This window comes from Cupriavidus sp. L7L (genome assembly GCF_004353535.1).
Classification (GTDB): domain Bacteria; phylum Pseudomonadota; class Gammaproteobacteria; order Burkholderiales; family Burkholderiaceae; genus Cupriavidus; species Cupriavidus oxalaticus_A.
The window spans coordinates 1-55,807 of the sequence record NZ_SMNY01000011.1; the positions used below are offsets into that span (position 1 = coordinate 1).

A 55,807-nucleotide genomic window follows, 5' to 3' on the forward strand; every position below is an offset into this window, starting at 1 on the left:
CTGTGCGAACAACCGGTCCATCTTTACCAGCGCCTGGTTGGCCATGGCGCGGATCGAGCGCAGCGGGTGGGACTTCGGCACGAAATCATCCAGCCTCCGCATAGTGAACAAACTTTCTGTGAAGGTATCTGCGCCGCGCATGAAAGTGGAGTTGGATGGGCTCCTCAAATCAACGCTTCAGCCAGTTGTCGCGCTGACGTCCACCGGAGGTATTTCAGCGGCCTGCTAAAGGGGCGAGTCACTTTTTCCCGAGCGGCAAAAGTAACCAAAAGCGCGTTGACTGCCCTGCGGGCGGCCACTCTTATCGTAGTGTGCCGGGGTTTTCGTACGGGGCTTGGCTTCGTTGCAGGGCAGGACTGCCTGACGCCCTGGTGCGCCACGGTGGCGCTGGTGACGTGATGTTTGAACGAGCCCAGAGCTGTGGGTGGCCCCTGCTGCGTGGGCCAACGTAGGAACGCCTACGGCTGCGCTGCGCGCCGGCAGTATCTCAGGTCAGGGGTCCTGGCACGGAACGCGTCCCTGCGCTCGCTTGGCGCTATCGCCGATGAGCCCACAGGCGCATCCCTACCCATTGTTCGCTCCCCTCGCCCGCTTGCGGGAGAGGGGCCGGGGGAGAGGGCCGGAGCCTCCACGAATGCATCCAGCCAATTCCCTCAGACCGGGCCCCGGATTCTCATTAGCGATAGCCATATCGCCAAGCCCAGCAAACCAACTAGGACCCGCGCGCAGCGCAGCCGTAGGCGTTCCTGCCACGCCGCCAGCAGCAGGGGCCACCCAACAGCTCTGGGCTCGTTCAAAAATCGAATCAATCCCAGCCACCGTGGCGCACCAGGGCGTCAGGCAGTCCTGCTCTGCAACGAAGCGCAGCCCCGTACGAAAGCCCCAGCCCACTACGATAAGAATGGCCGTCCGCCAGGACAGTAACGCGCTTTCTGGTGACTCTTTGTCGCTCGGACAAAGAGTTACCCGCCCTTTAGGGCGGAACCGGGCGCATCAAGTATCCGCCAGATACCGAGCCGTCAGGCACAGCAAGACCTGGCTTCACCATTTAATCCATCCCCAGTCCATCCTGTCAGTTCCCGCGGTAGTGCAATGCTGCACTGCCTCACTGCATTTCCCCTGTCACATCAGCAACTTAAAGGCGCAACCGTGTAACTCGCTGCTGCGCCGCAAGGCAAGCACGCCCAATACCCCCGCTACCCGCAATCGCCCACCCCAAGCGGCTTTTGATCATTTGATCAAACACTCCCCCCAGCTTGATCAATCGAATGATCGCCACAACGCCAGCGCCTGCGGGTTAACGCCGACGCAAGCCACGCCCATCCCCCGCAATCCCTTATCCCACCCGCCTTCCAAGCCCTTGGCACAGTCTTCGCAATAACCCCCGCACCCCAAGCCATTGCGAAGGAGCCTGCCATGACCACCCCATCGGTCCCCTTGTTCGAAGCCACGCCGCGCTACGTCCGCGTCGAAGGCCGTACTCCGGAAGGCTTCGTGCAATTCGCCTTCAGCGTGGCCGACCCCGACCTCAACGTCGAACTGATCATGCCAGAGCCGATGTTCGAAGCCTTCTGCTGCGTCAACCGCGTGCGCTTCCTGCCGCCGCTGGCAGAAGCCCCGCAGCAAGACGAAGCCTGACAGAACCAACCCCACCCACCGCACCACAAGAGAGGGACACAGGAGACCAAGCGATGCAAGTCGATATCAAGACCCAGCAGATCCAGCCGCTGCGCCAGACCTACGGCCACGTGGCGCGCCGCTTCGGCGACAAGCCCGCGTCGCGCTACCAGGAGGCGACCTACGACGTGCAGTCGGAGGTCAACTTCCACTACCGCCCCACCTGGGACCCCGGCTTCGAGCTGTACGACAAGCGCCGCACCGCCATCGTGATGCAGGACTGGTACGCGCTAAAGGACCCGCGCCAGTACTACTACGGCGCCTACGTGACCACGCGCGGCCGCCAGCAGGATGCCGCCGAGAAGAACTTCGCCTTCGTCGAGAAGCGCGGCCTGCTGCAGGCGTTGCCGGCTGAATGGCAGGAGCGCCTGGCCACGGGCCTGCTGCCGCTGCGCCACGTGGAGTGGGGCGCGAACATGAACAACTTCTATTGCGCCGACTATGGCTGGGGCACGGCGATCACGCAGGCCTGCACCTACTGCGCGATGGATCGCCTCGGCATCGCGCAGTACCTGTCGCGCATCGGCATGCTGCTCGACGGCAATACCGGCGTGGCGCTGGAGCGCGCGAGAGTGGCGTGGCTGGAAGGCGCGGCGTGGCAGCCGCTGCGCCGCTATGTCGAACACAGCTTCGTCACCGATGACTGGTTCGAGACCTTCGTCGCGCAGAACCTGGTGCTCGACGGGCTGCTCTACCCGCTGGTCTACCAGCACGCCGACGCGGTCATCGTGCGCGCCTGCGGCACCGGCCTCGCCGTGCTGACCGAGTTCATGAATGACTGGCGCGACGAGCATGCGCGCTGGGTCGATGCGGTGATCCAGGCCGCCGCCGCGGAGTCCGACGCGAACCGCGCGCTGCTGTCCGGCTGGGCGCACGCCGCCGCGGCGCAGGTAGCCGAAGCGCTGGTCCCAGTTGCCAACGCACTGACCGGAGCCGACGGTGCCCAGATGGTGGCGTTGTGCCGCGAACAGTTTGAAGTCCGCCTGAACAAGCTCGGCCTTGCTGCCTGACTGCAAAGAAGGAGACCCGCCATGACGACCGCTGCCAACGTCTACATCGCCCTGCAGAACAACGACGACACCCGCCCCATCATCGACGCCATCACCGAAGCCAACCCGCACGCCGTGGTCTCGCAGTTCCCGGCCATGGTCAAGATCGACGCCCCCGGCCACCTGACCATCGTGCGCGAGCTGGTCGCCGGCAAGCTCGGCCGCGACTGGGACCTGCAGGAGATCCACCTCAACCTGATCTCGCTGTGCGGAAACATCGACGAAGACGAAGACGCCTTCACGCTGCGCTGGAACGCCTGACCCCACGCATACAGGACAACACGGAGACATCATGGACGCACGCAAGAAGCTCAACCTGCGCGAGAAGTACGCCTCGATGACGCGCGACCTCGCCTGGGAAACGACCTACGAGCCGATGGACCAGGTCTTTCCTTTCGACAAGTACGAAGGGATCAAGATCCACGACTGGGACAAGTGGGAAGACCCGTTCCGCATGACCATGGACGCCTACTGGAAATACCAGTCGGAGAAGGAGCGCAAGCTGTACGCGATCATCGACTCGTTCGTGCAGAACAACGGCCACCTCAACGTATCCGACCCGCGCTACCTGAACGCGCTGCGGCTGTTCCTGACCGGCGTGACGCCGCTCGAATATGCCGCCCACCGCGGCTATGCCCACCTGGGCCGGCACTTCCGCGGCGCCGGCGCGCGCGTGGCGGCGCAGATGCAGTCGATCGACGAACTGCGCCACGCGCAGACCCAGCTGCATACGCTGTCGGTCTACAACAAGTACTTCCACGGCTTCGGCGAATGGCGCCATATGCACGACCGGGTCTGGTACCTGTCGGTGCCCAAGTCCTACTTTGAAGACGCAATGAGCGCGGGGCCGTTCGAGTTCATCACCGCGATCTCGTTCTCGTTCGAATACGTGCTGACCAACCTGCTGTTCATGCCGTTCATGTCGGGCGCGGCGTACAACGGCGACATGGCCACCGTGACCTTCGGCTTCTCGGCGCAGTCGGACGAGTCGCGCCACATGACGCTGGGGCTGGAGGTGGTCAAGTTCCTGTGCGAGCAGGACCCCGGCAACATCCCGATCCTGCAGAAGTGGCTGGACAAATGGTTCTGGCGCGGCTTCCGCCTGCTGACGCTGGTCGGGATGATGATGGACTACATGCTGCCCAAGCGCGTGATGTCGTGGGCCGAGGCGTGGGAGATGTACTTCGAGCAGGCCGGCGGCGCGCTGTTCAAGGACCTGGAGCGCTACGGGCTGCGCATGCCCAAGTACCACGAGGTCGCCACCAGGACCAAGGACCGCATCACGCACGAGGCGTGGGGCACTTTCTACAACTACGCGGCCGCGGCGGGCTTCCACACCTGGATCCCGAAGGCCGACGAGATGGCGTGGCTGGCCGAGAAATACCCCCAGACCTTCGAGCGCTACTACAAGCCGCGCCTGGACCACTGGCAGGAGCGGCAGCAGGCCGGCGAGCGCTTCTACAACGCCACGCTGCCGATGCTGTGCCAGACCTGCCAGATCCCGATGGTGTTCTCCGAAGCGGACGACCCCACCCAGACCTGCTACCGCGAAAGCAGCTACCACGGCATGAAGTTCCACTTCTGCTCCGACGGCTGCAAGGACATCTTCGACGACGAGCCGGGCAAGTACGCGCAGGCCTGGCTGCCGGTGCACCAGATCTACCAGGGCAATTGCGGCGGCGCCACGCTGCCTGAGGTGCTGCAGTGGTACCGCATCAACCAGGGCGCCGACAACCTCGACTTCGAAGGCTCGCAGGACCAGCGCAACTGGAATGCCTGGAAGGGCATCGCGCCGGCCGCCTGAGCGACGCATCACAGACAAGGAGACAACCATGCCCGTCGTATCCATCGGCGACTACACCTTCGCGCCGGCCGACCGCGAAGACGCGTTCCACGGCAACCGCCTGCTCTATATCGGCTGGGACGGCCACCTGCTGTTCTGCGCGCCGCACTGCTTCCCGTTCGCGCCGTCGATGCCGCTGCGCGCGGTGGTCCAGGACGTGCTTCCTGGCGTCTACGGCTATCACCCGGACTTCGCCCGCATCGACTGGAGCGCGGTGCAGTGGCTGCGCGGCGGCCAGCCGTGGCAGCCCGACCTGGACCGCACGCTGGCAGAGAACGGCCTGGGCCACAAGGACGTGATCCGCTTCCGCACACCGGGGCTGGATGGCATCGGCGGCAGCGGCAGCTGATGCGCGGTTGGCAAGCAAGGAGACCGAGATGTATTCGCTGACCATTGAACCGATCGGCCAGACCATTCCCATCGCGCCGGGGCAGACCGTGCTCGATGCCTGCCTGCGCAACGGCGTGTGGCTGCCGCATGCCTGCTGCCATGGCCTGTGCGCCACCTGCAAGGTGCAGGTGGTCGACGGCGAGGTCGACCAGGGCGATGCCTCCGGCTTCGCGCTGATGGACTTCGAGCGCGACAACGGGCAGTGCCTGGCCTGCTGCGCCACCGCGCAGTCAGACCTAGTGATCGAAGCCGATATCGAGGAAGACGCCGACGCCGAAGGCCTGCCGCTGGCCGACTACCGCGCCGAGGTGGTGGCCACGCGCGCGCTGACGCCGACCATCCTCGGCATCTGGCTGAAGCCGAAGGACGGCCAGCGCACCGCGTTCCAGGCCGGCCAGTACCTGAACCTGCAGGTGCCGGGCTGCGACCAGCCCCGTGCCTTCTCGCTTGCCAGCAAGCCCGGCGATGAACTGGTCGAGCTGCATGTGCGCCGCGTGCCCGGCGGGCCCGCCACCACATGGCTGCACGAGCAGCTGGCCGTAGGCAGCGAACTGCGTTTCTCGGCCCCGTACGGGCGCTTCTTCGTGCGCAAGTCGGCGCAGGTGCCGATGCTGTTCCTGGCCGGCGGCTCGGGCCTGTCCAGCCCGCGCTCGATGATCCTCGACCTGCTCGCCGCCGGCGAAACGCTGCCGATCACGCTGGTGCAGGGCGCGCGCAACCGTGATGAGCTGTACTACGACGACGAGTTCCACGCGCTGGCGCAGGCGCATGCCAACTTCCGCTATGTGCCCGCGCTGTCGGACGAGCCCGCCGGCAGCGGCTGGGACGGCGCGCGCGGCTACGTGCATGACGTGCTGCACCAGCTCTACGCAAAGGACGGCAGCGCCGACTTCCGCGGCCACAAGGCTTACCTGTGCGGGCCGCCGCCGATGATCGAGGCCTGCATCCGCACGTTGATGCAGGGACGCCTGTTCGAGGCGGATATCCACACAGAGAAGTTCCTGTCCGCGGGCGATGCGCAGAACAGCGCGCGCAGCCCGCTGTTCAAGATCTGAGCGGGGAGGGCCATGCATGCATACCGTCGAAATCGCCGGCAGCGGCCAGCGCTACGCATGCGCGCCGGAGCAGAACCTGTTGCGGGCCATGGAAGTGCTGGGCCAGCGTGGCATTCCCGCCGGCTGCCGCGGTGGCGGCTGCGGTGTGTGCAAGGTGCGTATTGAGGCCGGGCACTACCACGTGGGCAAGATGAGCCGCACCTGCCTGTCCGAGTCGGAGCAGCGCGACGGACTGGTGCTGGCCTGCAAGACCTATCCCGACAGCGATATCCGGCTGCGCCCGGTGGCGCTGCTGCAGCGCTGCCTGGAGCGGCATGCCGGCAAAAGCAATCACGCATGACCAAGCAGTGAAGACACACACAAGGAGACAGACATGGCATTGACTGGCGTATTGCGCCCGGGGCATGTGGCCCTGCGCGTGCTGGAGCTGGAACCGGCGGTAAAGCACTACACCGAGGTCCTCGGCCTGATCGAAACCGCCCGCGACGAGCACGGCCGCGTGTTCCTGAAGGCGTGGGACGAGCACGACCACCACAGCGTGGTACTGCGCGAGTCCGACAGCCCGGGCATGGACTACATGGGTTTTCGCGTCGACAGCGGCCGCACACTGGAGCGGCTGGCCCAGGAGGTCGAGCAATCGGGGCTGGCCACCGAATGCCAGTGGATCGCCGCGGGCGAGCATCCGCACACCGGCGTGCGCTTCCGCTTCACGATTCCCACCGGCCATGCGATGGAGCTGTTCGCGGACAAGGACAAGCCCGGCTGCAAGACCGGAGACCTCAACCCGGATCCCTGGCCGGACGACCTGCGCGGCATGGCGCCCAGCCGCTTCGACCACTGCCTGCTGTATGGCGACGATGTCGACGGCACGGTGAAGCTGTTCCGCGATGTGCTGGGGTTCTCGCTGGCGGAGCAGGTGGTGGCCGGGCCGGACGGCGAGGTGCTGATCGGTGCCTTCCTGACATGCTCGAACAAGGCGCATGACGTGGCCTTTATCCGGCACCCGGAGAAGAACCGCTTCCACCATGCGTCGTTCCTGCTCGACAACTGGAGCGAGGTGCTGAAGGCGGCGGACATTATTTCCAAGAAGGACGTGTCGCTGGATATCGGGCCGACGCGGCATGGGATCACGCGCGGGGCGACGATCTACTTCTTCGATCCTTCGGGAAACCGGAACGAGGTGTTTTCCGGTGGCTATATCCACTATCCGGACAAGCCGACGATCACGTGGACGGACAACGAGCTGGGCAAGGCGATCTTCTATCACGACCGCAAGCTGAACGAGGCGTTTTTGAATGTGCTGACTTGAGAACGCATTGCGCCAGCCCGCAGCTGGTTTGCTCCCTCTCCCGCTTGCGGGAGAGGGAGCAACCAATCGGTGAGCGGGAAAGCCGTAGTGGATACGTCGCCCAACACAGAGAACCAACATGAAAGACTTCAAGAACTTCATCAACGGCGAGTGGGTCGGCACCACCCGCACGTTCCCCAACCGCAACCCCGCCGACAACACCGTGATCGGCCATGTCCACGAAGCCGGCCAGGCCGAAGTCGACGCCGCCGTACAGGCCGCGCGCAATGCGCTGCATGGTCCCTGGGGCCGCATGACCGTAGCGCAGCGCGTCGAACTGCTGCACTCCGTCGCCGACGGCATCAACCGCCGCTTCGACGAATTCGTGCAGGCCGAGATTGCCGATACCGGCAAGCCCTATGCGCTCGCCAGCCATATCGACATCCCGCGCGGCGCAGCCAACTTCAAGGTCTTTGCCGACCTGATCCGCAACGTGCCCACCGAAAGCTTCGCCATGGATACGCCGGATGGCGGCAAGGCCATCAACTATGCGGTGCGCAGCCCGCGCGGCGTGATCGGCGTGGTCTGCCCATGGAACCTGCCGTTGCTGCTGATGACGTGGAAGGTCGGCCCCGCGCTGGCCTGCGGCAATACCGTGGTGGTCAAGCCGTCCGAGGAAACCCCCGCCACCGCCACGCTGCTGGGCGAGGTCATGAACGAGGCCGGCGTGCCGCCGGGCGTCTACAACGTGGTCCACGGCTTTGGCCCGGATTCCGCTGGCGCCTTCCTGACGGCGCATCCGCAAGTCAACGGCATCACCTTCACCGGCGAAACGCGCACCGGTGAAGCGATCATGAAGGCCGCCGCCAGCGGCGTGCGTCCGGTGTCGTTTGAACTGGGCGGCAAGAACGCGGGCATCGTCTTCGCCGATGCCGATTTCGACAAGGCGGTCGCCGGCATCACCCGCTCGGCATTCGAGAACAGCGGCCAGGTCTGCCTGGGCACCGAGCGCGTCTACGTGCAGCGCCCGATCTTCGAGCGCTTCGTCGCCGCGCTCAAGGCCAGGGCTGAAGGGCTGAAGCTCGGCGCACCGACGGAAACCGGCGTCAACATGGGGCCGCTGGTCTCGCATGAGCACCGCGACAAGGTGCTGTCCTACTACCGCAAGGCCGCCGAGGAAGGCGCCACGGTGATAACCGGCGGAGGCGTGCCGCAGATGCAGGGCAAGCTCGCCGAAGGCGCCTGGGTGCAGCCGACCATCTGGACCGGCCTGCCGGAAAGCGCCGCGGTGATCCGCGAGGAGATCTTCGGACCGTGCTGCCATATCGCCCCGTTCGACACCGAAGAGGAAGTCATCGCGCTGGCCAACGCCACGCCGTATGGTCTCGCGGCCACCGTGTGGACCGGCGACCTCGGCACCGCGCACCGCATGGGCAGCGCGCTGGAAGTCGGCATTTGCTGGATCAACGCGTGGTTCCTGCGCGACCTGCGCACCGCGTTCGGCGGCGCGAAGCAATCCGGCATCGGCCGCGAAGGCGGCGTCCATTCGCTCGAGTTCTACACCGAGCTGCGCAACGTCTGCGTCAAACTGTGAGCCACCACATGCAAAGCGAAAAAATCCGCGAACTTGGCGCCAGCCTGCACCAGGCGCTGGCGAGCCGCCGCCCGCTGGCGCCGCTGACCGAAACCTGGCCCGAGCTCACCCTCGACGACGCCTACCGCATCCAGCTCGCCATGGTGCAGCACCGGCTAGATGCCGGCGAGCGCGTGGTCGGCAAGAAGATCGGCGTGACCAGCCGCGTGGTGATGGACATGCTGGACGTGCGCCAGCCCGACTTCGGCCACCTGCTGTCGGGCATGGTGTATGCCGACGGCGCCGCCATTGCCGCCGATTCCCTGATCGCGCCCAAGGCCGAAGGCGAGATCGCCTTCGTGCTGAAGGACGACCTTGAAGGACCCGGCGTGACCAATGCCGATGTGCTGCGCGCCACTGCCTACGTACTGCCGTGCTTCGAGATCGTCGACTCGCGCATCCGCGACTGGAAGATCCGCATCCAGGACACCGTCGCCGACAACGCCTCCTCCGGCGTGTTCGTGCTGGGCGATGCGGCGGTCGATCCGCGCCGGCTCGACCTCGGCACGGTCGGCATGACGCTGGAGAAGAACGGCGAGATCGTCGCCACCGGCGCCGGCGCGGCCGCGCTCGGGCACCCCGCCAATGCGGTGGCGTGGCTGGCCAACACGCTCGGCCGGCTGGGGCTTGGCCTGAAGCGCGGCGAGGTGATCCTGTCGGGCTCGCTGGCGGCGATGGTGCCGGTCGCCGCCGGCGACCAGCTGCGCATCAGCCTGGGTGGCATCGGCTCGGCCGGCGTGCGCTTCGTCTGACCCCTTCCATCCCTTCAGCAGGACAAAGCCATGAACCTCACGCAAGACACCATCGCCCGGCTGGCCGAGCATCTGGAAAACGCCGAGCTGCACCGGGAAGCGGTGCCGAAGATCACCGACGCGCATCCGGAGATGGACTGGGACGACGCCTACGCCATCCAGGACGCGATCCGCGCGCGCAAGTTGGCGCGGGGCACCCGCATCGCCGGCCTCAAGATGGGCCTGACCTCGTTCGCCAAGATGCGCCAGATGGGCGTGAGCGATCCGGTCTACGGCTTCCTCACCGACTACGGCGCCTGCATGGACGGCGCCGCCATCGATACGTCGTCGCTGATCCACCCCAAGGTCGAGGCCGAGATCGCCTTCGTGCTCAAGGCGCCGCTGAAAGGCCCCGGCTGCCATATCGGCGACGTGCTGGCGGCGACCGACTTCGTGGTGCCGGCGGTGGAGGTGATCGATTCGCGCTACGAGAACTTCCGCTTCGACCTCAAGAGCGTGATTGCCGACAACACCTCGTCCGCGCGCTTCGTGGTCGGCGGCAGCCACCGCGGCGCCGACGGGCTCGACCTGAAGACCCTCGGCGTGGTGCTGGAGAAGAACGGCGAGGTGGTCGCCACCGCCGCCGGCGCCGCGGTGCTGGGCCATCCCGCCAACAGCGTTGCCATGCTGGCCAACATGCTGGGCGCGCGCGGCCGCGAACTGCCTGCAGGGACCTTCATCATGACCGGCGGCGTGACCGAGGCCATCGCGGTCGCCGCGGGCGACAGCATCACCGTGCGCTACCAGCATCTCGGCACGGTCTCGATGCGCTTCACCTGAACCCGCGCCGCGAACGTTTGGAAAAAGGAGACACACCATGCCGATCATGCAGGTCTTCCTGATCGAAGGCCGTACCGACGAACAGAAGGCGCGCCTGATCCGCGCGCTGACCGATGCCGCGGTGGAAGCGGTGGGCGCGCCGGTGGAAACCGTGCGCGTGATGATCACCGAGGTGCCGAAGACGCAGTTCGGCATCGGCGGCACTACCGCCAAGGCGCAGGGGCGCTGAGCACTGCGCAGAGACAGGGAAGACAACGGAGAGACAGCGACATGGACATGAAAGCAAACGCCCGGCACAAGGTGGCCATCATCGGTTCTGGCAATATCGGCACCGACCTGATGATCAAGGTGATGCGGCAATCGCAGCACCTGGAGATGGGCGCCATGGTGGGCATCGACGCGGCGTCGGACGGGCTCGCCCGCGCCGCGCGGCTGGGCGTGCCGACCACCGCGGAAGGGATCGACGGGCTGGTCGCCATGCCCGGCTTTGGCGAGATCCGCATCGCCTTCGATGCCACCTCGGCCGGCGCGCACGCGCACCACAACCGCGTGCTGCAGCAGCACGGCGTGCGCGTGATCGACCTGACGCCGGCGTCGATCGGGCCGCACGTGGTGCCGGTGGTCAACCTTGACCAGCACCTGGCGGCGCCCAATATCAACATGGTCACGTGCGGTGGCCAGGCCACCATCCCGATGGTGGCGGCGGTGTCGCGCGTGGCGAAGGTGCATTACGCCGAGATCGTCGCGTCGATCTCCAGCAAGTCGGCGGGGCCGGGCACGCGCGCCAATATCGACGAATTTACCGAGACCACCAGCCAGGCGCTGTGCTCGGTGGGCGGCGCGGCGCGCGGCAAGGCCATCATCGTGCTGAACCCGGCCGAGCCGCCGCTGATGATGCGCGACACCGTCTTCACCTTGTCGGAGGATGCCGACACGGCGGCGATCGAGGCGAGCATCGAAGCGATGGCGCAGGCGGTGCAGGCCTACGTGCCGGGCTACCGGCTCAAGCAGCGCGTGCAGTTCGAGCGCATCGACCCCTCGGCGCCGCTGAACATCCCGGGGCTGGGACCGATGAGCGGGCTCAAGACCTCGATCTTCCTCGAGGTGGAGGGCGCCGCGCACTACCTGCCGGCCTATGCCGGCAATCTCGACATCATGACCAGCGCCGCGCTGGCCTGCGCCGAGCGCCTGGCCGCGACCCGGCTGTCCGCCTGAGCGCGGCCCCATCACCGCAGGGAGACGAACATGACCTTACCGTCCAACACGCCCAACAAGAAGCTCTACATCTCCGACGTGACGCTGCGCGACGGCAGCCACGCCATCCGCCACCAGTACAGCCTGGACCAGGTGCGCCGCATCGCCGCGGCGCTCGACGCGGCCCGGGTCGATTCGATCGAAGTGGCCCACGGCGATGGCCTGTCGGGCTCCAGCTTCAACTACGGCTTCGGCGCGCATACCGACCTGGAATGGATCGCCGCCGTGGCGGAGACCGTGCGCCATGCGCGCGTGGCGACGCTCCTGCTGCCTGGCGTCGGCACCGTGCACGACCTGCGCGCCGCCTATGACGCCGGCGCGCGCGTGGTACGCGTGGCCACGCACTGCACCGAGGCCGATGTCTCGCGCCAGCATATCGAGTCGGCGCGCGAACTCGGCATGGACACCGTCGGCTTCCTGATGATGAGCCACATGACCACGCCGGCGGCGCTGGCGCAGCAGGCAAAGCTGATGGAAAGCTACGGCGCGCAATGCGTGTATGTGGTCGATTCGGGCGGCGCGCTCGGCATGCAGGACGTGCGCGAGCGCTTCCGCGCGTTCAAGGACGTGCTGAAGCCCGAAACGCTGACCGGCATGCATGCGCACCACAACCTGAGCCTGGGCGTGGCCAACTCCATCGTCGCGGTGGAAGAGGGCTGCGACCGCATCGACGCCAGCCTGGCAGGCATGGGTGCCGGCGCGGGCAACGCGCCGCTGGAAGTGTTCATCGCCGCCGCCGAGCGGCTGGGCTGGGACCACGGCTGCGACCTGTACACGCTGATGGATGCCGCCGACGATATCGTGCGGCCGCTGCAGGACCGCCCGGTGCGGGTCGACCGCGAGACGCTGGCGCTGGGCTATGCGGGCGTGTATTCCAGCTTCCTGCGCCATGCCGAAGCGGCGGCGGCACGCTATGGGCTGGGTACGGTCGACATCCTGGTCGAGCTGGGCCGCCGCCGCATGGTGGGCGGGCAGGAAGACATGATCGTCGACGTGGCGCTGGACCTGCTGGCGCGGCGACAGGGGCAGCGGCAGCCGGGGGAGGTGTCTGCCTGAGGGCCGGCGTAGCAACGATGTCAGCGCAGCGGTATGCCACGGCCATGCCCTCTCCCCCGGCTCCTCTCCCGCAAGCGGGAGAGGAGAGCAAACCGGCGGATGCATTGGCGGCGCGGGACGGGTAGACTTGCCTGTCCCATTCCCTTCCATCGCCACCGTCATGCCCAACCTGCCGATCTCCTTCGAAGACGTTGCCGCCGCCCACGACCGCATCCGCGCCGCGGCCCACCGCACGCCGGTGCTGACTTCCGCGACCGCCGATGCGGCCACCGGCGCGCAGCTGTTCTTCAAGTGCGAGAATTTCCAGCGCATCGGCGCCTTCAAGTTCCGCGGCGCCTATAACGCCATCGCCCAGTTCACGCCGCAGCAGAAGGCCGGCGGGGTGCTGGCGTTCTCCTCCGGCAACCACGCGCAGGCGATCGCGCTGTCGGCTCGGCTGCTCGGCGTACAGGCGGTGATCGTGATGCCGCAGGACGCACCGGCGATCAAGATCGAGGCCACGCGCGGCTATGGCGCCGAGGTGGTGCTGTACGACCGCTACACCGAGGATCGCGAGGCCCTGGGCCGGCGCATCGCCGCCGAGCGCGGCATGACGCTGATCCCGCCGTACGACCATCCGCACGTGATGGCCGGGCAGGGTACCGCGGCCAAGGAACTGCTGGAGGAAACCGGCCCGCTGGACATGCTGGCGGTGTGCCTGGGTGGCGGCGGGCTGCTGTCGGGCTGTGCCGTGGCGGCGCACGCCATGTCGCCCGGCTGCGAGGTCTACGGCGTCGAGCCCGAAGCCGGCAACGACGGCCAGCGCAGCCTGCGCAGCGGCGAGATCGTCCGCATCGACACCCCGCGCACCATCGCCGACGGTGCCCAGACTCCCTTCCTCGGCCAGTACACCTTTGCCGTGATCCGCGAACGGGTGACCGATATCGTGACCGTTTCGGACGCCGAGCTGGTCGAGACCATGAAGTTCTTCGCTGGCCGCATGAAGATCGTGGTCGAGCCCACCGGCTGCCTGGCCGCGGCCGCCGTGCTGCATGGCAAGCTCGATGTGCGGGGCAAGCGTGTGGGCATCATCGTTTCCGGCGGCAATGTCGACCTGGGCAGCTTTGCCGGCTTCCTGCAGGGGCAGCCGAGCTGAGCCGCGACTGCCTTGCGTTATCCGGAATCCGTGCGGCGCCCGGCCGTCTAACCTGCAACGCAACGCCAGAGCAGGACAGACCATGACGGCCAGGCAGCACTATGACGTTCTCGATACCGGCGCCGGCAAGCCGGCAAAGATGTGGACCCGCGGTGTCCCCGTGGAGGACTCCGCGCGCCAGCAGCTCGTCAATACCGCGCAGATGCCGTTTATCTTCCGCCACCTGGCGGTGATGCCGGACGTGCACCTCGGCAAGGGCTCGACCATCGGCTCGGTGATCCCGACCGTGGGCGCGGTGATCCCGGCCGCGGTGGGCGTGGATATCGGTTGCGGCATGATGGCGGTAAAGACCTCGCTGACCGCCTCGGACCTGCCCGACAACCTCGGCCCGCTGCGCAGCGCGATCGAGCACGCCGTGCCGCACGGCCGCACGGCGCAGGGCGGGCGGCGCGACCAGGGCGCCTGGGGCTCGGTGCCCACGCACGTCGACGCGGCGTGGGCGGGCATGGCCGCGGATTTCCGCCGCATTACCGACAAATACCCGCAGCTGGCGCGCACCAACCACCGCAACCACCTGGGCACGCTCGGCACCGGCAACCACTTTATCGAGGTCTGCCTGGACGAGTCGCAAGCGGTCTGGTTCATGCTCCACTCCGGCTCGCGCGGGGTGGGCAACGCCATCGGCACCACCTTCATCACGCTGGCGCAGCAGGACATGCGGCGCCACCTGGCCAACCTGCCGGATCGCGACCTGGCCTACCTTGTCGAAGGCTCGCAGCACTACGAGGACTATGTCTTCGCGGTGTCGTGGGCGCAGTCGTTCGCGCGCCGCAACCGCGAGCTGATGATGGAAGCGGTGCTGGCCGCGGCGCAGCGCGTGCTGCGCAAGCCGTTCCAGGCACGGCTCGAAGCCGTCAACTGCCACCACAACTATGTGCAGAAGGAACATCACTTCGGCAAGGAAGTGCTGGTGACACGCAAGGGCGCGGTCAGTGCGCGCGCGGGCGAGCTGGGCATCATCCCCGGCTCGATGGGCGCGCGCTCTTTCATCGTGTGCGGCAAGGGCAATCCGGAATCGTTCTGCTCATGCAGCCACGGCGCGGGCCGCACCATGAGCCGCAGCGAAGCCAAGCGCCGCTTCACCGTGGCTGACCAGAAGCAAGCCACCGAAGGGGTGGAATGCCGCAAGGACGCCGCGGTGATCGACGAGATCCCGATGGCGTACAAGGACATCGATGCGGTGATGGCGGCGCAGTCGGACCTGGTCGAGGTGGTGCATACGCTGCGGCAGGTGGTGTGTGTAAAGGGGTAGGCGCGACAAGGCCCGCGCGGCAACAATGCAAGGGAGAAAGGCAGGGCTCCGGCTGCTGTGGCCCGGCCGGTCACCCGGGTGGTCAGTCGACCAGCAGATTGATCTTCGTCGCGAATTTCTGCCAGCGATCGATATCGGAGGTCACCAGCTTCTGGAATTCGGCAGGGGTGCTCGTGGTCGTGGCAAAGCCGAGCTGCTCCAGCGAAGACCTGACCTCGGGCTTGGAGATGGCCCTGGCGATTTCCGTGTTCAGCTTCTGCACGATTTCGGGCGGCGTGTTCGCCGGGGCCAGGATGCCGAACCATTGGTCGACGTCATAGCCGGGGATGCCAAGCTCGCTCACGCTTGGCACGTCGGGCAGGAACGGCGAACGTGCCTTCGAGGTGACGGCCAGCGCGCGCAACCTGTTGCTTTTCAGGTAGGGCATGGTGTTGGTCAGCGTATTGATACTGACATCGGCCTGATTGCCGAGCACGTCGGCGATGGCGGGTGCACAACCTTTGTACGGCACGTGAAGCATAGCGATCTTTGCCGAGACCTTCAGTAATTCACCGGCCAGATGCTGGGGCGTGCCGTTACCGCACGAGGCATAGCTGGGGGGTGAGGCGCTCTTGCCCGTCGCCAGCAAGTCGTTGAAGGTGCGGATCTTCGAGTGCGATGGCACGGCGATCACCGACGGCACCGAAGCAAAGGTGATGACGGCGCTGAAATCGGACTTCGGGTTGAACTGCAGCTTCTTGAAGACGCTCGGGTTGATGGCAAAACTGCTGTTGACGATCAGCAGCGTGTAGCCGTCGGCAGGGCTCTTGGCGACGTACTCGGCGCCGATGTTGCCGCTGGCGCCGGGCCGGTTGTCGACGACTACCTGCTGCCCCAGCGACTTGCTGATGTCCGCTCCGATCACGCGCGCAAGGGAATCGGTCCCGCCTCCGGCCGGGAACGTCACCACCATGCGGATGGGCTTCTGCGGGAAGGTACTGGCGATATTGGCCTCGGCGCGCCCGGGCAGGGTGCCCAGGCTCCCTGCAACAAACAGGAGCGATGCCAGGCTGTTGACGACGGATAGGGGTCTCATCAATATGTCTCGTCGGTTAGGTTGAAGGAAGGGGAAACGCTGGTCAATCGGAATCTATACGCACTGCCTGATGGCACTCGCCACCAACGCCGACCAGTGCCGATGCCGCCTCAAGTGCTGCAGCGGAGTCGGCGTGGATACGGTAGAGAGGTTGCCCTGGCGCCACCTGCGCACCGACCGTGCACAGCAGGTCGATGCCTGCACCCGCAGCGCGCGGTGCCCCGGCGGCGCGCGCCACGCCGGAAATCTGCAAGCCGTCGATGGCCGTCACCTTGCCCCGCGTGGTGGCGGCCACGATCCGTGTATGCGTACCCGGCGCCACCGGGCGGGAGCGAATACCCTGCGCTGCGGCGATCCGGTCGAATGCGGCCTTTGCCTTGCCTTCGTCCAGCAGCGCAGCCGCAATGCGCATGCCTTGTTCGGCGCAGCCCACGCGCGGATCGAAGGCGATGATTTCGCCGGCAAAGCGCAGGGCCTTTTCACGCAGGTCCGCGGGAGCCGCGGGATCGTTGTCGAGCACCAGCCGGACGTCGCGCACTTCCAGCGCGGGGCCGATGCCACGGCCTATCGGGTGGCTGCCGTCCGTGACCAGCGCGCGCACGTGCAGGCCCAGTCCCTTGCCGACGTGTTCGAACAGTGCGCCAAGCGCCTCGGCGTCGGCGCGCGTCGCCAGCTTGGTCTGCGGCCCGAAGGGCAGGTCGACGATGACATGGGTCGCGCCGGCGGTGAACTTCTTCGACAGGATCGACGCCACCGACCAGCGTCGCGAATCGAGGCGCAGGGGCCGGGTGATCGCGTTCATCACGTCGTCGATCACGGAATGGTTCAGGCGTCCGTTCCATGCAATGCATGCACGCGCCTGCGCCACGCATCGGCGCACGTCCTCGTGCGTCAGGTCGACCCGCGCGATGGTTTCCATGGCATCGGCGGTGCCGGCAGCAGATGTGATCGCGCGCGATGACGTCTTGGGCATGGCCAGGCCGTAGGCCGCGACAATCGGCACCACGACCAGCGTGATGCGACTGCCGGGAACGCCGCCCATTGAGTGCTTGTCGACGACAAGCGGCTCGTCCCAGTCGATGCGGGGTGTGAAGGCCGTCCGAGCGCGTGCCAGCGCCACCACTTCGTCGTCGGTCAGCGTGAGGGTTGCGGCAATGAGGAAGTCGGTCAGCTCTGCCTCGGTGTACCGCCCGGCGATGGCGTCTTGCAGCACGGCAACATAGGCAGCTTCGTCGAGCGGCTCGCCGCGCAGCTTGGCCATGAGGTTGGCGCGGCTGGCCGGCTGCCTGGCGGCGGATGTACTGGTGCCGTTTCGCAGCGCTTCGACAAAGCGTGCCATGCCCGCTTCCAGCGTGCCGTCGTTTGACACCGTGATGCAGGCGACCTCGGGAGGCATCGATACTCCCGCTCGCGCCACCCGCCTGGCGACCTGGTCGCCCGATTCACGTCCGCGCGCGCTGATGCGCTGTGCCAGCACCTCCTGCGGTGCCGTCACCAGGATGACCACGAAGCGCGGCAAGCGGGCGGCAAGGTCGGCGACGACGCCGCGCGAGCCATTGGCTACGACGTTGCGCCCGCGTTCCAGCTCGCGCACCAGCGACATGGGCAATCCATAGCGAAGGTCGTGTGCGTCCCAGGTGGCCAGGAACTCGCCCTTTCGCTGGCGCCGTGCGAACTCGGCTTCCGAAACGCCCTCGTGATCCTCGCCGGCAGACCCGCCCGGGCGCGTGATGACGCGCCGTGCGAAGACATAGTCGTCATCGAGCGAGGCACGCGCACCGTCGATCAAGGAATCCTTGCCAGCGCCACTGGGCCCTACAACGAGAAAGAATGTGCCGGTTGCCGTCATGATTATCTTAGATGTCGAAGTTATACGGCTATGCTAGCACCGGCTAGACGGGTGTCAAGATAAGTTCGATGTCTAAGGTAATGCAAGCAATGGACCATCCCCCGCAAATCCAGTGTGTACGCGGGATTCGCATGGTCGTAGGGGAAAACACGGGTAACCGCATGCGCGCTGCCGGTGCCTCATGCATCGGTTGCGCGCATGGTGCACTAATGGAGTGAATACTACATAAAGAGGACCGGAGGCCAGGGGCGCGGTGCCGGACGCGCGAGCGCGCGAGGCGCTATCATGTGCGCTGTCGCTTGCACCGCATCATGGTGCCGCATGCATACATCTCATTTCCCGTCACGACTATGGCCACAAGGAAGCCGGATGCTCCGGTCAAAATCACGCCGCCGGATGAAGCCGATGAAGAACGGCTTGCCCACCTGGTAAAGGACGCTGCGCGCGCCTATATCCGGGCGCTGCAACTGCGCCTGGCGGAACATTCGGTTTCGTACGGCCACTGGACCATTCTGCGTATCCTGTGGCGCCATGATGGTCTGTCGCAGCGGGAGCTGAGCGAACGGGCCGGCGTGACCGAGCCGACCACCTTTGCGGCGGTGAAGGCGCTGGAAGCGCTGGGCTATGTGGAACGCACGCACCTTCCCGGCAACAAGAAGAAGGTGCACGTGTTCCTGAGCAAGACCGGGCGCGCGTTGCGCCGCAAGCTCGAACCGCTGGCCACCGAGGTCAACGAACTCAGCGTGGAAGGCGTGAGCGAAGAGGATGTGCTGACCACGCGCCGCGTACTGATTACCATCGCCAAGCGCTTGGTCGCCGACGAAATCGCGTCGGCAGAGAACGGCCGGCGGGTGCCGTCCACGCAGGAGGTGGGGCGGCTGTTGTCGGACCTGTAGCGGTAGTCGGCTGGCGCCAATGAAAAAGCCCCCGTCGGCCATGCCGGCGAGGGGAATGCCTTGGGTAGAAGGCGTGAAACCGATGCCGGAGCGCCTGGGCCCCGACAGGCGCGATGCGTCAGGCGTCGTCCAGTCCAATATCCACGGCCGGTGCCGACTGCGTGATCTTGCTCGTCGAGATATAGTCCACGCCGGTTTCCGCCACGGCCCGGATCGTTTCCAGGCGAATGCCGCCCGAGGCCTCGACCTTGGTCCGGCCATTGACGATCTGAACGGCCTCTTTCATGTCGGGCACCGACATGTTGTCCAGCATGATCACGTCGACACCGGCGGCCAGGGCCTCGTGCACCTGCTCCAGCCGGTCGCATTCCACTTCCAGTTTGGTCAGCACCGGCAGCTTGCGGCGCACGCGTTCCACGGCGGCGGCGATGCTGCCGCACACGGAGATGTGGTTGTCCTTGATCATCACGCCATTGTCCAGGCTCAGTCGGTGGTTCAGGCCGCCGCCGCAGGTCACCGCATGCTTTTCCAGCGCCCGCAGGCCTGGCGTGGTCTTGCGGCTGTCGATCAGGTGCGCCCTGGTATGCGCAATGGCCTGGGCATAGGTGGCCGTGAGGTTGGCGATGCCGCACAGCCGCTGCATGATGTTCAGCGCGGTGCGCTCGGCCGTCAGCACGCTGCGCGCATTGCCGCTCACGTTCAGCAGCACCGCCCCTTTGGCGACCTTGTCGCCGTCGGCGACGCGCACGTCGACAGACAGCGTGGGATCGTAGCGGGCGAAGATACGTGCCGCCACGTCGATGCCGGCGATGATCATCGGCTCGCGGGCGTTCATGCAGAAGGTGCCGGTCTCGCCGGGCTCGATCATGGTCTGGACGGTCAAGTCGCAGATGCCGATGTCTTCGGTCAGCCAGAGGTCGATCAGCTTGTCGGTGGCAAAGAGGTCGTACATGTAAGGGCTCCTGGGCAGGGGTTGCGGTACTTCAATAATCTTAGAGATCGAAGTACATAGCGCAATCTTAGCGCCTTGCCGCCTCGTGTCAAGTCATATTCGAGGTCTAAGATTAATGCGCGCACGCGTTGAAGATCGGCGTGACGCCGCGTTACCTTGTTGCCGAAAAGAGTGGAATTGCAGCCGCGAAGAAGGCGCGGTGCCGCCGTGGCGCTAGCGCCCGAACTGCCCCAGCACCGTTCCGATCGATTCCAACCCGGCCTCGATCAGGTGCTGCATGAAGGTACCCATCTGCGGCATCACCAGCATCAGCACCAGGAACCCGCCCGACAGCGTCACCGGGAAGCCCACCGCGAAGATCGACAGCTGCGGCGAGGCACGGTTCAGGATGCCCATGGCCAGGTTCAGCGTCAGCAGCGCGGCGATCATCGGCAGCGCCAGCAGCAGCCCCGAAGCGAACACCATGCCGCCGGCGCGCGCCACGGCCATGGCGCCGCCCGCTGACAGCGGCGTCCCCCCGATCGGCAGCCCATTGAAGCTGTCGACCAGCGCGCCCAGCATCATCAGGTGGCCGTCCAGCGCGAGGAACAGCAGCACCGCGATGATGTTGAGAAAGCGCGACAGCACCATGGTCTGGCCGCCGGCGGCGCGGTCGAAGAAGGAGGCGAACGACAGGCCCATCTGCAGGCCGATGATTTCGCCGGCCTGCTGCACGGTGGCGAACACCAGCCGCATGACAAAGCCGGTGGCCAGGCCGATGCCGACCTCGTTGAGGATGATCAGCAGGCCCTCGAAGGAGTACACCGGCGCCGCCGGCAGCTGGGCGATGGTAGGCGACACCACCATCGCGATCATCGCCGACAGCGCGATCTTGGCGCGCCGCGGGATGGTCGATTCACCGAACAGCGGCGCAGTGCCGATCAGCGCCAGGATGCGGAAGAAGGGCCACAGGAATGCCGCGAGCCAGCCATAGAGCTGGGCTGAAGTGAACTCGACCACGGCAGTCTGGCGGAAGGCGGGAGTGAGCGCGCGTCAGTGCGCCAGCGCGGGAATGCTCTGGAACACCTCGCGCATATAGTCGACCATGGTGTTGATCATCCACGGGCCGGCCAGCACCATGGTGGCAAACAGCGCGATCAGCTTGGGGATGAAGGTCAGCGTCATCTCGTTGATCTGCGTTGCGGCCTGGAACAGGCTCACCACCAGGCCGGCCGCGAGCGCCACCAGCAGCAGCGGCGCGGCCAGCAGCAGGGTCATCTTCATCGCCTGGGTGGCGATGGTCATTACGGTTTCCGGGGTCATGGCTCGGATCCTGCGGATAGGAATGCGAAGGGCGAGGCAACTGGCCTCAGTTCATGAAGCTCTGCGCCAGCGATCCCAGCAGCAGCTGCCAGCCGTCCACCAGCACGAACAGCATCAGCTTGAACGGCAGCGAGATGGTTGCCGGCGGCACCATCATCATGCCCATCGCCATCAGCACGCTGGCAACCACCAGGTCGATGATCAGGAACGGGATAAAGATGGTGAAGCCGATCTGGAACGCGGTCTTCAGCTCGCTGGTGACGAAGGCGGGCACCAGGATGCTCAGCGGCACTTCTTCCGGGCCCTGCATCTCCGGCGCCTTGGCCATCTGCGCGAACATCGCCAGGTCCTTTTCGCGGGTCTGGCGCAGCATGAAGGCCTTGAGCGGCTCGGCGGCCCTGGCGGCGGCGGTTTCCAGGCTGATCTTGTTTTCCGACAGCGGCTTGTAGGCGTCGTTGTAGACGCGGTCCAGCACCGGCGCCATCACGAAAAAGGTCAGGAACAGCGACAGCCCCACCAGCACCTGGTTGGGCGGCGAGGTGGCCGTGCCCAGCGCGTTGCGCAGCAGGCCCAGCACGATGATGATGCGGGTGAAGCCGGTCATCATCAGCATCGCCGCCGGCAGGAACGACAGCGAGGTCAGCAGCACCAGCGTCTGGATCGGCAGCGACCAGATCTGGCCGCCGCCCGGGGCGGGCTTGCTGACCACGCCAGGCAGCTGCTGCGCCCAGGCAGGCGCTGGGGCCAATGCCAGTACGGCGGCGGCAAGCGCCAGGACCAGGGCAATCGACAACGGGCGGTGGCGCGCGGCCACGGCGAGGCACGCGGGCCGGAAGCGGCGCCGCCATGCGGCACGCAGGGAATTCATGACTTGAACTGGGATTGCAGCGAACGCAGCAGCTTCTCGGCGAAGGTGCCGCCGGTCGGCGGTTGCGGCATGCCGGTGGCGTGTGCCGGGGTCAGCGGGTTGGCGGAGGCAGAGGAGGAACCGCCAGCGGTGTGCGCCGGCATGCTGTGCAGCGGGCGGATTTCGCCGGGGCTGACGCCCAGCACCAGCCAGGTATCGCCGACTTCCACCAGCACCAGCCGCTGGCGCGCGCCCAGCATGGTGCTGCCGACCACCTTCATCACCCCGCCGGTGGCATGGCGCACCAGTCCGGCACGCCGGGCCAGCCATGCCATGCCAAGGATCAGCGCGATCACGGCAAACAGCCCCAGCCCGGCCTGGGCCAGGCTGCCCGCGCCGCTGATGGCCGGTGCCGGCTTGTCGTCGGCGGCCAGTGCCAGCGCCGGGGTCAGCGCCAGCATCAGCGTGGCGAGACTGGCGCCGACGGCCCGGAGGCGGCCAGCACCGGGCGCGGGGTACTTCCGGATGGTCATTTGTTCAGCTTGCGGATGCGTTCGGACGGCGTGATGATGTCCGTCAGGCGGATGCCGAACTTGTCGTTCACCACCACCACCTCGCCCTGCGCGATCAGGTAGCCGTTGACCAGCACGTCCATCGGCTCGCCGGCCAGCCCGTCCAGTTCGACCACCGAGCCCTGTGCCAGCTGCAACAGGTTCTTGATGGGCACCTTGGTGCGGCCCAGTTCCACCGTCAGCTGCACCGGGATATCGAGGATCATCTCGATATCGTTGTGGAAGCCGCTGGTCGCTTCCTTCGCCAGCGGCTGGAAGACAGTGGCGGCGGCCGGGGTGGCCGCGGGCGCGGAGGCCGCCGAAGGGGCCGCGGCGGGCACCCCGGCAGCTGTGGCGCTGGTCTGCTCCGCCAGCGCGCTGGCCCAGTCGTCCATCGGATCGACCGGCTTGTCCTCGAAGCCGTCACTCATAATCGGTGTCCTCGGTGTCCAGGTGGGATTGGCCGTCCTGGTGATTGATCATTCGTTCTACCCGCAGCGCGTACTGGCCGTTCATGGTGCCGAAGCCGCACTGCATCACGGGCACGCCGTCCACCTTGCCGAAGATCTTCTCCGGCAGCTCGATCGGCAGCACGTCGCCGGCGCGCAGCGCCAGCACTTCGGCCACCGTGCTTTGCAGGTGCGCGAACTCGGCGACCAGTTCCACTTCGGCCGCGCGCAGCTGCCTTGACAGCTGGTTGACCCAGCCCTTGTCGACTTCCTTCTCGTCCTGCAGCGGATTCATCAGCAGGTCCTTGAGCGGCTCGATCATCGCGTACGGCAGGCACACGTGGAGCTGCCCGCCGACTGCGCCCAGTTCGATATGAAAGGCGGTGGTCACCACGGCTTCGTTCTGCGTGGCGACATTGGCAAACTTGGTGTGCATCTCCGAGCGGATGTACTCGGTCTCGATCGGATGCACCGTGCGCCAGGCGCTGCCGTAGCTGGCCAGCGTCAGCTCCAGCATGCGCTGGATGATGCGCTGCTCGGTCTGGGTGAAGTCGCGCCCTTCCACGCGCGTGTGGAAGCGGCCGTCGCCGCCGAACAGGTTGTCCACCACCAGGAACACCAGGTTCGGGTCGTAGACGAACAGCGCCGTGCCGCGCAGCGGCTTCAGGTGGACCAGGTTCAGGTTGGTCGGCATCGGCAGGTTGCGGGCGAAATCGCCGAACTTCTCGATCCTGATGCTGCCGACCGAAATATCCGCGCCGCGGCGGATGAAATTGAACAGTGCCGAGCGCAGCGAACGCGCAAAGCGCTCGTTGATGATTTCCAGCGTATGCAGGCGGCCGCGGATGATGCGTTCCTGCGTCGCCAGGTTGTACGGGCGCACCCCGCTGTCGTCCAGCGCCGGCTCGCTGGCCTTGGGCGTATCGGCCTCGCCGGATACGCCCTTGAGCAGCTCGTCGACCTCGTCTTGCGAGAGGAACTTGTCGTAGGCCATCTGGTGTCCTGCCCCTTGTGCGGCTTTATGCGGCGTCGTTATGGATGAAACCGTTGCGGCATGGCCAGGCGCGCATCACCGTGCCCGGCGGCATGCGTGTGCGGGGCGGGCCTTTGTGGCGGCGGACGGTTTCATATCGGTTGGCGGGCGGGGCAGGGCGCAAGCGGGCGCTTACTGCACCACGAAAGAGGTGAACAACACATCCAGCACGCGCTGGGCCGGCAGGCCGGTGGCGAAGGGCTGGGCGATGGTGGTGCGGATGTCGTCGGCCAGCTTGCGCTTGCCTTCGACCGTGGCCAGATCCGCGGGCTGGCGTGCCGACAGCAGCAGCAGGATGCGGCTGCGTGCCTCGGGCAGGTACTGCGCCAGGCGCGCCTGCGTCTCGGCATCCGCCACCTTCAGCGACAGGCCGGTATGCAGGAAGCGGTCGCCGTCCTCGCTCTTCAGGTTGACGGTGAACGCATCCAGCGGCACGAAGATCGGTGGCGGAATGACCGGGGCGGCGGGCGCGGCGGGCGCCGCCGGCAGGCGGTTGCTCAGCACGCTGCCCAGCACAAAGCCTCCGGCACCCAGTGCCACGACAAGCACGCCGCCGCCGATCAGCAGCAGCCGGCCGCGCTTGCCTGTGTTGCTGCCAGTCTGGGAAGTGGAAGCCGTGTTCGCCATGAGAAGCCTGTGTCGGAATGCCTGCCATTCTTCCGGAATCGCAGGCCAGCAAAGGGCCGAAAAAAAGGGGGAAACCCTTTCAGCTTGGCCGTTTGAGCGGAAAGGGAGCAGGCATGGCTACGCTAGCGGGCGCTTTGTGGTGCGCGCCTGCAGGGGGGTTAACGAGTGGTGGGGCGGGAACTTGAGGATTGGGGGTGGTGAGGGTGGGATGTGGTTGTTTTTGTGTTTTTGTTTTGCCTGGCGGCTGGCATCTGGCGGGATTTGATATGCCCCGGTTTCGCCCCTAAAGGGGCGAGTCACTTTTGCCCGAGCGGTAAAAGTAACCAAAAGCGCGTATACGGCCCTGCGGGCGGCCACTCTTATCGTAGTGGGCGACGGCTTTCGGTCGCTGTGCTCGCCTGGCGCTATCGCCGTCGAGCCCACAGGTCTATCCCTGCCCGTTGTTTTCGCCCGTCTCCCGCTTGCGGGAGACGGGCGGGGGTGAGGGCCGGAGCCGCCACGGAGTGAAGCCCAGCCAATTCGCTCAAGCCGACCCCTGGCGAGCAGCAAAGCCCCGTACGAAGCCCAGGCACACTACGATAAGAGTGGCCTGCCCGCACGGCTGTAAATGCGTTTTTTGGTGGCTTTTTGGCGCTCGGCCAAAAAGTGACCTGCCTGAGAGGGCGGAACAGGGCGCATCCATCACCACCAGATACCAAGCCGAAGGCACACGAACCCATCAAATGCCATGCCAAAGCTACATATCCAAGACAAAGCCACTATTTCCGACTCCCCTACTCAAGTAGTCCCCCTGCAACCCCACCAACTCTTCTATCCAGAACCCCATTGATTAATAAGGATTTTCAAAACCCAACTCTTATATAAGATATAAGACATTTGACCGAAGCCCCCACACCGACTACAATCGCGAACGTCAAAGGAAGTTTTTCAAAACCTAATTACTCAGCAGGTTCCCATGCTTGAAAACTATCGCGCACATGTGGCCGAGCGCGCCGCGCTTGGTATCCCTCCTCTGCCCCTGACCGCCAAGCAGACGGCCGAGCTGATCGAACTGCTGAAGAACCCGCCCGCAGGCGAAGAGCAGAACCTGGTCGACCTGATCAGCAACCGCGTTCCCGCCGGCGTGGACGACGCCGCCAAGGTCAAGGCCTCATACCTGGCCGCCGTCGCCCTGGGCAAGGAAAAGTGCGCGCTGATCTCCCGCGCCAAGGCTACCGAGCTGCTCGGCACCATGCTGGGCGGCTACAACATCTCGCCGCTGATCGAGCTGCTGGACGACGCTGAAGTCGGTACCGTGGCCGCCGACGCGCTGAAGAAGACCCTGCTGATGTTCGACGCCTTCCACGACGTGAAGGAGAAGGCCGACAAGGGCAACGCCAACGCCAAGGCAGTGCTGCAAAGCTGGGCCGACGCCGAATGGTTCACCAGCCGTCCCGAAGTCCCGCAAAGCCTGACCATCACCGTGTTCAAGGTGCCGGGCGAAACCAATACCGATGACCTGTCGCCGGCCCCGGACGCCACCACCCGCCCGGACATCCCGATGCACGCTCTGGCCATGCTGAAGAACAAGCGCGAAGGCGCGGCGTTCCAGCCGGAAGAAGACGGCAAGCGCGGTCCGGTCAAGTTCATCGAATCGCTGAAGGAAAAGGGCCACCTGGTTGCCTACGTGGGCGACGTGGTCGGTACCGGCTCCAGCCGCAAGTCCGCCACCAACTCGGTGCTGTGGTTCACCGGCGAAGACATCCCGTTCATCCCGAACAAGCGCTTCGGCGGCGTGTGCCTGGGCAACAAGATCGCCCCGATCTTCTACAACACCATGGAAGACGCCGGCGCACTGCCGATCGAGCTGGACGTGTCGAAGATGGAAATGGGCGATGTGGTCGAACTGCGCCCGTACGAAGGCAAGGCCCTGAAGGACGGCGCAGTGATTGCCGAGTTCAAGGTCAAGTCCGACGTGCTGTTCGACGAAGTCCGCGCTGGCGGCCGTATCCCCCTGATCGTCGGCCGCGGCCTGACCGCCAAGGCGCGTGAAGCGCTGGGCCTGGCCCCGTCGACGCTGTTCCGCCTGCCGCAAAACCCGGCCGATACCGGCAAGGGCTTCACGCTGGCGCAGAAGATGGTCGGCCGTGCCTGCGGCCTGGCCGAAGGCAAGGGCATCCGCCCGGGCACATACTGCGAACCGAAGATGACCTCGGTGGGCTCGCAGGACACCACCGGCCCGATGACCCGCGACGAGCTGAAGGACCTGGCCTGCCTGGGCTTCTCGGCCGACCTGGTGATGCAGTCGTTCTGCCATACCGCCGCCTATCCGAAGCCGGTCGACGTCAAGACCCACCACACCCTGCCCGAGTTCATCAGTACCCGCGGCGGCATCTCGCTGCGCCCGGGCGACGGCGTGATCCACTCGTGGCTGAACCGCATGCTGCTGCCGGATACCGTCGGCACCGGCGGCGACTCGCACACCCGCTTCCCGATCGGCATCAGCTTCCCGGCCGGTTCGGGCCTGGTGGCCTTTGCCGCCGCCACCGGCGTGATGCCGCTGGACATGCCGGAATCGGTGCTGGTCCGCTTCAAGGGCCAGATGCAGCCGGGCGTGACCCTGCGCGACCTGGTCAACGCGATCCCGCTGTACGCGATTAAGCAAGGCCTGCTGACCGTGGCCAAGCAAGGCAAGAAGAACATCTTCTCGGGCCGCATCCTGGAAATCGAAGGCCTGCCCGACCTGAAGGTCGAGCAAGCGTTTGAACTGTCGGACGCCTCGGCAGAACGCTCGGCCGCCGGTTGCACGGTGCGCCTGAACAAGGACCCGATCATCGAATACATCAACAGCAACATCACGCTGCTGAAGTGGATGATCGCCCAGGGCTACCAGGACCCGCGCAGCCTGCAGCGCCGCATCCAGGCCATGCAAGGCTGGCTGGCCGATCCGAAGCTGCTGGAGCCGGACGCCGACGCCGAGTACGCCGCCGTGATCGAGATCGACCTGGCCGACGTGCACGAGCCGATCGTGGCCTGCCCGAACGACCCGGACGACGTGAAGACGCTGTCGGAGGTGGCCGGCGCCAAGATCGACGAAGTGTTTATCGGTTCGTGCATGACCAACATCGGCCACTTCCGCGCAGCCTCCAAGCTGCTGGAAGGCAGGCGCGACATCCCGGTCAAGCTGTGGGTGGCGCCGCCGACCAAGATGGACCAGAAGCAGCTGACCGAGGAAGGCCACTACGGCGTGTTCGGCACCGCCGGTGCCCGCACCGAAATGCCGGGCTGCTCGCTGTGCATGGGCAACCAGGCACAGGTGCGCGAAGGCGCCACGGTGATGTCGACCAGCACCCGTAACTTCCCGAACCGCCTGGGCAAGAACACCAACGTGTACCTGGGTTCCGCCGAACTGGCGGCGATCTGCTCGCGCCTGGGCCGCATCCCGACCAAGGACGAGTACATGGCCGATATTGGCGTCATCAACCAGAATGGCGACAAGATCTACAAGTACATGAACTTCGACCAGATCGAGGACTTCAAGGAAGTGGCTGACGGCGTGACGGTCTGAGCGTCGCACTGAGCTGGTAAGGGCGCCGCCGCCGCACAACGGCGCCCCACACGGCAAGACAAGACCCCGCACCTCGCAAGAGATGCGGGGTTTTGCATATTGGCCAGCGGCTTCCCGGCATGGTTTGCCACGCCGGGCTATCATCCGGGGTTTCAGCCATCCGGTGCCCGCCGCGCGTCGGGCACCGCGCCACCGGAGCCCACGTGTCCGATCTGTCCGCCTTCCCCATCACCCGCAAATGGCCGGCGCAGCATCCCGAGCGCATCCAGCTCTATTCGCTGCCGACGCCCAACGGCGTCAAGGCATCGATCATGCTGGAAGAGACGGGCCTGCCGTACGAGCCGCACCTGGTGCGCTTCGACACCGACGACCAGCTCTCGCCGGAATTCCTGTCGCTCAACCCCAACAACAAGATCCCCGCGATTCTCGATCCCAATGGCCCGGGCGGCAAGCCGCTGCCGCTGTTCGAATCGGGCGCGATCCTGCTGTACCTGGCCGACAAGTCGGGCAAGCTGATTCCGGCCGATCCGGCACGGCGCTACGAGACCATCCAGTGGCTGATGTTCCAGATGGGCGGCATCGGCCCGATGTTCGGGCAGGTCGGCTTCTTCCACAAGTTTGCCGGCAAGGTCTATGAAGACAAGCGCCCGCGCGACCGCTATGTCGCGGAAAGCCGGCGCCTGCTCAACGTGCTCGAGCAGCGCCTGGCCGGGCGCGCGTGGATCATGGGCGACGAGTACACCATTGCAGACATCGCCACCTTCCCGTGGGTGCGCAACCTGGTCGGCTTCTACGAGGCAGGCGACCTGGTCGGCTTCAAGGATTTTGCCAACGTGCGGCGCGTGCTGGAGGCGTTCGTGCAGCGCCCGGCGGTGGTGAAGGGGCTGGATACGCCGCATCGCGGCTGAGTGCCGGCATGCGGTGGGCCGGCGTGGGCGTTGTCCTACACCGGGCCTTCCCGGGGGCCTACAGAGGGGACGGCGGCACGCATCCTATAGTCGAGTAGCGGGCGCATCCTGCCTCGCCCGAGGAGTCCGCACCATGCCGCTGCCCAAGCCCTTCCTGCCTTCTTCCCGCTTGTGTGGCGCAGTGCTGCTGGCGGGCGCCGCCGCGACGCTGGGCGCGTGCGGCGAATCGGCCAAGCTGCCTTCCGAGGCCGGCTTCGGACCCACGCCGCAGCTGCCGCCGCCGAACGAGACCGCCATCCCCACCGTCAAGATCGCGCCCGCCGTCGGCTGGGGCCAAGGGCAGCGCCCGGTGGCGGCCGAGGGCATGGCGGTGACCGCCTTCGCCGACAAGCTCGATCATCCGCGCTGGGTCTACGTGCTGCCCAACGGCGATGTGCTGGTGGCCGAGAGCAATGCCCCGCCCAAGCCCGACGACGGCAAGGGCATCAAGGGCTGGATCATGAAGAAGGTGATGAAGCGCGCCGGCGCCGGCACGCCCAGCGCCAACCGCATCACGCTGCTGCGCGACAGCAACGGCGACGGTGTCGCCGACCAGCGTTCGATATTCCTGAAAAACATCAACTCGCCGTTCGGCATGGTGCTGGTCGGCAACGATTTCTACGTGGCTGCCACCGACGCGGTGCTGCGCTTCCCGTACCAGCCCGGCCAGACCGAGATCGCCGCGGCGCCGCAGAAGGTGGTCGACCTGCCCGGCGGGCCGCTCAATCACCACTGGACCAAGAACATCATCGCCAGCCGCGACGGCCGCAAGCTCTACGTGACAGTGGGCTCTAACAGCAACGTGGCCGAGAACGGCATGGACAAGGAAGCGGGCCGCGCCGCTATCTGGGAGGTCGATCCCAGGAACGGCTCGCACCGCATTTTTGCCAGCGGCCTGCGCAATCCCAACGGCATGGCGTGGGAGCCGGTCACCGGCGCGCTGTGGACCGCGGTCAACGAGCGCGACGAGCTCGGCAGCGACCTGGTGCCCGACTACATCACCACCGTGCGCGACGGCGGCTTCTATGGCTGGCCATACAGCTACTTCGGCCAGCACGTCGACAAGCGCGTCAAGCCCCCGGCGCCCGACCTGGTGGCCAGGGCGATCGTGCCCGACTACGCGGTCGGCGCGCATACCGCGCCGCTGGGGCTCGCGGCCGCCACCGGCAACAGCCTGCCGGCGCGCTTCAGCGAGGGCATGTTCGTGGGCCAGCATGGGTCCTGGAACCGGCGGCCGCTGGCGGGGTACAAGGTCATCTTCGTGCCGTTCAGCAAAGGCCGTCCGAACGGCGCGCCCTTCGACGTGCTGACCGGTTTTGTCGACGGCGAGGGCAATGCGCGCGGCCGGCCCGTGGGCGTGGCGATCGACAAGCGCGGCGGGCTGCTGGTGGCGGACGACGTCGGCAATGTCATCTGGCGTGTGAGCGGGGCGAAATAGCGGCCAGGCCCATGCCGGACTGCCCCGGCGCTGCCACGCTGCGCTGCGTGTGAGCGGGGCCATCGCCTGGCCATCTGCTGGCCATTTCCAGGCCATTGCGCCGGCGCCACGCTGACTATACTTCGCTTGGAGGGGGCCGCGGCGCATCAATCGTGCCTGCTTCGTCCCCGCGCAAACCGCAGCCTGGACACCGACGCCTGGGAGGGGGGCATGGATCACACCGGAGATTCGTTTCGCGCCTTTGAACTGGCTGGCTGGGAGGACCCCGAAGTCGTCAGCCGCTACCAGGAGCACCTGTCGCACGTGACCCGGCAATCGATCGAGGCGCTGCTGGACGACGCGCGCGCCGCCAGCGGGCAGCGTGTGCTCGATGTCGCCAGCGGCTCGGGCCATATCGCCGCGGCGGCGGCACGGCGCGGCGCCGAGGCCATCGGCATCGACTTCTCGCTGGCGCAGGTGGAGCTGGCGCGCAAGCTGTATCCCGACATCGACTACCAGCAGGCCGACGCGCAGGCGCTGCCCTTCGGCGACGCCAGCTTCGATGTCGTGGTCAACGGCTTCGGCATGTGCCACCTGTCCGATCCCGATGCCGCGCTGCGCGAAGCCTTCCGCGTGCTGCGCCCAGGCGGTCGCATAGCCTTCACGGTGTGGGATGCCCCCGAACGCGCGGTGGGCTTCGGCGCGGTCTATGCCGCCATCCGTGCCTATGGCTCGATGGAGGTCGACCTGCCGGCGGGGCCCAATTTCTTTCTCTTCAGCGATCCCAACGAGTGCCGCAGCGCCTTGCAGCAGGCCGGCTTCGTTGCCCCGTCGTGCCGGCACGTGCACCAGGTATGGCGCTTTTCCACGCCGGACCAGCTGTTCGATGCGCTTGCGCAAGGCACCGTGCGCGCGGCCGCCACGCTGCGCGCGCAGACTCCGCGGGCGCGCGACGAGATCCGGGCCGTGCTGCGCGGTACGGTGGCCGGCTATATGCGCGGCAGCGGCTTCGAGGTGCCGATGCCGGCGGTGCTGGCCGCCGCGGTGAAGCCCTGACCCGGCGCCGCTGTACGTTACCCACCCGCGTCACCTCCCGTGCGTCACCTCAAGCCAGCACGCGGCGCCGGCGCGCCATGAAGTCGCGCGGGGTTTGCCCGAGCGCGCGGCGGAACATGGTCGAAAACGCGCCCGCGTGGGCGTAGCCGGTTTCCGCGGCCACATGCGCCAGCGGCCGGCCGCGGCTCATCAGGTCGATCGCATGGGCCAGCCGCAACTGCTGGCGCCAGCTGCCGAAGCTGGTCTTCAGCTCGCTTTCGAACAGCCGCGCCAGCGTCCGCTCGCTGGCGCCGGTGCGGGCCGCCCATTCGGACAACGTCAGGCTGGAGCCGGGATCTTCCATCAGCGCGTGGCACAGCGCCTGCAGCCGCCGGTCCGACGGCAGCGCCAGCCCCAATGACAGCGTGGGCGCGGCCGCCAGTTCCTCCACCAGCAGGCTGGCGCAGAGCTGGCGGCGGCGCTCGCCGAGCGTGTCGTCGTGGGCCAGGGCCTCCATCAGCTCGCGCAACAGAGGCGACACCTCCAGCACCGCGCATGAATCGGCCGACAGCGCGCAGGCCTGCGGCGCGATATAGCAGGCGTAAAAGCGCACCGTGCCCAGCACCACCACGTTGTGCTCCACGTCGGGCGGGATCCAGACTGCGCGCATCGCTGGCACCAGCCATGTGGTGCCGCCGGCGGTGATGCGCAGGCTGCCGCTGATCGGGAACGACAGCTGGCCCCACGGATGGCGGTGCGGGTGGATCACCGCGTTGGGAGGCGGCCGGCGCAGGTGTGCGATCACCGGGTCGGCGGCGCTGGGACGTGCGCGCGGAACCGGCGAGTAGACCGGGCGGCGGCGGGCCGGGGCGGCCGGCGAGGCGGCAGGCAGGGCAGCAGCGGGGGCGAGGTCGCGTGGCATGAAATCGTAAGAAATTGCCTGATTAGTGTAACTCCGCCAATCGCGGTCGGCCTACGATGCATCGAGCGGCCGCGACCGGAAACGGGACCGGCCAATTGCCGAACAGGCACCGGCCCGCCGAAATCGCGCGCGGCATGGGACCGGCGCCATAGACGAGATGTTCTTCCATGCCTCCATTCGTACGCCGCGCCGCGGCGCGATTCGGCCTGAGCGGCCCGGATGCCACGCTGGCCGCCACCGCGCCGGTGCGGGACACCCTTTCCGACCCCGGCCTGCGGCAATCCGCCAGGGCCGCCTTTGCCATCGGCGTGTGCATTGCGCTGGTGTTGAGCGCCGGCCACGCCATCGACGCGCCGCCGGCGCTGGTCTGGGCCGCGGCGCTGGTGTTGTCCACGGTGTGCTGCTGGGCGCTCGGCGCCTTGCCCGAGCCCACCGCCACGCTGCTGTTCTTCCTGTGCGCGGTCGTATTCCAGATTGCGCCGCCCAAGGTGGTGTTCAGCGGCTTTGCGTCGCCCGCGTGGTGGCTGATGTTCGGCGGCGCCGTCACCGGCGTGGCGCTGCGCAACAGCGGGCTGGCGCTGCGGCTGGCCGACGCCATCTTCCAGCGCCGGGTGCACGGATATCCGCAACTGGTCGCGCTGGTCGCGGCCAGCGCCGTGGGCCTCGCGTTCCTGATGCCGTCCACCACCGGCCGCGTGCTGCTGCTGGTCCCGATCGTGCTGGCGCTGGCGGACCGCGTGGGCCTGGGCCCCGGCTCCAACGGCCGTATCGGCCTGGTGCTGACGGTGGCTGCGGCCAGCTATATGCCGCCGACCACCATCCTGCCCGCCAATATCCCCAACAGCGTGCTGCTGGGCGCGGCCAGTTCGCTGTACGGCATCAACCTCAGCTACGGCGGCTACCTGCTGCTGCACTTCCCGGTCCTGGGCCTGCTCAAGACCGTGGTGCTGGTCTGGCTCGTGTGCCGGCTGTTCCCGCACGACGCGCCGCTGGCCGCGGCGCCGGCGGCAGCGCGCGCGCCGATGGGCCGGCAGGAGCGGCTGCTGGCGGTCATCCTGGCGATCGCCGTGGTGGGATTCGCCACCGACGCGCTGCATGGCATCTCGCCGGCCTGGATCGCGCTGGCCGCAAGCATCGTCTGCCTGCTGCCGGGCGTTGGGCTGGTCTCGTCCAGGGCGCTGGCCGAGCAGGTTCACCTGGTGCCGCTGCTCTATGTGGCGGGCTTCCTGGGACTTGGCGCGGTGGTGGAGTCGACCGGCCTGGGCACTGCCGTCAGCCACGCGCTGCTGCACTGGCTGCAGCTGGCGCCGGGACACACGGCGGTGAACGTCGGCGCGCTCGGGGCCGTGGGCGCCAGCATGGGACTCATGACCACGCTGCCAAGCCTGCCGGCCGTGCTGTCTCCGCTGGCGCGGGAATTTGCGAGCGCCACCGGCTTGCCGCTGGAGACGGTACTGATGCTGCAGGTGCCGGTGTTCTCCACGGTGTTCTTCCCCTACCAGTCGCCGCCGATCGTGATCGCGATGCAGATGGGCGGGGTGGGGCTGCGCCACGGCACGCGGCTGTGCCTGGCATTGGCGGCCATCACGGTGGTGGTGTTGCTGCCGCTGGATTACCTCTGGTGGCGGTTGCTGGGGTACCTGCCCTGAGCTTCATGCGGTGTTGGACGGATACCGACAGCTTTTCGCTGGTCGTCGGCCCGGTGCCAACGAATGATCAGCGGAACAGCCCGGAAAGTGCCCTGCACCGCGCCGCAGGCGGCGTAGTGGTGGTGGCACGGTCATTGCGGAATGGACAGCGAGCGCGGCGCCGATGCTCGTTGTCCCACCCGCCAGCAATGGCTTCCCCGGAGAACACCGATGAACCCCCAATCCCCCTGCCAGCGCGGGCAGGCCGCATCGCGCCCGCAAAAGAAACTGCTGCACCGTACCCGCCGCGCCGTCGTGCTGCTGCGCGTACTGGGGCTGTGCCTGAACAGCGTCGCCTGCGCCCAGGCCGAAGCCCCGCAGCCGGTCGCCCCTGCGGCAGCGGCTGTCACCCCTGAACAGAAATTCGCTCCCGGCTACCTCGAGGCCGTGTCCACCGGCTATGACAATGGCGTGGCATGGCAGGGACCGGAAGGCATCGCGCCGCTGCGGCAGCCGCGTGAGGTGCGTGGGCCGGCTGCGGGAGATGGCGCGTCAACGGGCGTGCCCGCGACGTTACGTCCGGTGGCAGGGCAGCGGCCGGTGCGTTGAGTATCGGTACGAGCTACGCACGGGATGTCAGCCCTGTGCCGGCGCGGTCCAATCCTCAAGCCGGAGCCCCGGATATGCGGCGAAGTCGCGCACATTGCGGGTGACGACCGTCAGGTTCTCCGAAATGGCATGTGCGGCGATGAGCTTGTCTAGGGCGTCGGACTTGCGGGTTCGCGTGGCGGCACGTACGTGCCCGTAGGCTCGTGCGGCGGCAGCGGTCAAGGGCAGAACCGGTATCCGGGACACCAGTGCCTCGACGGCACGCTCCGCTGCGGCAGCTTCGCGGGATACTACGACCCCATATTCCAGTTCGGCAAGGGTGATGGCTGACAGTACCACGTCGCCCTCGAAACACTGTGCGAAACGCTCGGCGACCTGTGGCGGCTGTTGCTTCATCAGGTAGATGCACATGTTGGTATCGAGCATGTACCTGGGCATCAGAATTCCTCCCGCTCGGCCTGGCTTTGATCACCTCTTCCTGTCGCCATGAAATCGTCAGGGAAGGCAGCAAAAAGCTCGAGTACACCGGTCAGGCGTGCGCGTGCAGGCCGGATGCGGAGTTCGTCGCCAACGCGCTCGATCTCCAATGGCATGTCGGTGTCCGGATATGCCAGCTCAGCGGGTATGCGCACAGCCTGTGAGTTGCCGTTTCGGAAAAGCCGGGTGCGGGGCATCGTTGCTTCCATATCCATCCTGTTGTTAATGAGGATAGCACTATTGAAGCAGATGTACATCCGTGTGTGTACAGTACTTTCCTGATTTTGGGAGATGGCTTGCTTACAATCCGTCACACCGGCCCAACGCAGCCCCGACCATGGACATCGAACTCGCCCGCACCTTCCTGCAAGTCGTGCGCACCGGCAGCCTGCTGGCGGCGGCCGACAAGCTGCACGTCACGCAAACCGCGGTAACGGCCCGGATCAAGAGCCTGGAGTCACAGCTGAACTGCCGGCTGTTCGAGCGCAACAAGGCCGGCGCGCGCCTCACCGCCGACGGCCAGCGTTTCCTGGGCTATGCCAGCCAGCTGGTGCAGACCTGGGAGGCGGCTTGCCGCGAGTTGCCACTGCCGGCTGGGCTGGCAAACCTGTTCCGCTTTGGCGCCGAGATCAGCCTGGGCAATCCGCTGGTGCTGCTGTGGGCCACGCGCATGCGCCAGCAGATGCCGGCGCTGGCGGTGCGCGCTGAAGTGGGGGAGGGCGAGGCGCTGCAGTACAAGCTGCAGTCGGGCACGCTCGATGCGGCGCTGGTCTACCAGCCGGAGTACGCGCCCGGCATGCATGTCGAGGCGCTGATGGAGGAAAAGCTGATCCTGATCCGCTCGGCCCAGCGCGACGGCCCCTATGTCTACGTTGACTGGGGGCCGGAATTCCGGCGCCAGCATGACAGCGTCCTGCCCCAGCATGCGCGCGCGTCGCTGTACTTCAACCTCGGGCCACTGGCTTTGCAGTACATCCTCCAGTTCGGCGGCAGCGGGTATTTCCGTACGCGGGTCGTGCAGAGCTACCTCGACAGCGGCGCGCTGGTGCGAGTCGACAGCGCATCGGAATTCTCGTATCCCGTCTTCCTTGTTTGCGCCAGGACGCCAGCCGGCATGACGCAGGAGGCCGTGCGCATGCTGCGCGATATCGTGCGCGAAGAATCGGACTGGTCGCAGCGTTGGGACGTGCCACTGTAGCGGGCGCCCGCGGCATCAGGCGCGCACTGGCATGGGCTGCGCCGACAGCCCCGCCCAGCCGGGCATGCCGGCCGGCACCAGCCGGTACTGCCGCACGCGCTTGCCGCCCCGCGGCCGGCGCGGCGGCCTGGGTTCGAGGCCGGCGAAGCGGCCATGCCGCTGCACGCGCTCGAATACCGGTTCAGGTACCCGCGTGCCGATCAGCCAGGTAACAGTGCCTCCCAGCGCCAACAGCGCCAGCGCCAGCGCGATCCAGAGGACGGTTTCCATGATTTCCCGCTCCATCGAATAAGTGTCGGTGTCTCCTAGTATTGGCACAAACCATGCCCGCGGGTAAATGAAAGTTATCATGGGTTCATATCAATAAAACTGCATTGAATGGCCTGTCCCGGCAACCCCAGCGTGGGCACGGGTTGTAGAAAAATCATCTTTTCCGACGAACCTCAGGCGCGCGGCACGGCAGACACTCAACCGATCCGAACATCACACCAGAAGGGGGACTCCAGCCATGCAACGCCTGATCTTCGAAGCCGAACACGACGCCTTCCGCGAATCCGCCCGCCGCTTCTACCAGCGCGAGGTCGGGCCGCACGGCGAGCGCTGGCGCGAGCAGGGCTGCGTCGACCGCGAGGTGTTCCGCAAGGCCGGCGAGCAGGGCTACCTGCTGATGTGGGCCGACGAAAAATACGGCGGCGCCGGCGTCGATGACTTCCGCTATGAGCAGATCCTGATCGAGGAAAACGCGCGCCATGGCGACTCCGGCTTCTTCGGCACGCTCCATTCGCGCCTGGTGGCGCCGTATGTCGGCCGCATCGGCAACGAAGAGCAGCGCCTGCGCCTGCTGCCGGCCGCGGCGCGCGGCGAGGCGATTTTCGCCATCGCCATGACCGAGCCGCAGACCGGCTCCGACCTGGCCGGCATCCGCACCCGGGCCGAGGATCATGGCGACCACTGGGTGCTGAACGGCGCCAAGACCTATATCTCCAACGGCCAGCTGGCCGACTACGTGGTAGTGGTGGCGCGCACCGACCCCGAGCGCAGCCACGGCCTGACGCTGTTTATCGTCGAGCGAGGCATGCCGGGCTTCGAGCGCGGCCGCAAGCTGCGCAAGATGGGCCTGCATTCGCAGGACACCTCGGAGCTGTTCTTCGACAACGTGAAGGTGCCCAAGGCCAACGTGCTCGGCGAGCCCGGCCAGGCCTTCCGCTACCTGACCCGGCACCTGGCCGAGGAGCGGCTGATCGGCGCCTGCGGCTACATGGCGTCGGCGCAGGTGGCGTTCGACCTGACGCTGGACTACGTCAAGGAACGCAAGGCCTTCGGCCGGCCGATCGGCACCTTCCAGAACTCGCGCTTCAAGCTGGCCGAGCTGCGCGCCCAGCTCGACGCGATCCAGACCTTTGTCGACCAGTGCGTGCTGCAGCATAACGCCGGCACGCTGACGGTGGAGACGGCGGCGTCGGCCAAGCTGCTGACCTCCGAGCTGCAGGGCCGCGTGGTGGACGAGGGCGTGCAGCTGCACGGCGGCGCCGGCTATATGGAGGAGTACCGCATCTGCCGGATGTACACCGATGCGCGGATCTCGCGAATCTACGCCGGCAGCAGCGAAATCATGAAAGAAATCATCGGGCGCAGCCTCGGGCTGGACGACCGCGTCAAGGCATAAGCCACCAGGGCGTCCAAGGCTGGAATAACGGCCCGGGAATCACCGACGCACGCGTCGGTGATTCCCGGGCCGCTTGCATTCTTGATCGAAGTCGCGCGGACTGGGGTTTTCACGCAGTTAAAGGCTTTTGTCAGCGATATGAAAGCCGTTTGTAAAGCGATTCGGTTTGAATGCCGTCGGGAGATCGTGCCCGGGTGGCGTTTGAAGCATCGGGACAGCAGGGCGAGGGCGCGCGAGGACGCGGCATGACAGCCCAGCCGGGCGACCGCCGGAGCAGCCGCCAGACGGATGAAAATTCATCGGTCGGTGCACCGCTTTGGGGGCACGGTCGTTTACCGCAGACCGTTGACCGCAAAACCGCTTTCGAACCGAGCCTGACTGACCGTGCCCGTTGTCTTTGCCCGTGCCACCGCGGGAACCCTGCTCCTGCTGGGCGTTCTCGCCACACCTGCGGCCAGCATTGCCGCCGAATCCGAGCCTGCGGCCGATACCGCCGCCGATACCGTCGATGCCGCCGCCCCCTGCACGCCACCGCCCGCCGGCGCCACGCTGACGCTGGCCCAGGCGCGCCTGGACGCGCTGCGCTGCAACCGCACCATCATTGCCGCGCGCCGGGGCGTGGAAGCCAGCCAGGCCGATGTGCAGATCGCGTCGCAGCGGCCCAACCCGGTGCTGAGCCTGGGTGTGGAGAACATCAACCCGCACGCCGGCGTCGGCTCCGGCAACCTGCGCAGCAAGACGGTGGACTCCAAGCTGCGCGTCGACCAGCTCATCGAGACCGCCAACAAGGGCAACCTGCGCGTCGACGCCGCGCAAAAGGCCAGCGCCGCGGCGGGCGAGGCGGTGCAGGCCGTGGTGGCGCAGCAGACTGCCGCGGTCGAGCAGGCCTTCTTCGAGGCGCTGGTCAGCCAGGAACACGTGGCGGTGCTCCGGGAAACGCTGGCTTTGTACGAGCGTACCCGCCAGGCCAGCGAAACGCGGCTGAAGGCAGGCGACGTGGCGCGCGCCGACGTGAACAAGCTGCAGCTCGACGTCCTGCGCGCGCAGAACGACATGCGCCAGGCCATGACCGACCACTACAGCGACAAGGCCGCGCTGGCGCAGGCGATGGGGGTTCCCGGCACGCTGTCGGATAACCGGCTGGTCGCCGACTGGCCAGCGCTCGATGCGCCGGCGCCGCAACCCGATCCCTACCTGCTCGAGCGCCGCCCCGACGTGACCGCCGCCGAGGCCCGCCTGGCAGCGGCCGCCGCCGCGCGCGACCTGGCCCGCGCCGGACGCGTGCCTGACGTGACCATTGGGGCGCAGGCCGAGCACTATCCGGTCTCTCCCACCAACTCCTATGGCACCGGCAACAGCTTCGGCGTGTTCCTGTCGATCCCGCTGTTCGTGCGCCACCGCAACAGCGGCGAGGCACGGCGTGCCGAAGTCGACTACTACGCCGCGCTGGACGAGCGCAACCGCGTGATGCTGGAGGCGGGCAACGAAATCGACCGGCTGCGCAGCCAGCTCGAAACCGCGCGCCAGTCGCTGCGCCAGATGCGCGACGAAGTGCTGCCCGCCGCGGAAAGCGTCGCCGGCAGCGCCGAGTTCGCCTACAGCAAGGGCGCCACCGGCGTGCTCGACCTGCTCGACGCGCGCCGTGCGCTGCGCCAGACCCGGCTCGACGCCGTCGAAGCGCAGGGCGCATACGCCAAGGCGTTGTCGGCCTACCGTGCCGCGTTGCAGACCTCCAAGACCTCCAAGACCTCTGGCACCGCGGGCGCGCCCGTGGCCTCGCAGGCACGTCCCTGATACCGCAGTTCCCGCGCATTCTTCATGTCTTACTTGTCACGCATGTTCCGCCGCACGTCCTGCACCCATCGTCCGCTTTCCACCGCCGTGCCCGCACGGCTGTCTTCCGTCTGCGCCATGGCGCTGTGCGCGCTGGTGCTCGCCGCCTGCGGCAAGTCCGAGCCGCCCAAGCCCGATGACGATCCCAAGGTCAGCGGCAACACCATCCAGTTCCCGGCCAGCGTGAAATCGCTGCCCGGCATTGCCGGCGAACCCGCCAAGTCCGGCGGCGAGCGCATGCTGAACCTGCCGGGCCGGCTGGTCTGGAACGAGGACAAGACTGTGCGCGTGTCCACGCCCTTTGCCGGCCGTGTGACCGAGGTCCTGGTGCAGCCCGGCGCCACGGTCAAAGCCGGCCAGCCGCTGGCCAGCCTGACGTCGCCGGACTTCGGCGTGGCCCAGGCCGACGCACGCAAGGCTGCCGCCGACAGCGCGGTCGCGGCCAAGGCGCTGGCGCGCCAGCGCGAGCTGTACGGCGCCGGCGTCATCGCACAGAAGGACCTGGAACAGTCGCAGGCCGACGCGGCGCGCGCCGCGGCCGACCTGCAGCGCACGCAGGCGGCGCTGCGCCAGTACGGCGCAGCGGCGGGCAGCGACGGCGTGAACCAGCGCTTCGCGCTGCGCAGCCCGATCGACGGCCTGGTGGTCGAGCGCAACATCAACCAGGGCATGGAACTGCGCCCCGACCAGCCGCCGGCCGCGCCGCTGTTCCTGATCACCGACCCCACCACGCTGTGGGCGCAGGTCGATGCCGGTGAATCCGACCTCAGCCTGTTTCGCGACGGTGTCATCGTGCAGGTGGTCACCGCCGCCTACCCCGGCGAAACCTTCACCGGCACCGTGGTCAAGATCGCCGACTATGTCGACCCGACCGCGCGCAGCATCAAGGTCCGGCTGAGCGTGCCCAATCCCGGGCGCCGCCTGAAGGCCGAGATGTTCGTCACGGCGCGCCTGCCCGCGGCGTCGTTCGAAGGCATCGCGGTGCCATCCAAGGCCGTGTTCCTGGCCGACAACCGCAACTATGTCTTTGTGCGCACCGCCCCCAATACCTTCGAGCGCCGCCAGGTGCGCGTGGGCGTGACCATGCCCGGCACCACCGAACTGCTGGAAGGCGTGAAGGAAGGCGAGACCGTGGTGACCGAGGGCAACCTCTACCTGCAGGACATCCTGCGCGATGCCACAGCAGTCAATGCGGCGCGTGCGGCCGACAAGAAGTGAGGACGGCCGCCACATGATCTCGCGCATCGTCAGCTTTGCCCTGCACCAGAAGCTCTTTGTCTGGCTGGGCCTGCTCATCTTCGTCGGCGGCGGCCTGGCCGCGTTCAAGAACCTGCCCATCGAGGCCTTCCCCGACGTATCCGACATCCAGGTCAACGTCATCACGCTGTACCCGGGGCGCGCCGCGGAAGAAGTCGAGCGGCAGGTCACCATCCCGATCGAGACCGCGCTGGCCGGCACGCCCAACGCGGTGCGGGTGTTCTCGCACACCCAGTTCGGCCTGTCGTTCATGATGGTGACCTTCAATGACCGCGCCACCGACGTGACCGCGCGCCAGCAGATCCTGGAGCGGCTGCGCAGCGTCGACCTGCCCGACGGCGTGCATCCGGACCTGGCGCCGCTGTCGACCGCGATCGGCGAGATCTTCCGCTTCCGGCTGACCGGCAAGGGCTATACGCCGCAGGAGCTGCGCACGCTGCAGGACTGGGTGGTCGAGAAGAACCTGCGCCAGGTGCCGGGCGTGGCCGACCTGGTGACGATCGGCGGCACCATCAAGCAGTACGAGGTCAACCCCAACCTCGCGCGCATGCGCGACGCCAAGATCTCGCTGTCGCAGCTGTTCACCGCGCTGCAGCGCGCCAACGCCAACGCCGGCGGCGGCGCCGTCGCGCACGGGCGCCAGCAGTTCCTGCTGCGCTCGCTGGGCAGCTTCCGCACCTCGGCCGACATCGCCAACGTGGTGGTGGCCGAGAACAACGGCACGCCGATCCTGGTCAAGGACATCGCCGACGTCAAGGTTGGCAGCGCGCCGCCGCAGGGCCTGATGGGCCAGGACGACGAAGACGACATCGTCTCGGGCATCGTGGTGATGCGCAAGGGCGAGAACCCGTCGCTGGTGCTCGAAGCGCTGAAGAAGCGCATCGACCTGCTCGACGACCAGATCCTGCCCAAGGGCGTGAAAATCGTGCCGTACTACGACCGCTCCACGCTGATCGACAAGACGCTGCACACGGTGTTCGGCAACCTGGTCGAAGGCGCGCTGCTGGTGATGGCCGTGCTGTACCTGTTCCTGGCCAACGTGCGCGCCGCGGCGATCGTGGCGCTGGTGATCCCGCTGGCGCTGCTGTCGACCTTCATCGGGCTCACCTGGGTCGGCATCCCGGCCAACCTGCTGTCATTGGGGGCGATGGACTTCGGTATCATCGTCGACGGCGCGGTGATCGTGGTCGAGAACATCTTCAAGCGCCTGGGCGAGCTCAAGGAGCAGCAGATCCGCGACAGCAAGGCGCGGCTGCACGCGATCCTGCTGGCCACCACCGAGGTGGGCCGCCCGACCGTGTTCTCGATGGTCATCATCATCGCCGCGCACATTCCGATCTTCACGCTGCAGCGGCACGAGGGCAAGATCTTCGCGCCGATGGCCTATACCGTGACGGGTGCGCTGATCGGTTCGCTGATCATTTCGCTGACGCTGGTGCCGCTGCTGTGCCACCTGCTGCTGACGAAGAACATCGCGCACGACGACAACTTCATCGTGCGCCATTGCAAGCGGCTGTACGAGCCCATGCTGGGCTGGGCGCTGGACCACAAGAAGCTGGTGATCGGTGCCGCGCTGGGCCTGCTGCTGGTGACGGTGGGCGTGGGCAAGTTCCTCGGCAGCGAATTCCTGCCCGAACTGGACGAAGGCTCGATGTGGGTCAGCTTCGACCTGCCGGCCTCGGTTTCGGTCGATGAGGCGCGCGACCAGGCGCGGCTGCTGCGCAGCATCATCCGCAAGACGCCGGAGGTCAATACCACCATCTCCAAGGTGGGCCGCCCCGACGACGGCACCGATCCCAAGCTGATCAACACCGTCGAGGTCCTGGTCGATCTCAAGCCCGAGAAGCAATGGCGCGATGGCTTCAACAAGCGCGCCATCATCGGCGAAATCGACAAGAACCTGCGCCAGCTGCCTGGCATCGAGCCCAATTTCTCGCAGCCGGTGCGCGACAACATCCTGGAAAGCATCTCGCAGATCAAGGGCCAGATCGTGATCAAGGTGCAGAGCGACAGCCTCGAGCAGAACAAGAAGGTGGCCGACCAGATCCTGGCCAACGTGCAGTCGGTCAAGGGCGTGATGCGCGCCTTTATCGACCGCGACGGCGAGCTGCCGCAGTATGTGCTGGAGTTCGACCGCGCCCAGGCCGCGCGCTACGGCATCAACGTGGCCGACGTGCAGGACCTGATGGAAACCGCGCTGGCGGGCAAGGCCGCCACCGAGCTGTGGGAAGGCGAGCGCCACTTCAGCGTGGCGGTGCGCCTGAAGCCGTCCGAGCGCGAGCTGCCCAACCTGCCCAATATCTTCATGCAGACCGCCGATGGCGCGCAGGTGCCGCTGTCGCAGCTGGTGACCTTCCGCGCAGCGTCGGGCGCGATGAACATCAGCCGCGAGAACGGCCAGCGCACCACCTCGATCGGCATCTTCATCCGCGACCGCGACATGGGCAGCGTGGTCAAGGACATGCAGGCGCTGGTGAAGAAGAACGTCAAGGCCGACGACGTCAAGATCAGCTGGTCGGGCGAATTCGAGAACCAGGAGCGCGCCATGGCGCGGCTGGCGATCGTGGTGCCGCTGTCGGTGCTGATGATCTTCCTGCTGCTGTTCAACGCGTTCAAGTCGTTCAAGAGCGCGACGCTGATTATCTCGAACATCCCGTTCGCGCTGGTCGGCGGCGTGTTCGCGCTGTTCCTGACCGGCATCCCGCTGTCGGTGTCGGCGGCGATCGGCTTTATCGCACTGTTCGGCCAGGCCGTGCTCAACGGCGTGGTGATGGTGACCTACTTCAACCAGCTGCGCGACGAGGGCATGCCGGTGCGCCAGGCCGTGCTGACCGGTTCGATGGACCGGCTGCGCACAGTGCTGATGACGGCGCTGCTGGCAATGCTTGGCCTGTTCCCGATGGCGATCTCGCGTGCGATCGGTTCGGAGACGCAGCGCCCGCTGGCCATCGTCATCATCGGCGGCCTGATCACCGCCACGGTGCTGACGCTGATCGTGCTGCCGACGCTGTACGAATGGATGGTCGGCCGCAACTGGCCGGACGAAGAAGCCCCGGCGCCTGACGAGAACAGGCTGACGACGTCTATCTCCGGCTGAGGCTCCCCGGCTGGTGTCCTCCCCTGTTCCGTGAGCGGTACAGGGGATTCTTTTTTTTTGCGCGCTATCCCCGCAAGTGCCGCTCCCGGACCCTGGTGTCGGAATAGTCTGACGCGCCTTTCGGAACCCAACGCCTGCTTCCCATTACCCCTGCAGCCTACGCTGTACATACGGCGTGGCCAGCAGCGCATCGCCGCCGGCCCCTTATGCGTACGACTATGCGTACGACCACGCAACCAACTGGAAAGGAGCTCGACATGATGAAGAAATGGCTCACTGCAGCAGTGTGTTCGATGATGGTCGCGGCCCCCGCGGGCTATGCCCTGGCCCAGGCGACAGCGCCCGGCACGCCGCCGGCCACCACGGCCGCCGCTGGCACCCGCGCCGACTATGACGCCGCGGCCAAGCAGGCTGATGCGGACTACAAGGCTGCCACTGCCAAGTGCGACGGCATGAAGGACAACGCCAAGGACGTGTGCAAGGCCGAGGCCAAGCGCGACCGCGACGTGGCCAAGGCCCAGGCCGAAGCCCGGCGCGACGGCACGCAGAAGTCCATGGCCAAGGCGGAGAAAGTGAAGGCCGACCGTGACTACGACGTTGCCAAGGAAATGTGCGACGACAAGAAGGGCAACGACAAGGACGTTTGCAAGAAGGACGCCAAGGCTGCCCATGAAAAGGCCCTGACCGCCGCCAAGGTCGACAAGGCCGCGGCAACCGGCTCGCGCACCGATGTGGCGGAAGCCCGCGCAGATGCCAAGAAGGACACGATGGACGCCGCTTACAAGGCCGACAAGGAACGTTGCGATGCAATGTCCGGCGATGCCAAGGACAAGTGCCAGGCTGACGTAAAGGCCAAGTACGGCAAGTAAGGTGGCAAGTAAGCCGACAGGCAGCCCATGCCGGCGCTGTCGCCGGCATGGTCCAGCCGGGCCGCCCGCCAGCCCCTGGCGGACCATTCATCGACGCAATGGCGGGCGGCCACCGCGCGGCCCGTCCGCCCCCGCATGAAGGAGCACAACATGAACTGGGACCAGATCGAAGGCAAGTGGGAGCAGGCCAAGGGCAAGATCAAGGAAAAGTGGGGCAAGCTCACCGACGATGACATCGCGCAGATCAATGGCAAGCGCGACCAGCTCGCCGGCCGCATCCAGGAGCGCTATGGCTACTCCAAGGAGCGCGCCGAGGAAGAGATGAAGGCGTGGGAAAACGACTCGCGCTGGTAAGCCGGTTTGTCACGGCAGCATAAGGCGGGACGTCCTTGGACGTCCCGCCTTCTTTGTTGCCCGGGCTGCGCTCTGGATACCCCCACGTCGTGGGGAGTGATCCCCGCTGCATTAAGCAGGCGTTAGCTCTGTATGCAAAGAAATGAAGCACGCATCACGCGCAGACGTCATAACATGTCGCGTCGCGGCAGCGCGCCAGCGATGGGCGCCGACCTGCCGCTGTACGCCTGCTGGCTACCCGCACCGCGCATGTACGCTGCCCTGCCTGCCTTCGTCTCGTCCACCTTCCTCGGTTACGGCCTCTACGTGCTGGTGACCAAGGGGGTCACGCGCGTGTCGGCATCGTTCTTCCTGCTGTGCGTGACCACCTTCGCCTGGCAGGGCACGTGGGTCTTCCTGTACCAGGCCACGCATCCCGACGTGGCGCTGTTGCTGGCCCGCCTGGGTTACCTGTTCATCCTGTTCCTGCCGACGACGTTCTACCACTTCATCGCCGAAGTGACCGAGCGCCGCCGGGAACGGCCGCTGCTGCTGGCCTCCTATGGGCTCAGCCTGGTGCTGGTGGTGCTGCTGCTGACCACCGGGCAGGTGGTGTCGGGCTACTACACCTATTTCTTCGGCGACTATCCCAAGGCCGGGCCGCTGCATCCGCTGCACCTCGCGCAGACCGTGCTGGTGGCGATCCGCAGCGCCTGGATCCTGGCCGAGGCCCGCCGCAACGCCACCGCCGAACGCCGCAAGCGCTACAACCTGTGCCTGGTGGCGGTGGTGCTGTATTCGCTGGCGGCGGTGGACTACCTGGTCAACTACGGCGTGGCCTTCTACCCGCCGGGTGTGGTCTTCGTGGCGGCGAGCCTGGGCATGCTGGCTGTCAGCGTGGTGCGCTACGACCTGATGCATCCGTATTCGCTGGCGGCCACGGTCGCGCATGAAGTGCGCACGCCGCTGGCCACGATCCGCATGCAGGCGCAGGAGCTGGCGCGCACCTGGCCGCAGGTGCTGCAGGGTTACCAGCTGGCGGTCGAGCAGGGCCTGTGCGAAGACCGCATGCGCCCCGGGCAGCTCGAGCGCGTGTCGAGCCTGGTCGGCGCGATCACGCGCGAGGTCGACGGCACCAGCACGGTGATCGACATGGCGCTGGCCTCGGTCACGCTCGAGCGGCTGGACCGCAGCACCTTCGCGCCGCACGGCATTGCCGACTGTGTCCATGCGGCGCTGGAGCGCTACCCGTTCCAGGGCGATGAGCGCGGCTGGGTGCATGTGCGCGGCATCGATGCGGGCTGGCGCTTCGTCGGTTCCGACACGCTGCTGGTCTACGTGCTGTTCAACCTGCTCAAGAATGCGCTGCATGCGATCCGCGCCACCGGCGGCGGGCGCATCGACATCACCGGCGCGACCGAGGGCCAGCACCATGTGATCCGCTTCCGCGATTCCGGCCCCGGCATCGCGGCCGACGTGCTGCCGCGCATCTTCGAGCCGTTTTTCTCGACCAAGGCGCATGGCCTCGGCGCCGGCCTCGGGCTGGCATTCTGCCGCCGCGTGATCGAGACCTTTGGCGGCCGCATCGAGTGCGAGTCGGTGCCCAGGGTGCACACCACCTTCACGCTGCGGCTGCCGCGCTTCACCCCGATGGCCGACAGCCGGCTGCGCACCAGCACCGCCGGCTGAACCACGCCGGCGGTAGGGGTCATGCCACAACGTCTTGCTGCCTTTCAGCGTGCATTTCAGCGGGTATCAGGCGAGGCGCTGCACTGACGCATGCCGCGCCGGGCCGCTGCATCAGCTGGCAAACCGGGGCAACGCCAGCTCATACTCCTTCACCCGTTCGATGATTCCCGCCGGGAAGCGCGAAATGCGCTTCTGACGGTCGGCAAACACGATCTGCTGGTAACCCAGCGACACCGGCTTGCCGCCCACGCAGAAGCGGAACAGCAGGTAGGCCGAGCACTGGCGCACCTGGAAGGTGTTCAGGTAGCAGTCCACGCGCTGGAACGGGAAGGTCTCCTCGACATACTCCTGGTGCGCGCGCTTGGTCACGAAGACGCCGCCGGCGGCCAGCAGGTTGTCATGGATGCATTCATGGAACCACCGCTCGCGGCAGATGCCCTGCCATTCGAAATAGCGGGCGAAGTACGTATTCATGAAGGCGTTGGAATCCTTGAGGTAGATGTCGATTGCATGGTGGAAGGTCTTGTGTTCGCCGGCCTCGAGCGAGCCTGGCTCCGGCATCGTCGTCGCGTGGTTCAGGACTTGGGGGATCACGTCTCGCATCAACATGTGTTGACTCCTTGAAAGGGCTGCAGGCGGCAGCCGCGCCTGCCCCGGGGAGGTCGGGGCATGCTGGCATTCTGGCCGGATGCGGTGCGCTGATGTGCATGGTGTGGCACGCAACATCATCGGCGACCAGGCCACCTGCCACCGGCCGCTCGATGCGCCGCTGACCGCCGATACCGAAGGCTCTGACCGGTGGCGCCACCGGACCGGCGCGTGGTGTCGCTGCAGGCGGACGGCTCGATGTCACCGTGGTGCTGCTCGCCAACCGCATGTACGCGATCCTGCTGGGCGAACTGGCCGGCGTCGGGGCAAGCCCCGGCAAGACCGCGCTCGACATGCTGGGCCTTGGCAATCCGGACCTGGACTGGGTCAAGCTGGCCAACGGCATGGGCGTGGAAGGAGCGCGGGCGAAGGACATGGAGACCTTCGCCGACCTGTTCCGGACGGCGAACGGCCGCAAGGGACCGTTCCTGATCGAGCTGGTGATCTGACCGGACGATAGCGGCCACGCCGTCGAGCCATGCAACGGCCGTGCCGGATACGGCGGCCGCGGCGGTCAGGCGTCGCGCGGCGGCGCCTCCGCGTCATAGCCCAGCAACCCCGCCAGCAGCGGCCAGCGCCGCGCGGCCGCTTGCGCGGCCCGCCGTTCCTGGTGGTCGAAATACCGGCGCGGGTCGAAGCCGTCGACCTCGCTGCCAAGGACGTCGATATCGCTGCGCGCCAGCGGCAGTCCGCGTGCGTTGGCCGGCTTCATGGCTTGCCCTCGATCCAGACCCCGTCCGGCGTGCGCACGACATAGCCGTTGCCTTCGCGCATGGTCACGGTGGCCTCGTTCTCGCCGACCATCTGCGTCTGCGGCAGGTCGCTGGCATAGCTGGCCAGCGCCGGCGCCTGCGCGGCGAACGGGTTCTCGGCAATCAGGTTGGACAGCAGCTGCGACAGGCCCAGGTAGCTGGTGGGCGCATCGATGGTGACGGTGCTGTTGTTGGGCCTGGGCAGTCCCACCAGCTTGACGCCCACCGGCACGTTGATGATGCGCGGGGTCGGGATCTCGCGCATGCCGGCGATCTGGTTGGCGTCGCCGCGCAAGGCCGCGCCATGCTCGGGCACGAACACGATCACCGCGCGCCGGCCCGATTGCGCCACCATCTCGATGACCTTGTCGATGTCGCCCAGCAGCCGCGACAGCCGCAGCGGATAGGACTCCAGGCTGGACAGGCGGTTGTCGGTCATGCGGTTGCCGTCGTGCAGCGTCACGGTGTTGTAGTACAGCGCCTGCGGCCCGCCGCCGGCCTGCTGGCGATCGCGGAACCAGCGCTGCAGCACGTCGAAGTCGCCGATGACGGGCGAGTTGTCGAACGAGCGCATCGCCACCGGCAGGCCGGTGTTGGGGGGCGGCGCGACGCCGTCGACGCCGATCTCCTTCTGCACTTCCTTCAGGAAGTTGTCGAAGTGGCCGTCGTGGTTGAGCAGCATGCGCGTGGAGAAGCCCGCCTGCGCCAGCGCCTGGAACAGGTGGCACTGGGCCGGCGCCGGGTCGTACAGCGCCTTGTGCTCCGCCTGGCCGCAGGCGGCGCGCAGCACGCGGATCGCCGCCGGCCCGCTGTAGCTGGCCGCCGAGCTGAAATTGGTGAACAGGAAGTCGAAGCGCTGCAGCAGCGGGTTGTCGCGCGCGCGCGCCGTGTCCAGGTCGTCCCATGACAGCGAGCAGACATGCAGCACGATCACGTCGTACTGCGTGTCTGGCGTGGCCGCCATCCGCGGGAAGCTGACCTGGCGCAGCGCTTCCTGGTTGCGGAACGCGGCCAGCCGGGCATCCGGGCCGCTTGCGGCGACCTCGGCACCGCCAGTGCCCAGCGCAGCGCCCGTGGTCAGCGCCGCGGTCGCGGTGCCGGCGCGGGCGCCCGCGATGCCGCCCGGTCCGCCGGCGCCGTACAGCGCCTGCCACAGCGGAACCGCGACCAGCGCACCCAGCACCAGCGTTGTCACCCGCACCCAGCGGTTCACGAGCCAGAAGATCACCAGCGCGGCCAGCGCGACCAGCAGCATCTCGCGCGTGATCACGCGCTGCGCCAGTTCCAGCATGTACGCGGGCGTAAACGCCTGCAGGCTGGTGAACTGCGAGACCACGCGCGCGAACGGCGGCAGCTCCGATTCGCGGTACATCAGCGCGGCGCCCGCCACCACCGCCAGCACGTGCCGCAGCGCGGACAGCGCCGGATGGCGGATGCGCACCACCAGCACCAGCGCGAACAGCAGGTTCAGCAGCCATTGCGGATGCAGCCGGCCGATAAAGAACAGGTACAGCTTGGCGATGAAGTAAAGGTTCCAGATGCCCATTGTCCGAAGCGTGGCGTGGCCGCGTTTCCGTTGTGTTTGAGTTCAGAGCCGTCGCGGGCGCACGCGCTCGGCCAGCGCCGTGGTGGCGCCGCGGAACGCATCGACCAGCCGCAGCAGCCCCTGGTAGCCCATCTCGATCACTTCCTTGAGACCGCGCAGCGGCACGTCCACCGGTTGCTCGTCGACCCAGTGGATCCAGGCGTCGGCGCGGCCGAAGGTGCACTGGACCAGTTGCTGCTCGGTGCGCGCGTCCATGCCGTCGAAACGCACGCCCATCTGCCGCTCGACATTGCGCGTCACCACCGCCGGGAAATGGTAGCTGCGGGTGCCGCGCGACAGGCACACGCCGACGTGCGTGCCGGGCTCGACCCTGGCCTCCACCGGCAGCGCCAGGCCCAGCCCGCCCAGCGAGTAATTCTCGGTCTTGCAGGCGAGCGTGCGGCCGTCGGGCAGCAGCAGCGTCGCCGGCACGCGCATCGGGATGCGGTGCGACACGCGCACCTGGCGCGCCTCGCGCGCCACGCCGATGGCCGCGCCCAGCATCACCAGGTTGGCCAGCGCCCAGCCCAGGTTCATGATGATCGCCGAGGGCTCGAAGGCCGGATCGAACAGGATGCGCCCCAGCCCCAGCAGCAGCGCGATCACGTTCAGCGCCAGCAATACCAGGTAAGGCTTGGAAATGGTCCAGTCCAGGTATTCCTCGCGGATTTGTCCGCCCTTGGCCGTGACGTTGAACTTGCCCAGCTTCGGGTTGATGAACGCCATCGTGGTCGGCAGCACGATGTACCACGCCAGCACCGATTCATAGACCTCGGCCCAGAACGAATGCCGGTAGCGTCCCTGCAGGCGCGAGTTGGTGATGTTGGCGACGAACAGGTAGGGCAGCACGTAGGCCATGATCAGTACCGCCGAGGTATGGATCACATGCAGCCCGAAATACAGGTACGCGATCGGCATGGTCAGGAAGATCAGCCGCGGCACGCCGTAGAAGAAGTGCAGCATCGCGTTGGTGTAGCACAGGCGCTGGAACAGGTGCAGGCCCTTGCCGAACATCGGATTGTCGATGCGGAAGATCTGCGCCATGCCGCGCGCCCAGCGGATGCGCTGGCCGATATGGCCCGCCAGGTTCTCGGTGGCGAGCCCGGCGGCCTGCACGATGCGGATATAGGCGCTGTTGTAGCCGCGGCGATGCAGTTTGAGCGCGGTGTGGGCGTCCTCGGTCACGGTCTCCACCGCGATGCCGCCGACTTCTTCCAGCGGCGCGCGCTTGATCACCGCGCACGAACCGCAGAAGAAGGTGGCATTCCAGAAGTCGTTGCCGTCCTGGATCAGGCCGTAGAACAGGCTGCCTTCATTGGGCACGCGGCGGAAGGTGTCGAAGTTGCGCTCGAACGGGTCCGGCGAGAAGAAATGGTGCGGCGTCTGCACCATCGCGCATTTGGGGTCGGCGAGGAACTCGCCCATCGTCATCTGCAGGAAGGAGCGCACCGGCATGTGGTCGCAGTCGAAAATCGCGACGTACTCGCCCTGCGTGTGCCGCAGCGCCGAATTGATATTGCCCGCCTTGGCATGCGCGTGCTCGGTGCGTGCCAGGTAGCCCACGCCGGCGTCGCGCGCGAAGTCGCGCACTTCGTCGCGGGCACCGTCGTCGAGGATATAGATGCGCAGCTTGTCCTGCGGCCAGTCCAGTCCCAGCGCGGCATAGACGGTCGGCTGCAGCACCCGCAACGGCTCGTTGTAGGTGGGGATCAGCACGTCGACGGTAGGCCAGCTCGCGGTATCGGCAGGCAGCGGCGCCGGCTGGCGGTTGAGCGGCCAGATGGTTTGCACGTAGCCCAGGAACAGCACGATCCAGGTATAGACCTCGGCCGCGAACAGCAGGTAGCCGAAGACAGCCTCCGGCACGCTCTCGAACTGCAGCGTGGTCGTGATGCGCCACCAGATATAGCGGCCGGCCATCATTACCGACAGCGCGGCCATGGCCAGCGTGGCGGCGCGCCCCGGGATGCGGCGCAGCACCAGCAGCCCCAGGATGATCAGCACGGCCAGCAGGAGCTGGTCGCGCAGTGGCAGCGGCGTGGTGCACAGCAGGATGCCCGCGGCGGCGGCCAGCGACAGCGGCGCCGGCATTAGCCACGGCACGCCGGACAAGGTGGGCGACAGCGACTCGAGGCGCAGTCCCACGCGCTTCCAGTCGATGCCCGGCAGCCGCGCCAGCAGTCGCCGGCGCAGCCGCTTGGCGCGGAAGTAGACCGGCTCGAGCCAGCTGCGGAACCAGCGGCGCAGCGCGCTCGGCTCGGGCGGCGCCTGCGGCTTGCGGCGATGGTGCACGTCTGCGGCGAGCGGCACCAGTGCGCGCGGGGGCCGCAGCAGCGCCCGGCTCAGCCAGATGCCGGGGCCGTGCCGGTGGCGCGGGATGTCCAGGCGCTGGCGCAGGCGCCGGCGCATCCAGCTGGCGGTGAGCAGCGCCAGGTCGGGGCGCCCGCGCGGCGGGGTGCGGAAGAACACCCGCAGCAGCCACAGGCTGACCGGGGCCTCGGCGGCCACGCCCAGCTCGCGCGCCAGCGCGCGGCGCAGCGCCTGGAACCAGTCGGCCGCGCGCTGGCGCAGCGGCAGGGGCAGCAGCGCGCGCATCATGTCCGGTCGGCCTCGGCGGCCATCTGGCGGGCGCCCATGTCGCGCACGCTGGCGGGTCCGGCGTTGCCGCGCACGGCCAGCAGGCTCCAGCCCGATACCCACGAGGCCAACCCCTGCAGGTCATGCGCCGCCTGCGAGTACGGCGTGCTGCGGCAGAAGCTCTCGCCGCGGGCAAAGGCTTCGGGCACGGCGGCGTCCTCGTGCACTTCATACGGCAGCAGCTCGCCGTCCAGCGTGGCGCGCAGCAGCACCGAGATATCGGTATGGAGCTGGCGCGCCGGCTGCAGCCGCGTGACCGCGCAGGCCACGGCGGCGCCGCTCTCGCGCAGCGCCGCGCGCAGCGGCGGCAGCGTGGCGCAGGTCTGCGGCTGCGGCGGCACCAGCACCAGCACGAGATCGGCCGCGGCAATGGCCTGGCGCGCATACGGCGACGGCCACGGCGCGCTGTCGACCAGCGCCAGCGCATTGGCAGGCAGGTCGACCTGGGCCAGCAGGCCGCGCAGCCAGTGCGGATCGCGCTCCATCCGCTCGGCCATGCGGCCTTGCTCGGCCGCGCTGCCGGGATCGCCCCACGGCACGAACAGCACGCCGTCGTCGCTGCGCTGACCCGCCTCATTCCACCTGGCGCTGTTGCACAACCCTGCGCCGGCCGGCGCGCGCAGGCCGAAGTGGAAGCCAAGCACCCCGCGCGGGTCGCATTCGACGGCCAGCGCCGGATGGCCGTGCCAGGCCAGCAGCGTGGCGAGTTCGGCGGTGACGGTGGTGCGGCCCGCGCCGCCGACGGTCGAGACGATGGCCACGGTCTTCATTCGCGCTCTCCGCTCGCCTCGCGCCAGCGCCGGCCGCGGATCACCACCGGCTGCAGCTGGGGCGGCAGCCGCACCGCGCGGCGCGCGCGCGGCAGGCGCCAGCGCGGCAGCAGGCGCAGCAGCCGGAAGTGCCAGACGACCCAGGCCACCGGCACGGCCAGGATCAGCCCCCAGATGAAATAGCCGAGAAACAAGTCCATGGTGTTTCCTGTCGATCTTGCCTAGCGTTGCGGCTTCAGCGGGATGGCAAACGCCTGTGGCTGCGCGCGCCGGCCACGGCGCGCGCGCGAGGTCGCGGGCAGCGGGATCGGCGCGTCCTGCGGCGGCAGTTCCGCCGGCGCCGCCACCGGCGACGGACCGGGCTGGCTGGCCAGCCAGCCGCTGTAGTCCTGCACCGGGCGCTGCGCGAGATCGGATTCGAGCCGCTTGAGCGAGCCCAGGATCGATTCGGGATCGCCGCAGCGCAGCTCCCCGCCGAACAGCTCGGACATCGGCCGCACAAACACATGGCGGCACGCGGTCTCGACGTTCTCCATGCGGCAGGCGAAGAAGAAGGCGTAGACCGCGTTGCTGCCGGCGGTGCACAGGTCGCCGGCATCCTGCATCTGGCACGCGCGCAGCGCGTCGACATGCGCCACCTCGGGCAGCAGCGGCAGCTCCAGCAGCACGTGCGGCAGCCGGATCACGCTGCTGCGTTCGAGCGTGGTGCGCACCAGCGAGACAAAGTCGGCGGGCGGCACGTAGCCCGTGGCGGCGGTGGCTACCACCGCGGACAGCGCGTTCTTGTAGTCCGGCAGGATCGGGCGCGAGAACACCTGGCCCTGGATCGCCTCGATCATGGTCTGCACGCGCGCGAACGGCGTGTTGCGGTGGATCACCAGGCTGGCGCCCAGCGTCAACATCAGCAGCTCGTAGCGCTGGCGCAGGATCTCGTGGTCCTCGCGCACCACGATCTTGAGCGCCTTGCCGCCGTCATGGCGCAGCTGGTGCACCTGGCCGGCCAGGGTCTCGAGCTCGGCGATCTGGCCGTAGTGCAACACCACGGTGGCCGCGACCGCTCCGGCGGCGGCGGCCACCGCGGCGGCGTTGTCGTCGACCACCTGCCAGTGCGCGGGGATCCAGCGTTCGCGCAGCACGGCTGCGCGGCTGACGATGAACCGGTCCTCGTCGGGGGCCAGCAGCGTCGGCGCCTCGCCGGGCGCGATGGCTTCGTCGGCGCCGCTGCCAGCCACCAGGCCGCGGTCTACCGGCGAGAAGCGCAGCGGCACCATCTCGGGCGGCAGGATCGCGTCCTTGTGGCGCCAGAAGCCGACTTCCCAGACAAAGTGCCCGTGCTGCTGCGCCAGCCGCGCGACGCCGGCGAAATGCCGGTGGAACCCCGCCAGCGACGCCAGCTGCAGCGTTTCCGTGCCGCCGGGCGGCGCCATCACCAGCAGCACGCCACAGCTGTTGCTTCTGCACCATCGTGCCAGCAGCTCGCCGTCATCGGCCAGCGCGACCGGGTCGTCCCAGCGGAAATACGCCTGCGCGCCTTCCACCAGGAACTGGCTGCCCTGTGCGCCGCACTGGTCCACCATGGCCTGCAGCGCTTCGGTCAGCACGGCGATGCCGGAGCGGCCGGGCACGCCACGCAGCGTGCAGACGTTGGCGCGCGGATGCAGCGTGCGCGAGCGTTCGATGTCGAGGCCGTGCGCGCGCAGCATGTCGGCGATCCCGGCCGGTTCGCGCGGGGACAGTACCGTGGTGCGTGCGCGCAGCAGCCGTGCCGCGCTCTGCCAGAACAGCGCGTCGCAGGCGGGCGTGGCGTCGGCATAGACCACGTGCACGGCGGTGGGCTCGAGCGCCGCCAGCGCCGGCGGCAGCGCATCGATGGCCAGCGCCGGGCGCGCCTGCAGCCAGGCGCGCGGCTTGTTGCGCGTGCGCGGCGGCGGCGGGGCGGTGGGGCGGCTGGCGTCGTTCATCGTGTCGGGATGGCTCAGTAAGTCGAATACGGCCGCACCGGGGTGGGCGGGTAGGGCACGGGGCCCTGTTGCTTGTCGAAGATATA

At 67.2% G+C, this 55,807-nt stretch carries 53 protein-coding genes and 2 pseudogenes (1 of these 55 cut by a window edge); 32 read left to right on the forward strand and 23 right to left on the reverse strand.

Going from position 1 to position 55,807, the window contains the following annotated elements; translation table 11 throughout:
• Positions 1–141: pseudogene (locus E1J61_RS14470) on the reverse strand (IS5/IS1182 family transposase); the annotation flags it as partial.
• 1,275 nt (positions 142–1,416) lie between these two features.
• Here E1J61_RS14470 and E1J61_RS14475 point away from each other — a divergent pair.
• The 16 genes from E1J61_RS14475 (at position 1,417) to E1J61_RS14550 (ending at position 15,263) form a co-directional block, all read left to right on the forward strand.
• Positions 1,417–1,638, forward strand: a complete 222-nt coding sequence (locus E1J61_RS14475; protein ID WP_133094757.1) for a phenol hydroxylase subunit — start codon at positions 1,417–1,419, stop codon at positions 1,636–1,638.
• Positions 1,639–1,691: 53 nt separating this feature from the next.
• On the forward strand, positions 1,692–2,687 hold the full coding sequence (locus E1J61_RS14480) for an aromatic/alkene monooxygenase hydroxylase subunit beta (protein ID WP_133094758.1): 996 nt from the start codon (positions 1,692–1,694) through the stop codon (positions 2,685–2,687).
• Positions 2,688–2,708: 21 nt separating this feature from the next.
• A complete protein-coding gene (locus E1J61_RS14485) occupies positions 2,709–2,987 on the forward strand; it encodes an MmoB/DmpM family protein (RefSeq protein WP_133094759.1) in 279 nt (92 codons plus the stop codon).
• 31 nt (positions 2,988–3,018) lie between these two features.
• Entirely contained in the window at positions 3,019–4,530 is a 1,512-nt protein-coding gene (locus tag E1J61_RS14490; protein ID WP_133094760.1) for an aromatic/alkene/methane monooxygenase hydroxylase/oxygenase subunit alpha, read from the forward strand.
• Positions 4,531–4,558: 28 nt separating this feature from the next.
• Positions 4,559–4,918: a phenol hydroxylase subunit P4 gene (locus tag E1J61_RS14495; RefSeq protein ID WP_133094761.1), complete on the forward strand. Its 360-nt coding sequence runs from the start codon at positions 4,559–4,561 to the stop codon at positions 4,916–4,918.
• A 28-nt stretch (positions 4,919–4,946) separates the two neighbouring features.
• Complete coding sequence (locus E1J61_RS14500) at positions 4,947–6,014, forward strand: NADH:ubiquinone reductase (Na(+)-transporting) subunit F (RefSeq protein ID WP_133094762.1); 1,068 nt, start codon at positions 4,947–4,949, stop codon at positions 6,012–6,014.
• A gap of 16 nt (positions 6,015–6,030) precedes the next feature.
• Entirely contained in the window at positions 6,031–6,354 is a 324-nt protein-coding gene (locus E1J61_RS14505; RefSeq protein ID WP_133094763.1) for a 2Fe-2S iron-sulfur cluster binding domain-containing protein, read from the forward strand.
• Positions 6,355–6,387: 33 nt separating this feature from the next.
• On the forward strand, positions 6,388–7,323 hold the full coding sequence (locus tag E1J61_RS14510) for a catechol 2,3-dioxygenase (protein WP_133094764.1): 936 nt from the start codon (positions 6,388–6,390) through the stop codon (positions 7,321–7,323).
• A gap of 118 nt (positions 7,324–7,441) precedes the next feature.
• Complete coding sequence (locus tag E1J61_RS14515) at positions 7,442–8,896, forward strand: 2-hydroxymuconic semialdehyde dehydrogenase (RefSeq protein ID WP_133094765.1); 1,455 nt, start codon at positions 7,442–7,444, stop codon at positions 8,894–8,896.
• Between the two features lie 8 nt (positions 8,897–8,904).
• A complete protein-coding gene (gene dmpE, locus E1J61_RS14520) occupies positions 8,905–9,687 on the forward strand; it encodes a 2-oxopent-4-enoate hydratase (protein WP_133094766.1) in 783 nt (260 codons plus the stop codon).
• Positions 9,688–9,717: 30 nt separating this feature from the next.
• A complete protein-coding gene (gene dmpH / locus E1J61_RS14525; protein WP_133094767.1) occupies positions 9,718–10,506 on the forward strand; it encodes a 2-oxo-3-hexenedioate decarboxylase in 789 nt (262 codons plus the stop codon).
• Complete coding sequence (locus E1J61_RS14530; protein ID WP_256376133.1) at positions 10,475–10,735, forward strand: 2-hydroxymuconate tautomerase; 261 nt, start codon at positions 10,475–10,477, stop codon at positions 10,733–10,735. Before dmpH ends, E1J61_RS14530 begins: the two co-directional genes overlap by 32 nt.
• A gap of 41 nt (positions 10,736–10,776) precedes the next feature.
• Positions 10,777–11,721: an acetaldehyde dehydrogenase (acetylating) gene (locus E1J61_RS14535; protein WP_133094769.1), complete on the forward strand. Its 945-nt coding sequence runs from the start codon at positions 10,777–10,779 to the stop codon at positions 11,719–11,721.
• A gap of 30 nt (positions 11,722–11,751) precedes the next feature.
• On the forward strand, positions 11,752–12,816 hold the full coding sequence (gene dmpG / locus E1J61_RS14540; RefSeq protein WP_133094770.1) for a 4-hydroxy-2-oxovalerate aldolase: 1,065 nt from the start codon (positions 11,752–11,754) through the stop codon (positions 12,814–12,816).
• A 160-nt stretch (positions 12,817–12,976) separates the two neighbouring features.
• Entirely contained in the window at positions 12,977–13,951 is a 975-nt protein-coding gene (locus E1J61_RS14545) for a threo-3-hydroxy-L-aspartate ammonia-lyase (protein ID WP_133094923.1), read from the forward strand.
• Between the two features lie 82 nt (positions 13,952–14,033).
• Positions 14,034–15,263, forward strand: a complete 1,230-nt coding sequence (locus E1J61_RS14550; RefSeq protein WP_133094771.1) for an RtcB family protein — start codon at positions 14,034–14,036, stop codon at positions 15,261–15,263.
• 82 nt (positions 15,264–15,345) lie between these two features.
• On the opposite strand, the gene E1J61_RS14555 is transcribed toward E1J61_RS14550, so the two are convergent.
• Entirely contained in the window at positions 15,346–16,338 is a 993-nt protein-coding gene (locus E1J61_RS14555; protein WP_133094772.1) for a tripartite tricarboxylate transporter substrate binding protein, read from the reverse strand.
• Positions 16,339–16,381: 43 nt separating this feature from the next.
• On the reverse strand, positions 16,382–18,187 hold the full coding sequence (phnN, locus tag E1J61_RS14560) for a phosphonate metabolism protein/1,5-bisphosphokinase (PRPP-forming) PhnN (protein WP_133094773.1): 1,806 nt from the start codon (positions 18,185–18,187) through the stop codon (positions 16,382–16,384).
• 350 nt (positions 18,188–18,537) lie between these two features.
• Here phnN and E1J61_RS14565 point away from each other — a divergent pair, with 350 nt between their 5' ends.
• Positions 18,538–19,083: a MarR family winged helix-turn-helix transcriptional regulator gene (locus E1J61_RS14565; RefSeq protein ID WP_133094774.1), complete on the forward strand. Its 546-nt coding sequence runs from the start codon at positions 18,538–18,540 to the stop codon at positions 19,081–19,083.
• 118 nt (positions 19,084–19,201) lie between these two features.
• Here E1J61_RS14565 and nadC read toward each other — a convergent pair whose 3' ends face one another.
• The 8 genes from nadC to fliL all read right to left on the reverse strand — a co-directional run bounded on the left by nadC (position 19,202) and on the right by fliL (position 24,844).
• Positions 19,202–20,035 carry a carboxylating nicotinate-nucleotide diphosphorylase gene (nadC, locus tag E1J61_RS14570; RefSeq protein ID WP_133094775.1) on the reverse strand — a complete coding sequence of 278 codons (834 nt, stop codon included), beginning with the start codon at positions 20,033–20,035 and terminating at the stop codon, positions 19,202–19,204.
• Positions 20,036–20,248: 213 nt separating this feature from the next.
• The gene (gene fliR, locus E1J61_RS14575; protein WP_133094776.1) at positions 20,249–21,034 is read right to left on the reverse strand and encodes a flagellar biosynthetic protein FliR; all 786 of its coding nucleotides are present in this window, start codon (positions 21,032–21,034) and stop codon (positions 20,249–20,251) included.
• 33 nt (positions 21,035–21,067) lie between these two features.
• Positions 21,068–21,337, reverse strand: a complete 270-nt coding sequence (gene fliQ / locus E1J61_RS14580; protein ID WP_029047088.1) for a flagellar biosynthesis protein FliQ — start codon at positions 21,335–21,337, stop codon at positions 21,068–21,070.
• Positions 21,338–21,383: 46 nt separating this feature from the next.
• Positions 21,384–22,205, reverse strand: a complete 822-nt coding sequence (fliP, locus tag E1J61_RS14585; protein ID WP_305791056.1) for a flagellar type III secretion system pore protein FliP — start codon at positions 22,203–22,205, stop codon at positions 21,384–21,386.
• Complete coding sequence (fliO, locus tag E1J61_RS14590) at positions 22,202–22,645, reverse strand: flagellar biosynthetic protein FliO (protein WP_133094925.1); 444 nt, start codon at positions 22,643–22,645, stop codon at positions 22,202–22,204. Before fliO ends, fliP begins: the two co-directional genes overlap by 4 nt.
• A gap of 68 nt (positions 22,646–22,713) precedes the next feature.
• Complete coding sequence (gene fliN, locus E1J61_RS14595; protein WP_133094777.1) at positions 22,714–23,166, reverse strand: flagellar motor switch protein FliN; 453 nt, start codon at positions 23,164–23,166, stop codon at positions 22,714–22,716.
• Positions 23,159–24,178, reverse strand: a complete 1,020-nt coding sequence (fliM, locus tag E1J61_RS14600) for a flagellar motor switch protein FliM (protein ID WP_133094778.1) — start codon at positions 24,176–24,178, stop codon at positions 23,159–23,161. The genes fliN and fliM overlap by 8 nt, the downstream gene beginning before the upstream one ends.
• 171 nt (positions 24,179–24,349) lie before the next feature.
• Positions 24,350–24,844, reverse strand: coding sequence for a flagellar basal body-associated protein FliL (gene fliL / locus E1J61_RS14605; RefSeq protein WP_133094779.1), 495 nt, complete (start codon positions 24,842–24,844; stop codon positions 24,350–24,352).
• A gap of 955 nt (positions 24,845–25,799) precedes the next feature.
• Between fliL and acnB the strand changes: the two genes are divergently transcribed.
• The 4 genes from acnB to E1J61_RS14625 all read left to right on the forward strand — a co-directional run bounded on the left by acnB (position 25,800) and on the right by E1J61_RS14625 (position 31,811).
• On the forward strand, positions 25,800–28,391 hold the full coding sequence (gene acnB, locus E1J61_RS14610) for a bifunctional aconitate hydratase 2/2-methylisocitrate dehydratase (protein ID WP_133094780.1): 2,592 nt from the start codon (positions 25,800–25,802) through the stop codon (positions 28,389–28,391).
• A 203-nt stretch (positions 28,392–28,594) separates the two neighbouring features.
• The gene (locus tag E1J61_RS14615) at positions 28,595–29,299 is read left to right on the forward strand and encodes a glutathione S-transferase N-terminal domain-containing protein (protein WP_133094781.1); all 705 of its coding nucleotides are present in this window, start codon (positions 28,595–28,597) and stop codon (positions 29,297–29,299) included.
• A 133-nt stretch (positions 29,300–29,432) separates the two neighbouring features.
• On the forward strand, positions 29,433–30,776 hold the full coding sequence (locus tag E1J61_RS14620; protein WP_133094782.1) for a sorbosone dehydrogenase family protein: 1,344 nt from the start codon (positions 29,433–29,435) through the stop codon (positions 30,774–30,776).
• A 210-nt stretch (positions 30,777–30,986) separates the two neighbouring features.
• A complete protein-coding gene (locus E1J61_RS14625; protein ID WP_133094783.1) occupies positions 30,987–31,811 on the forward strand; it encodes a class I SAM-dependent methyltransferase in 825 nt (274 codons plus the stop codon).
• A gap of 49 nt (positions 31,812–31,860) precedes the next feature.
• Here the strand turns inward: E1J61_RS14625 and E1J61_RS14630 are convergent, their stop codons facing one another.
• Positions 31,861–32,712 (reverse strand): helix-turn-helix domain-containing protein, encoded by an 852-nt coding sequence (locus E1J61_RS14630; protein WP_133094784.1) that lies wholly within the window; start codon positions 32,710–32,712, stop codon positions 31,861–31,863.
• A 167-nt stretch (positions 32,713–32,879) separates the two neighbouring features.
• On the opposite strand from E1J61_RS14630, the gene E1J61_RS14635 reads away from it, so the two are divergent.
• Together E1J61_RS14635 and E1J61_RS14640 are read left to right on the forward strand one after the other, a co-directional pair.
• Positions 32,880–34,361: an SLC13 family permease gene (locus E1J61_RS14635; RefSeq protein WP_133094785.1), complete on the forward strand. Its 1,482-nt coding sequence runs from the start codon at positions 32,880–32,882 to the stop codon at positions 34,359–34,361.
• 210 nt (positions 34,362–34,571) lie between these two features.
• Complete coding sequence (locus tag E1J61_RS14640) at positions 34,572–34,949, forward strand: hypothetical protein (RefSeq protein ID WP_133094786.1); 378 nt, start codon at positions 34,572–34,574, stop codon at positions 34,947–34,949.
• A gap of 27 nt (positions 34,950–34,976) precedes the next feature.
• Here the strand turns inward: E1J61_RS14640 and E1J61_RS14645 are convergent, their stop codons facing one another.
• Both E1J61_RS14645 and E1J61_RS14650 read right to left on the reverse strand, forming a co-directional pair.
• Positions 34,977–35,387: a type II toxin-antitoxin system VapC family toxin gene (locus E1J61_RS14645; protein ID WP_133094787.1), complete on the reverse strand. Its 411-nt coding sequence runs from the start codon at positions 35,385–35,387 to the stop codon at positions 34,977–34,979.
• Positions 35,387–35,623 (reverse strand): antitoxin, encoded by a 237-nt coding sequence (locus tag E1J61_RS14650; RefSeq protein WP_133094926.1) that lies wholly within the window; start codon positions 35,621–35,623, stop codon positions 35,387–35,389. Before E1J61_RS14650 ends, E1J61_RS14645 begins: the two co-directional genes overlap by 1 nt.
• A gap of 140 nt (positions 35,624–35,763) precedes the next feature.
• On the opposite strand from E1J61_RS14650, the gene E1J61_RS14655 reads away from it, so the two are divergent.
• Entirely contained in the window at positions 35,764–36,624 is an 861-nt protein-coding gene (locus E1J61_RS14655) for a LysR family transcriptional regulator (protein ID WP_133094788.1), read from the forward strand.
• Between the two features lie 15 nt (positions 36,625–36,639).
• Here the strand turns inward: E1J61_RS14655 and E1J61_RS14660 are convergent, their stop codons facing one another.
• The gene (locus tag E1J61_RS14660) at positions 36,640–36,894 is read right to left on the reverse strand and encodes a hypothetical protein (RefSeq protein ID WP_133094789.1); all 255 of its coding nucleotides are present in this window, start codon (positions 36,892–36,894) and stop codon (positions 36,640–36,642) included.
• 238 nt (positions 36,895–37,132) lie between these two features.
• Here E1J61_RS14660 and E1J61_RS14665 point away from each other — a divergent pair, with 238 nt between their 5' ends.
• The 7 genes from E1J61_RS14665 (at position 37,133) to E1J61_RS14695 (ending at position 47,368) form a co-directional block, all read left to right on the forward strand.
• Positions 37,133–38,290: an acyl-CoA dehydrogenase family protein gene (locus tag E1J61_RS14665; protein ID WP_133094790.1), complete on the forward strand. Its 1,158-nt coding sequence runs from the start codon at positions 37,133–37,135 to the stop codon at positions 38,288–38,290.
• Between the two features lie 459 nt (positions 38,291–38,749).
• Positions 38,750–40,084 (forward strand): TolC family protein, encoded by a 1,335-nt coding sequence (locus E1J61_RS14670; RefSeq protein WP_371704184.1) that lies wholly within the window; start codon positions 38,750–38,752, stop codon positions 40,082–40,084.
• 42 nt (positions 40,085–40,126) lie between these two features.
• A complete protein-coding gene (locus E1J61_RS14675) occupies positions 40,127–41,341 on the forward strand; it encodes an efflux RND transporter periplasmic adaptor subunit (protein ID WP_133094927.1) in 1,215 nt (404 codons plus the stop codon).
• A 13-nt stretch (positions 41,342–41,354) separates the two neighbouring features.
• Entirely contained in the window at positions 41,355–44,477 is a 3,123-nt protein-coding gene (locus tag E1J61_RS14680) for an efflux RND transporter permease subunit (RefSeq protein WP_133094792.1), read from the forward strand.
• A 257-nt stretch (positions 44,478–44,734) separates the two neighbouring features.
• Complete coding sequence (locus E1J61_RS14685; protein WP_133094793.1) at positions 44,735–45,346, forward strand: hypothetical protein; 612 nt, start codon at positions 44,735–44,737, stop codon at positions 45,344–45,346.
• 150 nt (positions 45,347–45,496) lie between these two features.
• A complete protein-coding gene (locus E1J61_RS14690) occupies positions 45,497–45,700 on the forward strand; it encodes a CsbD family protein (protein ID WP_133094794.1) in 204 nt (67 codons plus the stop codon).
• Positions 45,701–45,949: 249 nt separating this feature from the next.
• Complete coding sequence (locus tag E1J61_RS14695; protein ID WP_133094928.1) at positions 45,950–47,368, forward strand: sensor histidine kinase; 1,419 nt, start codon at positions 45,950–45,952, stop codon at positions 47,366–47,368.
• A gap of 111 nt (positions 47,369–47,479) precedes the next feature.
• Here the strand turns inward: E1J61_RS14695 and E1J61_RS14700 are convergent, their stop codons facing one another.
• Entirely contained in the window at positions 47,480–47,977 is a 498-nt protein-coding gene (locus E1J61_RS14700) for a thioesterase family protein (protein ID WP_133094795.1), read from the reverse strand.
• 189 nt (positions 47,978–48,166) lie between these two features.
• On the opposite strand from E1J61_RS14700, the pseudogene E1J61_RS14705 reads away from it, so the two are divergent.
• A pseudogene (locus E1J61_RS14705) lies at positions 48,167–48,465 on the forward strand (thiamine pyrophosphate-dependent enzyme); the annotation flags it as partial.
• Between the two features lie 65 nt (positions 48,466–48,530).
• On the opposite strand, the gene bcsR reads toward E1J61_RS14705, so the two are convergent.
• The 7 genes in view from bcsR to E1J61_RS14740 are tightly spaced (at most 42 nt apart) and all read right to left on the reverse strand, a layout consistent with a single transcriptional unit that may run on beyond the window.
• Positions 48,531–48,728, reverse strand: a complete 198-nt coding sequence (gene bcsR, locus E1J61_RS14710; protein WP_133094796.1) for a BcsR/BcsP family cellulose biosynthesis protein — start codon at positions 48,726–48,728, stop codon at positions 48,531–48,533.
• The gene (gene bcsG, locus E1J61_RS14715) at positions 48,725–50,314 is read right to left on the reverse strand and encodes a cellulose biosynthesis protein BcsG (protein ID WP_133094797.1); all 1,590 of its coding nucleotides are present in this window, start codon (positions 50,312–50,314) and stop codon (positions 48,725–48,727) included. The genes bcsR and bcsG overlap by 4 nt, the downstream gene beginning before the upstream one ends.
• Before the next feature lie 42 nt (positions 50,315–50,356).
• The gene (gene bcsA, locus E1J61_RS14720; RefSeq protein ID WP_243736871.1) at positions 50,357–52,951 is read right to left on the reverse strand and encodes a UDP-forming cellulose synthase catalytic subunit; all 2,595 of its coding nucleotides are present in this window, start codon (positions 52,949–52,951) and stop codon (positions 50,357–50,359) included.
• Positions 52,948–53,760, reverse strand: coding sequence for a cellulose biosynthesis protein BcsQ (bcsQ, locus tag E1J61_RS14725; protein WP_133094798.1), 813 nt, complete (start codon positions 53,758–53,760; stop codon positions 52,948–52,950). Before bcsQ ends, bcsA begins: the two co-directional genes overlap by 4 nt.
• Complete coding sequence (locus E1J61_RS14730) at positions 53,757–53,960, reverse strand: hypothetical protein (RefSeq protein ID WP_029047114.1); 204 nt, start codon at positions 53,958–53,960, stop codon at positions 53,757–53,759. The genes bcsQ and E1J61_RS14730 overlap by 4 nt, the downstream gene beginning before the upstream one ends.
• Positions 53,961–53,981: 21 nt before the next feature.
• Positions 53,982–55,721 (reverse strand): cellulose biosynthesis protein BcsE, encoded by a 1,740-nt coding sequence (bcsE, locus tag E1J61_RS14735; RefSeq protein ID WP_133094799.1) that lies wholly within the window; start codon positions 55,719–55,721, stop codon positions 53,982–53,984.
• Positions 55,722–55,735: 14 nt separating this feature from the next.
• Positions 55,736–55,807, reverse strand: partial view of a cellulose synthase subunit BcsC-related outer membrane protein gene (locus E1J61_RS14740; RefSeq protein WP_133094800.1) — the end only. Its footprint extends 3,780 nt past the window's final position; 72 of the gene's 3,852 nt are visible here — the last part of the coding sequence; the start codon falls outside the window, past its right edge — the gene reads right to left on this strand; the stop codon is at positions 55,736–55,738.

What these genes read in the sequence shown, in the direction of transcription:
- dmpE (WP_133094766.1), top strand. Translation starts at nt 8,905, where the DNA reads ATGCAAAGCGAAAAAATCCGCGAACTTGGCGCCAGCCTGCACCAGGCG.
- fliL (WP_133094779.1), bottom strand. Translation starts at nt 24,844, where the DNA reads ATGGCGAACACGGCTTCCACTTCCCAGACTGGCAGCAACACAGGCAAG.
- E1J61_RS14635 (WP_133094785.1), top strand. Translation starts at nt 32,880, where the DNA reads ATGCCTCCATTCGTACGCCGCGCCGCGGCGCGATTCGGCCTGAGCGGC.
- E1J61_RS14545 (WP_133094923.1), top strand. Translation starts at nt 12,977, where the DNA reads ATGCCCAACCTGCCGATCTCCTTCGAAGACGTTGCCGCCGCCCACGAC.
- E1J61_RS14645 (WP_133094787.1), bottom strand. Translation starts at nt 35,387, where the DNA reads ATGCCCAGGTACATGCTCGATACCAACATGTGCATCTACCTGATGAAG.
- E1J61_RS14675 (WP_133094927.1), top strand. Translation starts at nt 40,127, where the DNA reads ATGTTCCGCCGCACGTCCTGCACCCATCGTCCGCTTTCCACCGCCGTG.
- E1J61_RS14680 (WP_133094792.1), top strand. Translation starts at nt 41,355, where the DNA reads ATGATCTCGCGCATCGTCAGCTTTGCCCTGCACCAGAAGCTCTTTGTC.
- E1J61_RS14480 (WP_133094758.1), top strand. Translation starts at nt 1,692, where the DNA reads ATGCAAGTCGATATCAAGACCCAGCAGATCCAGCCGCTGCGCCAGACC.
- E1J61_RS14485 (WP_133094759.1), top strand. Translation starts at nt 2,709, where the DNA reads ATGACGACCGCTGCCAACGTCTACATCGCCCTGCAGAACAACGACGAC.
- E1J61_RS14500 (WP_133094762.1), top strand. Translation starts at nt 4,947, where the DNA reads ATGTATTCGCTGACCATTGAACCGATCGGCCAGACCATTCCCATCGCG.
- E1J61_RS14690 (WP_133094794.1), top strand. Translation starts at nt 45,497, where the DNA reads ATGAACTGGGACCAGATCGAAGGCAAGTGGGAGCAGGCCAAGGGCAAG.
- dmpH (WP_133094767.1), top strand. Translation starts at nt 9,718, where the DNA reads ATGAACCTCACGCAAGACACCATCGCCCGGCTGGCCGAGCATCTGGAA.
- acnB (WP_133094780.1), top strand. Translation starts at nt 25,800, where the DNA reads ATGCTTGAAAACTATCGCGCACATGTGGCCGAGCGCGCCGCGCTTGGT.
- bcsR (WP_133094796.1), bottom strand. Translation starts at nt 48,728, where the DNA reads ATGAAGCCGGCCAACGCACGCGGACTGCCGCTGGCGCGCAGCGATATC.
- bcsA (WP_243736871.1), bottom strand. Translation starts at nt 52,951, where the DNA reads ATGATGCGCGCGCTGCTGCCCCTGCCGCTGCGCCAGCGCGCGGCCGAC.
- bcsQ (WP_133094798.1), bottom strand. Translation starts at nt 53,760, where the DNA reads ATGAAGACCGTGGCCATCGTCTCGACCGTCGGCGGCGCGGGCCGCACC.
- E1J61_RS14565 (WP_133094774.1), top strand. Translation starts at nt 18,538, where the DNA reads ATGGCCACAAGGAAGCCGGATGCTCCGGTCAAAATCACGCCGCCGGAT.
- E1J61_RS14505 (WP_133094763.1), top strand. Translation starts at nt 6,031, where the DNA reads ATGCATACCGTCGAAATCGCCGGCAGCGGCCAGCGCTACGCATGCGCG.
- E1J61_RS14555 (WP_133094772.1), bottom strand. Translation starts at nt 16,338, where the DNA reads ATGAGACCCCTATCCGTCGTCAACAGCCTGGCATCGCTCCTGTTTGTT.
- E1J61_RS14475 (WP_133094757.1), top strand. Translation starts at nt 1,417, where the DNA reads ATGACCACCCCATCGGTCCCCTTGTTCGAAGCCACGCCGCGCTACGTC.
- E1J61_RS14685 (WP_133094793.1), top strand. Translation starts at nt 44,735, where the DNA reads ATGATGAAGAAATGGCTCACTGCAGCAGTGTGTTCGATGATGGTCGCG.
- dmpG (WP_133094770.1), top strand. Translation starts at nt 11,752, where the DNA reads ATGACCTTACCGTCCAACACGCCCAACAAGAAGCTCTACATCTCCGAC.
- E1J61_RS14510 (WP_133094764.1), top strand. Translation starts at nt 6,388, where the DNA reads ATGGCATTGACTGGCGTATTGCGCCCGGGGCATGTGGCCCTGCGCGTG.
- bcsE (WP_133094799.1), bottom strand. Translation starts at nt 55,721, where the DNA reads ATGAACGACGCCAGCCGCCCCACCGCCCCGCCGCCGCCGCGCACGCGC.
- E1J61_RS14535 (WP_133094769.1), top strand. Translation starts at nt 10,777, where the DNA reads ATGGACATGAAAGCAAACGCCCGGCACAAGGTGGCCATCATCGGTTCT.
- E1J61_RS14625 (WP_133094783.1), top strand. Translation starts at nt 30,987, where the DNA reads ATGGATCACACCGGAGATTCGTTTCGCGCCTTTGAACTGGCTGGCTGG.
- nadC (WP_133094775.1), bottom strand. Translation starts at nt 20,035, where the DNA reads ATGTACGACCTCTTTGCCACCGACAAGCTGATCGACCTCTGGCTGACC.
- fliP (WP_305791056.1), bottom strand. Translation starts at nt 22,205, where the DNA reads ATGAATTCCCTGCGTGCCGCATGGCGGCGCCGCTTCCGGCCCGCGTGC.
- E1J61_RS14650 (WP_133094926.1), bottom strand. Translation starts at nt 35,623, where the DNA reads ATGCCCCGCACCCGGCTTTTCCGAAACGGCAACTCACAGGCTGTGCGC.
- E1J61_RS14660 (WP_133094789.1), bottom strand. Translation starts at nt 36,894, where the DNA reads ATGGAAACCGTCCTCTGGATCGCGCTGGCGCTGGCGCTGTTGGCGCTG.
- E1J61_RS14640 (WP_133094786.1), top strand. Translation starts at nt 34,572, where the DNA reads ATGAACCCCCAATCCCCCTGCCAGCGCGGGCAGGCCGCATCGCGCCCG.
- E1J61_RS14515 (WP_133094765.1), top strand. Translation starts at nt 7,442, where the DNA reads ATGAAAGACTTCAAGAACTTCATCAACGGCGAGTGGGTCGGCACCACC.
- fliM (WP_133094778.1), bottom strand. Translation starts at nt 24,178, where the DNA reads ATGGCCTACGACAAGTTCCTCTCGCAAGACGAGGTCGACGAGCTGCTC.
- E1J61_RS14620 (WP_133094782.1), top strand. Translation starts at nt 29,433, where the DNA reads ATGCCGCTGCCCAAGCCCTTCCTGCCTTCTTCCCGCTTGTGTGGCGCA.
- E1J61_RS14630 (WP_133094784.1), bottom strand. Translation starts at nt 32,712, where the DNA reads ATGCCACGCGACCTCGCCCCCGCTGCTGCCCTGCCTGCCGCCTCGCCG.
- bcsG (WP_133094797.1), bottom strand. Translation starts at nt 50,314, where the DNA reads ATGGGCATCTGGAACCTTTACTTCATCGCCAAGCTGTACCTGTTCTTT.
- E1J61_RS14550 (WP_133094771.1), top strand. Translation starts at nt 14,034, where the DNA reads ATGACGGCCAGGCAGCACTATGACGTTCTCGATACCGGCGCCGGCAAG.
- phnN (WP_133094773.1), bottom strand. Translation starts at nt 18,187, where the DNA reads ATGACGGCAACCGGCACATTCTTTCTCGTTGTAGGGCCCAGTGGCGCT.
- E1J61_RS14665 (WP_133094790.1), top strand. Translation starts at nt 37,133, where the DNA reads ATGCAACGCCTGATCTTCGAAGCCGAACACGACGCCTTCCGCGAATCC.
- E1J61_RS14730 (WP_029047114.1), bottom strand. Translation starts at nt 53,960, where the DNA reads ATGGACTTGTTTCTCGGCTATTTCATCTGGGGGCTGATCCTGGCCGTG.
- E1J61_RS14695 (WP_133094928.1), top strand. Translation starts at nt 45,950, where the DNA reads ATGTACGCTGCCCTGCCTGCCTTCGTCTCGTCCACCTTCCTCGGTTAC.
- E1J61_RS14655 (WP_133094788.1), top strand. Translation starts at nt 35,764, where the DNA reads ATGGACATCGAACTCGCCCGCACCTTCCTGCAAGTCGTGCGCACCGGC.
- E1J61_RS14495 (WP_133094761.1), top strand. Translation starts at nt 4,559, where the DNA reads ATGCCCGTCGTATCCATCGGCGACTACACCTTCGCGCCGGCCGACCGC.
- fliO (WP_133094925.1), bottom strand. Translation starts at nt 22,645, where the DNA reads ATGCTGGCGCTGACCCCGGCGCTGGCACTGGCCGCCGACGACAAGCCG.
- fliN (WP_133094777.1), bottom strand. Translation starts at nt 23,166, where the DNA reads ATGAGTGACGGCTTCGAGGACAAGCCGGTCGATCCGATGGACGACTGG.
- E1J61_RS14490 (WP_133094760.1), top strand. Translation starts at nt 3,019, where the DNA reads ATGGACGCACGCAAGAAGCTCAACCTGCGCGAGAAGTACGCCTCGATG.
- E1J61_RS14700 (WP_133094795.1), bottom strand. Translation starts at nt 47,977, where the DNA reads ATGTTGATGCGAGACGTGATCCCCCAAGTCCTGAACCACGCGACGACG.
- fliQ (WP_029047088.1), bottom strand. Translation starts at nt 21,337, where the DNA reads ATGACCCCGGAAACCGTAATGACCATCGCCACCCAGGCGATGAAGATG.